Consider the following 40629-nt stretch of genomic DNA (forward strand, 5'->3'; position numbering starts at 1 on the left):
GAGAGATTACGTTGTTGTGCCGCAGCAGCGCGCGGATCGACCCTTTCATGCCGATCGACGTCGAGGCATCGCCACATCAGCCTGACCTGCAAAAACGGCTAAAAGCACAGAGAGACCAGTTTTCTCATCTACTTCTACTGGTCCCACTTTTTAGCCGATAGCGAATATTACGTAAAGCTAGTGTTGGGAACAGCTGCTTGGACGAGCTTCGCGGCTGTCGGGGCAGAACTAATTACCGCCGTTGGGCGTTCGATAGCGAGGCGCCGCCGTGCGGATCGCCAGAACAGCTCTTTTCCGGAGATGCCACGCGTGTTTGAGGCAGGGCGGTTCCTGCGCCAGGGGCTTGTGGGGTCGCGTTGCGGCTGGTATTTCGTAGCGTGGCGATGATGATCGATCCGATCACGAAGGCGAGGGCGGCCAGTGGGACGGTCGCACCGGCGGCGAAGCCGGGCTGGGCGAGGAGCACGCCGATGCTGGTTGCCGTTTCGGGTGCCCGGCGTCACGTCTGCTTCACGGTCCAGTCAGTCGCAAGATCGTTGCGGCTTCTTCCAAGGCTTTGGAATTGGCCGAGGCAGACGAAGCTTTGCCAGCGTGGCCTTTGTCATTCGGCGGCAGCAGTTCCCTGGGTTAGCCCGCACCGCCGTAGAGCCGCTGCAAGCATCGTGGATGCCGATCATCGCGAGTAGCCAAACAGCCGTCACGACCCCCGAAGCTATAAAAACTATAAAAGATATAAAAGGATAAAAGCCGGGTTGGGCGCAGTGGTTACCCGTTCTGCCGGCCCGGAGGGGCGAACGGTCGTGCCGCGGCTGCTGTCCCTGATGATGCCCGAGGAGGCTCTTCTTTGGTTGGAAGGATCTGAGCCGTTCTTTGGTGGGGCACGTCCTATTGCGGTGTTGACAATTGACGGTCCCGGTCCGGTTCTTGAGGCGCTGCACGTCCTGGAGCAGGGAGGATTCGCCTCACCGTCGATACTCCGGTCGGGGGGTATCTGAGACGAAGAGCCGGGGTCCCCTTGCCGCGGCAACGTGCCTGCTCTAGCATGGGGCACGGAGGGCTCGACCGGCGCCTAACCAAACGGTCCCTCGGATGTGGGAGCATCAACAACGCCAGCAGAGCTCAATCCAGTTGAGAGCACTTAGGGCGTCAGGGCCGGGATAAGCGCCGCGCAGGTTGCAAACCAGCGGCTGCCTTACCCGGCCCTTCCATAGCAACGATCGAACTCTCGCCGACCGGGCCGCCGTGGACGTCTTCCTTCCCAGCGTGCAGATCCCGAACCTGCTGGCCTCGATCGGCTCCCTTAACTGTGTCTTTGCTTTTTCGCGGACGTCGGGGAGGTGCCCGCGCCGCACGGTGAAACGTCAATGATGTAGGTGGGTTCACAGCCTGCCGTGATGGCGCAGCAAGAACCTATGGGGGCCGCCAAGTGAGTCAGGCAGGGCTCCGATAGCCGCGGAGTGCAAGCCTTTTCAACGACGCCTGGATGGGTTAGGGTCGCGTATCGATCCACGCAAGAGCTGGGGGAGGACCGGAGGATGCCGCCATCCACGGAGCCCGCGGATGAGGCCCAAGACGATGAAGTTGTGGGTGATGATTCACCGGAAACGCTCGCTGCTCTTTTCCGTGCCTTGGAGGCCGTCGACGCGGAAGTCTCACCGGAGCTTGCGTGTACGGTGCAGGCCACAATCAATGTGGTCAAGCATATTGGCCGTGAGTTCGGATGCCTGACGGAGAGTGAAGCCCTGACGGCCCTCGGTCCAGGGACTGAACCGGAGGTGCACGATTTCACGCTCAGGTACCGCGGGCAGACTTTGTATCCCCTGTTCTTGTTTGAGCCTTCTGCCGGCGGTTCCGGGAAGACGAAAGTGCGACTTGAAGAAAATCGCGGATGAGCATGGCTGGATTGGGTCGGACGTCGTCCTGTGGATGACGGCCCCGACTACGTGGTTCGCAGATGGGGGCCGTCCAGCCGATCACCTTGAGGAACCTGCCCGGATTCTGGCGGCCTTCGAGGACGAGGACGGGGGACGTGGTGAAAGAAGCGCACGAGCCCGAACCACCCAGGACCTGGAACCCGAAGGCGGCTAAGCCTTTCAATTTCTACTCCGACTCCCTGAACATGAACTTTCCCGTTTCCCGACTCGACTGGTCCGATTGGCACGAGGCTTTGAGGGCCGCTTCCCCGCATCTTGACAACGAGCAACTGCTCGCCGCGTTGCTCTGGGACGCGTCAATGGAGACTTGCTACCCTGAGGATCCGTTGTTCGACATGCCCTGGTATGAAAGAGAAAACTTCATCGCCGAGGCCGTCATCACTGCCGGCTGGGTCCCACCGGAGCGTCAAGCAACGGACCATCCCCCGCACCAGTGCGCTGTCGAAGACGAAACCACAACGCCCTATGACGCGACGGATCAGAGGGACCCGGACGGGTGGGGCAGTTGGTATGCAAATCTATCCAGAAAGAATCCGCAACTCGATGACTTTTATCTGCTCGGCGAACTGATCCACGCGATCTTTGTAGCCAACCATGGGCGCGGCACATCTGAAGCCGAACAAACCCGTTACCTGGCCAGCGCCATCATAAGTGCCGGATGGACGGCACCGCCGTAGACCGCCGTAGAAGTGGCTCTGGTTCAGAGGCACACAGCGGTGACAACAGCTGCCAGGATCTCGGAGCGCATGGCTGCGCTGCAGGAGGCCCCAAACGAGACGTTCGCGGCAGCCGGATTGAGTTTGGCGGCGTCGCGGGGAAACTTAGACCGACGACTGTCATCCATGTGGCGCTTAGCGGCGCCGGAAATTTCGGCACTGCTTGATGCCGGCGACTTTCAAGCCAATACACGAGGACGCAGGATTAGTGGATCGTTGAAATGACTGGATCGGACGACGACGAGGTGATGACCGGTCCTTTCGGCCAGGCCAGCTGCCCGCCGTCGCTGATGTCGCTCGAGGTTGCGGCCCTATGGCAGGTAGGATCTGAGCCGTATTTGGCGGTGCGCGGCCTACTGACTGACTGACGCTGGACGGATCCTGCCCGGAACCCAAGCCTGGATTCTCCGGAGCAAGGGAGTTTCGCTTGGCGGGCCCCTCGCAGCCGGGAGGTCCCGGGACTAAAAGGCATAAAGAGGAAAGCGGCTGGACCGGATCCGCAGAAAATGGCCGCCTCGCGGTGATCGGTGCCGGCATGGCCATGGAGGATGAGCACCGCCTTAGTTCCCGGAGTGCGGCTGAGATTATCGCGCGGGAATTGGCCCGAGGTGACCCGGATTTCGCCCACCGGATTATGACCAAAGCTGTTGGGGACTTCCGCGACACGTCGCCGGAGAACCGCAAAGATTTCTTGATGCCCCCTGAGTCCACCGGGTCGATCCGGTGGGACACCTTGCTTGCTGTGGTCATCGGGCGCGAATGCGACCGCCTCCGAATACCCCGACCTCCTTGGACAACTCCGGAACCCCTAGCCGAGGAATGGGTCGTTACAACGTTGCCGGCACCGTCCGAGCGATGGCTGGCCAGAATCAGGTCATGGACTCCGGAAGAATTCTCCCGCCTGGGCCTTTGGGTCCATGCCCGCGACCTTGAGACCCTGTAGCCAGCCCACCGAGCCGTACCGCACGGACCGGGACGAGGTTAGAGTCGGGGAATGACTCGGCCGGAGGACGCGGCTTCGAACTGGCAGAAGGTCGGTTTCGGTCCCGAGATGACGGGCTGAAACTCTGAAGGGGCATCAAGGTTTAGAAGATCAAAGCGGATAAAAGAGGAAGGATCTAGTCGGACGCTGCACACCCGGGATGCCGCTCCGGCCGTCGCGGCCAAGCGCGCGTCTGGGGTCATCTTTGGGCTGGTATGTAGTACCGGCGTGCGAGGAAGTCTCTGAACTCGATGTCCGAACGGTACAAATAGGTGAGCTCAGCCCAGTGGTAAAGCTTCATAAGAGTGGCGGAAGCTGCGTTCCAGGCTCTCTTGCCAGCCCGGTCCCCATCGACAAACAAAAGCTGCTGGTATGCGTGAAGATCCCTGACGCATGCACTCCACATGGGTTTAGCCTGCACTGTGTCAAGGAAAACCGCCCACCTCTGAATCTGTCCTGCATGCCGCCTGAGGCCTTCCGGCGCATGTAGGCCTCGACTCTCTACAGAGTGCATGTACGAGTTCAACTCGTCGGCCAGGATTCGATCTTCGTCCATAAAGGTCGGCATGCCGCTGGGGAGCTCGACCGCTAACGCGAAGTCCCGTTCGAGGTTGGACCGGCGTTCGCTTCCCGCATTTCCAATACGTAACACTCCACACCCTTCTCTAAGCGCTCCTGAGCGCGCGATCATTCGTTCGGGTGTGGTGCCTCAACAGTAGCTTTGGGGATCTCGGCGGGCAAGGTCCTCCTCCGCTTGCGCTCTTCTCTTTGGCTAGTCCGGTCTCAGCGGGGAGCTGCCGCCTCTCGTGGAACCTCGACTACCGGAATCTGGGGAGGGGTCAATCTCCAGCTCTAGAAAGCGCACGGCAAGGCCTCTGATGTCCATCGCTCTGATGTCCTTGTCAGGGTCGTGCCAGTGAGGAACGAAGGAAAGAAACTGCCGGAGGTCATTCACCGAAACTGCTTCTGCCAGATCCAAAACTACTGAGATGGCCATGGTGTCGCCCTGCACTTTCTTTGTGTTTCGCCTCTCATCGCGCTTATGTATCACTAGTGGAGCAGACAAAAATGTTTCCTTCAAGTGGCATTGGGTGTGCCTATTAGACCGACGCAGACGACCGACGTTCAGCTCAACCGATGGCGGGACCGCCGGCAACAGGTTGGATCCCGAATCCGCGAAATTAGAATCTCCCAAGAGCTCAGCCAAGAAGCCCTCGGTCTTGAAGCCGGTATGAGCCGAAACACGATCATCGGCCTCGAATGGGGGCGCCGGAGTATCGCCTACGAGCGCCTCTGGGATATTGCTGACGTATTGGGGGTAGACCTCCGCGACCTGTTCACATCACCTCCCAATTCCGCCATGACCCAACCTCAACGCAAGGGACGGGTTGGGGGCAGGACAGGAGCCCGAAGCGAGGCCAGTCCGGATGCAGAATAACTCCATTGCACCCTAGCCCGTCGGAGAGGTAGCCGGACTGGCGAGATCCACTGCGAACTTTGCGGAGGACACGGAAGCAGGCCATAACGCCTTCGAAAGCTAGATGTCTGCGCTGTCGTAAAAGGCGTTGACGGGCGTGCTTATTGCTCGAGTCACTCGGTTTCGTCGATCCGTTCAGAACGATGAAGGTCAAGCGGGCCAGATCCTTACACCTCGACGCAAGTAAAATCAAGAAGACAGTTGAGCTTCGGGATGCCCCTACTTAGGCACATTGACCGCTCCGATCAAGGAGACACGCCTAAGATCGAAAACGGCGGGAGACACCCCCCACTTTCCGACAGAAACGCTAGTTGCAAAAGCTGTCACACCGATGACGCCCACGCCCGCCGGGACCCGGCGGGCGTGGGCGTCATTGTCGTCAAGTCGGACCGACCCAGGGTGTTATTTGTGGAGGGGTTTGTTCAGGGCGAGGCTTCAAAAAGACGAATGCCGGGCCTGCCGGTAGGATCGGGAAGTGAAAAAACAATCCTGCGGTAACTGCACTTCACCCGTGTTCTTTGAGAACTCCGTTTGCCTTCATTGCGGAACGAAGCTGCGTTACTCGCGCGACGAGCAGCGCGTCGTCGCCGTGGACATCAGCGGCACGTACACCGGGCCCGGGGGTGTCGAGTGGCACAGCTGCGTGAACCTCGAGCTTTCCGCCTGCACCTGGCTTACCGCGGGCAAGGACAGCCAGTGCTTCAGCTGTGAACTCACGCGGACCCGCCCCAACGACGCCGACGCCAAGGGCCTGGCCCAATTCGCCGTCGCCGAACGCGCCAAACGCCACCTCATCGCCGAGCTTGACGCGTTGCGGCTGCCGATCATCACACGCAGGGAAGACCCCGAAAAGGGCCTGGCATTCGACTTGCTGTCCAGCGTGAACGAAAACGTCACCATCGGCCACGCCAACGGGATCATCACGATCGATCTGGCTGAAAGCGAGGACGCGTACCGCGAACGGATGCGCGCGAAGCTGGACGAACCCTACCGGACCATGCTGGGCCATTTCCGCCACGAGGTAGGCCATTACTTCGAGGGCGTCCTCGTGTTCGGCAGCGCCGAGCACTCCCACCTGGCCCGGACGTTGTTCGGGGATGACACCCAGGACTACGGCGCGGCAATCGACCGCCACTATTCCGAGGGTGCCCCGGCGGGCTGGGAAGAGGAGTACATCTCGAGGTACGCCACGATGCACCCCTACGAGGATTTTGCCGAAACCTTTGCCCACTACCTGCATATCCAGGACACCCTCGAGACGGCCCGGGAGTTCGGCCTGGTTTCAGCCGGCCGGCCGGGGGAGCGGGCCTTCACCAAGGTCCTCGTGGACACGTGGGTGCCGCTCTCGATCGCGCTGAACCAGGTCAACCGCAGCATGGGGATGGACGACCTCTACCCTTTCGTGATCCCGCCGGCCGTGATCCAGAAGCTCGATTTCGTCCACTCCCTGCGGGCATGACGGGCCCCGGCAGCGCTGGCCCCTAACGAAGACGCCACGGCTGCCGACAGTAGGGAGGAGAACACCCTTCCCCTCACAGAGCAGATTCGGCCCATGATCGTCGTCACACGCCTCAACGGAACGCGCTTCGCGGTCAATCCGGACCTGATTGAACGGATCCACGAGAGTCCGGACACGCATCTGGTGACCCTCGACGGCGCCGCCTACGTGGTGCTCGAAAGCCTGGCCGAAGTGGTCGAGCTCATCGCCGACTACCGCGCCTACGTCCTGAGCAAGGCCCGGGACTTCCCGGCCGTCACCGGCTACCCGTTGAGCCTGGTCCGCACGGAAGACCCCGACGACGACGGCCCCACCGCACCCGTGCAACCAAGAAAGTAAGCCATGGATCCCGCAACAGTCATCGGACTGCTCCTCGCCTTTGGCTCCGTTATCGCCATGGTGACCATGGAAGGGGCCAGCGTCACGTCGCTCCTGCTGCCGGCCCCCATGGTGCTGGTCTTCGGCGCCACCCTGGCCGTCGGGTTCGCCGGCAATACCCTCAAGGATGCGCTGCAGGCCTTCAAGGCCCTGCCGAAAATGTTCATCGGCAAGACCTCGAAACCCCAGGAAAGCATCGAGCAGATGGTGCGGTTCGCGGAGAAAGCGCGCAGCGAGGGCTTGCTCTCCTTGGAAGAAGAGGCGGCCGGCGCCCAGGATCCGTTCCTGGCCCGGGCCCTGCAGAACATTGCTGACGGCACCGACGCCGAGGACCTTCGGATGCAGCTGGAGGACGAGATCGACACCAAGTCCCGCAGCGACCACGCGTCCTCGAAATTCTTCGCCAGCCTCGGCGGTTACGCCCCGACCATCGGGATCATCGGCACGGTCGTGTCCTTGACCCACGTCCTGGAGAACCTCTCCACCCCGGACCACCTCGGTCCCATGATTGCCTCTGCGTTCGTTGCCACTTTGTGGGGCCTGCTGTCGGCAAACTTCATCTGGTTGCCCTTCAGCTCGCGCCTGGCCAGGCTGTCCGAGCTGGACATTGAACACATGACGCTGCTGATGGAGGGAATGCTGGCAGTCCAGTCCGGCGCCCAACCCCTGCTGCTTGCCGAACGGCTGCGCTCAATGGTCCCCGAGCACCAGCTGAAGGCCACGGACAGCGGCCGGAAAACGGTTGACGACGCGGGCGACAAAATGGACAAGGCCGCGTGAGTCCCAGACGACGGCGCGGCCGGTCCAAGCCGGCAGAGCACCACGTCGACGAACGGTGGATGGCGTCCTACATGGACATGGTCACCGTGCTGATGTGCATGTTCATCGTCCTGTTCGCCATGTCCTCGGTGGATGCGAACAAGTTCGATAAGCTCCGCAACTCCCTGGCCACCGGCTTCGGGGCGGTTGCCTCCAAGACGGTGGACACCGCGTCCGGCACGGTGGTGCCGCCGGACCAGGTGGACAAGAACCTGGAGGCGTTTGCTGCCGTGAAGGGTCCGGAGACCACGGCGGCGCCCGATGCCTTGGCCGAGGCGCTCAAGGAAGTGGACCGCCTGCGCGCCCTTGAGGCGAAAATGAAGGCCGGCCTGGCGTCTGCGGGACTCAGCGAAAACGTTGAATTCCAGATCGACCAGCGCGGACTGACGGTAAAACTCATAGGATCCCAGGCCTTCTTCGAAGCCGACCGGCCGGACCTCACAGATCGGGCCTCACAGGTCCTGCAGATCATCTCGCCGACGCTGGCCCCCGCCGGCCTGGAAATCATGGTGGAGGGCCACGCCGCGAACGGCATCACGTCCTATCCCTCCACCTGGGAATTGTCCTCCGCGCGGGCCGTCAACGTGCTGCGCTACATGGTGGACCACGGCGGCATCCCGCCCGGATCCATCGGGGCCGTCGCGTTCGGCTCCGCCCGGCAGGTCAACGACGATTCCACCCCGGAACTCATGGAACGCAACCGCAGGGTGGACATCGTCGTCGTCTCCGACAAGCCCGACGTCGTCCGTGCACTGATCCCCGAAGCCCTGAAGATGACCGAGAAATAGGCTGTTCATTACTTGCACGCATTGCCTGCGGGGTCTGCCCGCAGGTTTTGCCTGCAGGCATTCCTTACGGCAGCGGATCCCTTGCCGATAGTGGCAACCGTGAGTGTTCTGGATGAGCGGGAAGTGGTACGGGAGCGGACCGTCAGCGTCTACGACTTCCGGCGTCCCGCGACGCTGGCTCGCGAACACAGCCGCGTCCTGGAACTCGCCTTTGAGACCTTTGCCCGCCAGTGGGGCACGCAACTGACGGCCAAGGTCCGCGTGAAGTCCGTCGTGCGGCTCGAAGACGTCAGCATGCTCAGCTACGACGAGTACGCGGCGTCCCTGCCGGCAGTTACGGCCATGGTCCTGTGCACCGTCGAGGCCAACGATTCCAAACTCGTGGTGCAGTTCCCGGCCCCGGCCGCGCTCGGCTGGGTGAACCGGATGCTTGGCGCCTCGAACGATTCACCCATGCCGGACCGCAAGTTCACGCAAATTGAGCAGGCCCTGGTCAAAGGCCTCATGGACGAGGCGCTCGAGGACCTGGGCTACTCCCTGGGGCCGCTCATGAGCGAAGCCGTCCGGGTGGACACCATCCAATACAACTCCCAGTTCGCCCAGGCCGCAGCGCCCAGTGAACTGATGATCGTCGCCGCCTTCATCATGAGCGTCGGCGATATCAGCGCCCCCGCCACCCTGGCGGTCCCCGCGGGCATCCTGCTAGGCCGGCTCAAGAAGGTCAACCCGACCGACAACCGCGACGACGCCGAAGCCCGCGTCAGCGCCCAGCTCGAACGGGTTCCGGTGGAACTTTCGGTGCGGCTGTCGACGTCGTATGTCACCCCCAGCCAGATCCTGGGCCTCGCCGTGGGAGACGTCCTCACCCTGCCGCACCTGGAGAACAGGCCGTTTGACCTGACCCTCGACGGCACCCGGCTCGCCACAGCAGCCCCGGCCCGCAACGGATCCCGCGCGGCTGCCGTCATTGTCACAATCGAGGAGAACCACCGATGAGCATCACCCTGACCAAGCACGAATCGTCGGCGGAACGGCTTGTCGAGGAGCTGCCTACCCCGGTGGCCCTGAAGGTTGTCGCGCTTGTGCCGGCACGCGCAGCCGCAGCTTACGCCCGCCAGGCGGTCACCGCCACGTTTGTCGGCTCCGTCACGGCAGACCTGGCTCTCATGCTGAGCGACCGCACCTTCCTCGACGAAGCCGCCGGAGCCGGATCCCAGCTGGGCCACGTCTCCGTGACCGATGTTTTGCGCCCGGCGATGGAAAGCGCCAGCTCGGTCTTCGGCGCAGGGGTATTGTCCGACCTGCGCGAAACGGACGTCTCCGGGTTGCTCTCGGACACCGACACGGCCGTCTTTGAACTCTCTGACGGGACCAGCCCCGCGGCGTGGTTCGCTGTCCGTCTCCGCGAACACGGCAACAGCCAGGACCGCGCCGGCGACGTCTTCGGCGGCGGAGACACCGTGGCCGGCCGCCTGGGCCGGATCAACAACATCGAAATGGCCCTGACCGTGGAGATCGGACGCACCCGGATGTCCGTCCGCGACGTGCTGTCCCTCGAACCCGGCAAGATCATCGAGCTTGACCGATCCGCGGGGGCCCCGGCCGATGTGCTGCTCAACGGACGGCTTATCGCGCACGGCGAAGTGGTCGTCCTGGACCAGGACTACGCAGTACGGATCACCCGCATCCTCGACGTGGCCGAGGGGCTCAGCTGAATGGACTCACTGATCCTCGGGCTGCGGGTAGTCGTGGCCCTGGGCGCGGTGCTTGGCCTCATGTGGTACCTGCAACGCCGGCTCGGCAAAGGCACCGGACGGCGCCGGGCTGACCGCGCGCTGACCGTCATCAGCCGCCAGAGCCTGGGACAGAAGGCCTCCGTGGTAGTGGTCGACGCCGCCGGCCGGCGCTTCCTTCTCGGCGTCACCGAGCATGCCGTGAACGTCCTGCATACCGGTGACATCCCGGAAGAACCCGAAGAAGAGGCCCCCGTGCCCGGGACCAGCCGCGGCTTCGGGGAATTCGCCCGGATCCTTTCGGAGGCCAACCCGCTGTCCGGCCTCCAGGGCGGCGCTCCCACCGACGGTCGGGCCTCCGACGGCACTCCTTCCGAGGGCGAGGCCTCCCACGACGGGGCCTCCGACGGCGGGGACAGCTCGCGGAACATCCCCGTGTCCCGTCGCGCCTCCATCCACCGGAACGCCCACACCCGCGGTCCTGCGGGCCGGGGAACCAGCCACCCGCCTTTGCACGGTTCGATCCTGGCCGGCTCCACGTGGAAGCAGGCCGCCGCCGCTCTCAGGACCGGACGCCGCAATTGATCCGCCCTCTCACCAGCGGGCCCTCCGGCGTCCGCACCCGTTCAGCCGTTGCCCGCCCCGAGGCTCCCCGCCCCGAAGCTGGCCGCCCCGCCAGGATTCTGGTCCTCGGACTCGCCGCCGTGCTGTTCGCGGTCCTGCTGCTGTGGCTGAACGCCACGGCCGGGCACGCCGCGCCGGTTGATCCGACCCCGCCGGTCGCACCGACGGAACCGGCAGCCCCTGGCGGCGGCAATGTCAACATCCAGATCAACGGGCTGGACGGCAAACCCTCCACGGCCGTCCTGACCCTGATCGGGATCACCCTGCTGTCCGTGGCGCCGGCGCTGCTGCTGATGATGACATCCTTCACCAAGATCTTCGTGGTCCTTGCGATGACCCGCAACGCCCTCTCGCTGCCGTCCATCCCGCCGAACCAGGTCCTCGCCGGATTGGCCCTCTTCCTCTCCATCTTCGTGATGTGGCCGGTCATCAATGAGATGAACAACATCGGCATCCAGCCCTACCTCAACGGGACCCTGGACTTCAACGGGGCCGTCAGCGCTGCCTCCGGTCCGTTGCAGCACTTCATGCTGGCCCACACCCGGGAAGAGGACATCGCCCTCATGACCCGGGCCGCAGGTGCAGAGAACCCGGCCAGCCCGGAAGCGGTGCCGCTGCAGACTCTCATCCCGGCGTTCATGATTTCCGAGCTCCGCGCCGCGTTCATTATCGGCTTCGTCATCTTCATCCCGTTCCTCGTGATCGACCTCGTGGTGTCGGCGGCGCTCATGTCCATGGGCATGATGATGCTGCCGCCGGTGATGATCTCGCTTCCGTTCAAGATCCTCCTGTTTGTCCTCGTGGACGGCTGGGGCCTGATCATCACCGCACTGATCCAAAGCTATGCAGGCAGCGGATGAACACCAACGCCGTCCTGGACATCTGCCTCCAGGCCATGATCGTGGCCGCCAAACTCGCCGCGCCCGTGCTGGTGACCGCCCTCGTGGTGGGCCTGGCCATCTCCCTGCTGCAGTCCATTACCCAGCTGCAGGAAGCCACCCTCTCCTTTGTTCCGAAGGCCGCCGCGGTGGCGGTCGCACTGATCGTCTGCGGGCACTGGATGATCTCGGAGATGGTCTCGTTCACCAATGATCTCTTCGCGAAGATTCCGTCCTTGCTCGGAGGCCTGTGAGGTGGGCATTCCGATCGACCCGACCTGGCTGGAAGTCCTCCTCCTGGCCACCGTCCGGATGACGGCATTCCTGATCGTGGCACCGCCCTTCGCGCACCAGGCTTTCCCGGCACGCGTCAAGGCGATGCTCGGACTGGGGCTGGGCCTTGCCGTGACGCAGCGGGTGGCCGGCGGCTACACGCCGCGGGACACCGCCGCTTTCGTCACCGGTGTGGTCCTTGAACTTGTCACCGGACTGGTCCTGGGGTTCCTGGTCCTGGTGATTTTCGCGGCCATCCAGTCCGCCGGCAGCCTGGTCGACCTCGGCAGCGGTTTCCAGATGGCCCAGGCCTTCGACCCCCAGATGATGGTCAACGGTGCACAGTTCACCCGCCTGCTGCAAATGGCCGCCCTGGCGCTGCTGTTCTCCTCGGACGGCTACCAGCTCGTCATTGCCGGCCTCACCGGCAGCTTCTCGGCCCTGCCCCTGGCCGGCGGCCTTGACCTGGCCCAGCCGGTGCAGGCCATCACCGCGGCGGTCACGGGAATGTTCCTCGCAGCGGTCCAGATTGCCGGCCCCCTCCTGGTGGTGCTGTTCCTCGCCGATGTCGGACTGGGCCTGCTGACCCGGGTGGCGCCCGCCCTGAACGCGTTCCAGCTCGGGTTCCCGCTCAAGATCCTTCTGACGCTGTCCCTGGCAGGGTTCATGTTCCTCGCGCTGCCGAGGCTTGTTTCCAGCCTCGCCGGCCAGGCCGCCAAGGCCGTGCTGGGGGTGGGCTGATGTCGGATTCCCAGGAAAAGACAGAGCAAGCCACCGACAAACGGATGAAGGAGGTCCGCTCCAAAGGCCAGCTCTCCCGGTCCCAGGACCTCACCGCCTGGGTTGGAGTCGGCGCGGCGGCCATCATGATTCCCAGCACGGTCGAGCGGGCCGCCAACGCCGCCACGGACCAACTGTTCAGCGTCCGCGGGATCGTGGCCGCCCCGGACCCGGGCAAAGCCGTCACGGCGCTCGGCGACGGATTCGCGTCCATCGCTGGAACCATCGGGCCCATGCTGATTGTCGTGTTCATCGTTGTCCTCGCCGGGGCCGCCCTCCAAGGCGGCATCCACTTCAAAAAATTCAAGCTCGACTTTGAGAACTTCAAGCTGCTGAGCGGCCTAAAACGCATCTTCGGCACCCAGGCGGTCTGGGGCGGCGTCAAGGCGCTGCTCAAGGCAAGCGTCGTGGGGCTGGTGCTGTACGGCGTCGTGCAGGGCCTCGTCCCGGTCCTGCTCACGGCCGGGGGTCTGCCGGTGTCCGGGGTCGTGGCGGCCGCGGGCGGCGGAGTCGCGTCCCTGGTCCAGTTCGCGGTGGCCTCGGGAATCGTGCTGGCGGCCGTGGACTTCTTCGTCGTGATGCGGCGCAACCGCAAAAAGACGCGGATGTCCAAGAAGGAAGTCCAGGATGAGAACAAGAACAGCGAGGGCGATCCCCACATCAAGTCCCAGCGCCGGGCGCGGCAGATGGCCATAAGCCGGAACCGAATGATCGCGGCGATCAGCGACGCCGACGTCGTCCTCGTCAACCCCACGCACGTGGCGGTGGCGCTCAAGTACGAACCCGGAAAGTCCGCGCCCCGCGTGGTGGCCAAGGGGGCGGGGCATGTGGCGGCCAGGATCCGGGCAGAGGCCGAGGCGAAGAACGTGCCCATGGTCCAGGACATTCCGCTGGCCCGGGCCCTCCACAGCGCCTGCGAGCTCGGCCAGGAGATCCCGGTGGACTTCTACCGCGCCGTCGCCGGGGTCCTCGCGTTCGTCATGGCGCTCAAGGCCCGGGGCGCCGCCACCGGGCTGCACCGCATGGCAGGCGCAGCCGCAGGAAGCCCTGTGGGAACACCGGCAGGAAGCGCCGTATGACGATTTGCACGAAACCCCGAATGCACCGCGTCCTGAACCGCGGGTTGAACACTTTGCGAACCAGCGTCTGTGAAAGGACCGCACCATGAACAACAGGCTCGCCCGACTGTCGGTGCCCATCGGCATCGTGGGCATCGTGCTGCTGCTGGTCGTTCCGGTGCCTGCGCCGCTGCTGGACTTCCTCATCGTCTGCAACATCCTGCTGGCCCTGCTGGTCCTGCTGACCAGCATGTTCGTCAAGAAGCCGCTGGACTTCTCCGTTTTCCCGTCCCTGCTGCTGGTGGCCACGCTGTTCCGGCTGGGACTCAACGTCGCCTCCACGCGGCTGGTCCTGGGGGCAGGCTACGCCGGCCAGGTCATTGAAGCGTTCGGCAAGGTCACCGTCGGCGGCTCCATGATCATCGGCGCCGTCGTGTTCCTCATCCTCGTGGTCATCCAGTTCGTCGTGGTCACGAAGGGCGCCGAGCGGGTGGCCGAAGTGGGCGCCCGCTTCACCCTCGATGCCATGCCGGGCAAGCAGATGGCGATTGACGCCGACCTGAACGCCGGGCTCTTGACCGATTCGCAGGCCCGTGAACGGCGGGCCGAGGTTTCCGCCGAGGCCGACTTCTACGGGGCCATGGACGGCGCCTCGAAATTCGTCAAGGGTGATGCGATCGCGGGCATCATCATCATAGTCATCAACTTTGTCGGCGGCATCGCCATCGGAATGGTGCAGCGCAGCCTGAGCATCGGCGACGCCCTCAACACCTACGGCCTCCTGACTATGGGCGACGGCCTCGTCACGCAGATCCCGGCGCTGCTCATGGCCGTCTCCACCGGCATGATCGTGACCCGATCCAACGCGGAGTCCGACATGGGCCGGACCGCGTCCACCCAGTTGCTGCAGTCACCGAACGCGCTCATGATCGCCGGCGTCGCGGCCATTGCCATGGCACTGATCCCCGGCATGCCGCCCATCCCGTTTGTCCTCGTAGGGGCCGGGTTGCTCTTCGCGTCCCGCAGGGTCGCCGCCAGGCAGCAGGACGCGGAAAAGACCCTCGAAGCCGAGGCAACCGCGCTGAACCACCCGGAAATGGATCCGAACGAGAAGCTGCTGGAGGACATGCGCGTCCACCCCGTGGAGATCCTCCTGGCACCGGACCTCGTGGACATGGTCTCCGGCGCCTCGGACGACCTCCTGGCCCGGGTCCGGTCACTGCGGCACAAAATTGCCATGGAGCTGGGCCTGGTCATCCCGCCCGTGCGCACGAGGGACAGCGTGGACCTGCCGCCCGCCACGTACTCGATCCGGATCGCCGGAGTCGAGGCCGGCCGCGGCACCGCGCCGTCCGGCCAGATGCTGGCGCTGGGGGACAGCCTGGATTCGCTCCCGGGGGTTGCGATGATCGAGCCCGTGTTCGGGCTGGCCGGAAAATGGATTCCGGCCGAAATGCGCCACAACGCCGAAATGACGGGCGCCACAGTGATCGACCGTGTCTCGGTCCTCGTGACGCACTTGTCCTCGATCCTCACGGCCAATGCGGCCCGGCTGCTGTCCCGCGAGGACGTCCGGGTCCTGACCGAAGGCGTGCGGAAGCTGAGCCCCTCCGCCGTCGACGAACTGACCCCCTCCCTCCTTTCCTTGGCCGAGCTGCAGCGCGTCCTCCAGGGCCTCCTGGACGAGCAGGTGCCCATCAACGATCTTGCCCGCATCTACGAGGCGCTCACGCTCCGCGCCAAGATCTCCACGGACCCGGAATCCCTCGTGGAATCCGCCCGCCAGGCCCTCGGTCCGGCCCTCACGGCCAAGTTCATGGACGGGCACGTGCTCAACGTCATCATGATCGACCCCCTCCTGGAGCAGTCCATGCTGGAGGACATGCGCCCCGCGGAAGGTGGCAGCCAGATCGTCATGGGGCAGGACCGGCTGGACTCCGTGCTGCGCTCCGTGCGCGCCGCCGCCGACTCCGCGGCCGCCGCCAACCACCAGGCCGTACTGGTGTGCGCCCCGGCACTCCGGCCGGCGATCCACCGCCTCGTGGGGGCACAGCCGGGGTCCATCCCCGTGCTCTCCTACCGCGAGGTCACCTCAGCCAACGTCAGGATCGAAACCGTAGGAGTAGTGCGCCATGCCGAACCGCTATCGGCTTAAAGGAAGCTCCCTGGAGGAAATCCGCCGCAAGGCAGAGCTGCAGTACGGCCCGGCAGCCCGGATCGTGTCTGCTGAACGCGTCATCAGCCAGGGCATCGCCGGCCTCTTCGCCGGCGACCGCTACGAGGCCATGATCGAAGTGCTGCCCAAGCATGAAGTGGTCAGCGGCGAAGTCGTCCCCGAACCAGACGTCCCGGCTGCGGCAGGCGCCGCGATCCCCGGCGGGACCGCTCCCGTCGCGTCGCACGACGCCGGGGCTGCCGCCTCTGGGCGTGCTGCGCCGGATGCTCCACCGGCCGCCGCCCGCGCCGCCGTCGGCCCTTCCCATCAACTGCAGGGCTCCGCCATCGCCGCCCTGCTGGAGGAGGCGGACGCTGCCGAGGCGAGCCTTCACCGGCCGTCCAACCCGGGTGTCTCCACCGAGTCGCCCGACTTCGCGGAACTGCTCGCGCAGCTCGGCGCCGGGCTCCGTCCCCCCGCCACGCCGGCACCGACCCAACCCGTCCAACCCGTCCAACCCGCCCAACCGGAACCCGGGGTCCGGGCTGACCGACCGGCCGGCACGGAGCAGAGGAACGTGTTCCCCGCACCGGACGCGGACGCGGCGCCCGCATCCGGCGCGGCGCGTGAAGCCGTCCCGGTGCCGCTCACCGGCGTCGGGGATCTCGTGGTGCTCGTAGGACTGGGGGAGGACGCCATGGATACCGCCTTGGCCATGTCGATGGCAGTCGGCGGCGCCGATGTCCGCACGGCAGGTGAGCTCTCCGCCTACGGCCACCTCCACGTGGACGGACGCCAGGGCGCGACGGCGGCCCGCGCCCATGCCGTGGTGACGGAGCGGACGGTCCTGGTGGCGTTCGGCCTTGGCAAAGCCCGCAACGCACTGGCCCGGGTGCCGTCGGTGGCGGCACTGAGCGCCGACCAGGTGTGGGTGGTGGTAGACGTTGGACGCAAGCACGAGGACACGGCGCGCTGGGTCCGTGTGTTGTCTGCCCAGCTGAACATCAGTGCAGTCGCTGTCGTCGGCGCAGGGGAAACGTCCACGCCCGAAAGCGTCAACGGCCTGGGCCTGCCCGTCGGCTGGATCGACGCAGGCCAGGCCGCCACAGCGAAAATCTGACCGGGGCAATCCGACATGAGTGAACCATCGGGAATCGTCCGAAGCTCCCCGCAGCGAAGGGTACATTGAGAGGATGCTGGTACTAACACGCAAGCCGGGCGAACAGATCATGATCGGCGACGGGATCGTCATCACGGTTCTGGAAGGCCGAGGCGACGGTGTTCGGATAGGCATTGAGGCACCCAGGGGTGTTCCGATCCAGCGCCGGGAAGTCATTGAGGCCATCGCCGCGGCAAACCGTGCCGCGGCGGAAGCCGGACCGGATGCCGAGGACGCACTGCGCGGCCTGGTGCCGCCGGCCGCCCCTGCCGCCCCTGCCGCCCCTGCCGCCGAAGACTGAATCCGGGATTCGGGATTAGTCCTGGTCCCCGCCGAGGTACTGGACTAACAGGGGCTGCGTAGCCCGCCGCGTGACAGCGAGTGCCCGCTCAACGTTTTGGGCCGTCGTCAGCTGCTCAAGCAGTCCGGCGGTGTCCGTCGCGCCCGGGCCGGAGGCTGCCGGCAATCGAAGGGTCCGTAAAGATTCCTCGTTGGCGTGGACGGCCTCGCTGAGGCGCCGGAGCAACCCGCGGAGCGCGTCAAGGTGTTCGTGCAGGATCTCGGGCCATGGGCCGGCCGGTGCCGCCCACATCAACTCGGTCAGGGTCGCCTGCGCCGGCAGGCCCCACGCAACCGCCACAGCGGCAGAATCCACGCTCCGGGCCAGGGCTTCGAAGCCCAGCCGGTCCAGGACGCTTTCGACTTCGGACGCTGTGAAATTGAGCCATTCAAGGTTCCCGGCCTCTACATGCAGCCGCTGCGTCTCCAGCCTGAACAGGAGCAGTTCCAGTTGCCGCCGCTCTTGCCAGAGCGCTGCCGAGAGGTCACTTGCGCCCATGGATCCCATTCCCCTGCCGTTCCCCCGGATGCGCGGGTTCGGCATTTTTAGCCAAGCTTTTCCCTGAGGGTACACGCAGATCGTGGATCAGGTGATAGGTTTCCTCCATGGGTGCTGCACCCAGGTTCGAACACCGCCTCCGATGGGGAGAGTCAGGGTCCGTATGCGGGTGCGGCTCTCAAGCGTTTTATTGGTTTGGAACGCTTTGGATCCGGTCTCATGGGGGGACACAGTATTGAATCGCGCGGAACGCAATGAGATGGTCACGCAGCACCTTCCGCTGGTGGGGTATCTCGTCTCAGATTTGTGCTCAAAGGCGTCACATCTTTCTCGCGATGACCTGGCTTCGGCGGGCGCTATTGCCCTGATTACGTCGGCCGATTCCTTTGATCCCGATCTCGGGGTGCCGTTCGGCGCCTTCGCGCGCCGGCGCATCCTTGGTGCCTTCGCCGACGAGATGCGGGCGAGCGACTGGGCCACCCGGTCCGCGCGGCGCCGGATCAAAGAAACCATGTCCGTGCAGGAAACCCTGGCGGCTGCTCTTGGCAGGACGCCCACTGTGGATGAACTGGCCTCGGCCCTGGGCGTCCAGCAGAGCGTCGTGGAGGCGGCGCTGGCCGATGCTTCCCGCACGCTGACGCCGCTTGATGAGGCCGTCGTGGACACGCTGGCTGCCGAGACACTGTCCCCGGAGCACTCGGTGCTCGCCGACGAGCGGCTCCAGTACCTCCGTGCCGCCGTCAAGTCCCTGCCCGAGCGGATGCGATACGTCGTCGAGGAAATCTACTTCGGCGACCGGACGGTCAAGGAGCTCGCCGCGGAACTCGGATCCACCCACGCCGCCGTGTCGCAGCAGCGCTCCGAAGCCATCCGACTCATGCGCGACGGACTGACCGCCCATTATGCCGACGATCCCGATCAGGGTTTCGAACCCCAGTCCAGGATCACCCCGCGGCGCCGGAACGATTACCTGGCACAGCTGTCCGAGGCGACCGTGGGCGGCATCACCAGGGCCATTTTCCCGCAGGGCCCTGTGCTGAACGAAGCTGTTTGAGCCGCCCCGCAAAAGGGCAGCGAGTCGTTAGCAAGCCCACTTAGTAAGCTGACTGAGAAATTCCGGGCGGAACCATCGCTGCCCCCATGTGCCCTGCGGTACCGTCTGAAGCATCGGACCTATCGGTACTGGATCTACCCAGGAGGATGCATGAAAGCTTCACCTACTCTGACCGCCAACCTGCAGTCAGTGCTCGCGGACCTTATCGAGCTTCACATTCAGGGCAAGCAGGCGCACTGGAACATTGTGGGCACGAACTTCCGGGACCTCCACCTGCAGCTCGACGAGATCATCGACGCGGCACGCGCGTTCGCGGATGACCTGGCCGAGCGGATGCGCGCCCTCCACGCCCTGCCGGACGGCCGCAGTTCCACCGTCGCCAAGTCCACGTCCCTGGCCGAGTTCCCGGCCGGCCTGATCAACACCAAGGACGCGATCGAGCGGATTGTTGCGGCCCTTGACGCAGCGGTCGGCACCATGCGGGAGGTCCACGATGAAGTGGATGAGGAAGACCCCACCACCGCGGACCTGCTGCACGCATTCATCGCGAAGTTTGAGCAGTACTCATGGATGGTCAACGCCGAGACCATGCGGGCTTCGGCCAGTGTGACCACCCCGGACAGCAAGTAGCCGGGGCGGCCACGACCTCATCAGTTCAAGGCCGTCCGCAGCGTCCGGAGCCGGGTTTCTCCCGGCGTCGGACGCTGTTGTTTAACCCTTGACCTCGGACGTGTCGCTTAGCGGGCGACGGGTACCTTGCGGAGGACGACGGCGGCCAGGACTGATGCTCCCGCCATCAGTACGAGTGCGATCGCAGCCGTGACGTGCACGCCCGAGTCGAAGGCGGCCCGCGCGGCGGCTGTCACGGCCTCGGCTGCCGGGCGGGGGAGCGTCTGCGCGAGTTCGACGGCGCCGGCGAGCGTCTCGCCGGCACGGCTGTTGGCTGCGTCCGACGCGAGCCCGGGAGCTTCGGCGGGGAGCCGGAAGTTGTGCTGGTAGGACGCTGTCAGGATGGAGCCCAGAATGGCCGTGCCCAGCAGGGAGCCGACCTCGTAGCCGGTCTCGGAAATGGCGGCCGCCGCCCCGGACTTGTCCGCGGGGGCTGCCGACAGGATCAGGTCGTTCGAAATCGTCTCCGCGGAGCCTACGCCCAGGCACAAGATCAGGAGGGCGCCGAGGAGTATGGCCGGACCGCTGCTGTGGTCGCCGAAGGCCACGAGGAAGTACCCTCCCGCGCTCAACAGGAGCCCGCCTGCCACCACAAAGCCCGGCCGGACTTTCCGCACCAGCGGCACCACCAGCAGGCCGGACACCACGGTGGCAGCCAGCGCCGGAACCATGGCGACGCCGGACGCCGAAGGGGACTGCGCCTCGAGCAGCTGAAGGTGCTGGGCCAGGAACAGGATGAAGCCGTTGTAGGAGAAGAGCGCCAGGACGTTGGCGGTGATGGCCGTGCTGAAGATCCTGTTGCCGAAGAGGCTGACATCGAGAAGCGGCGCCGTCTTGCCTCCCCTCCCAAGCGCCCGCTGGCGCCGGACGAACAGGTAGCCCATAATCAGGCCGAGACCGATGCTTGCCAAGGACTCCGGCGACAGGCCGTGGGTGGCGAGTGCCTTGATGCCGTAGACCGTCGGAACCATGGCCAGCAGGGACAGCCCGATGCTGGGCACGTCGGCCCGGCCCGGATGGGGATCGCGGGATTCCGGAATCAGGGCGGGCCCCAGCACCACCAGCGGCAGGATGATCGGCACGGCCACGAGCAGGACGGCTCCCCACCAGAAGTGCTCCACGAGCCAGCCGCCGACAATCGGGCCCAGGGCTGCGCCGCCGGAGAATCCGGACGCCCAGATGGCCACCGCCAGCCTCCGTCGGCCGGGCTCCGGAAAGATATTGCGGATCAAGGACAATGTGGACGGCATGAGCATGGCGCCGAAGAACCCCAGCCCCGCGCGTCCGGCGATCAGCCAGCCGGCGCTGGGGGCAAAAGCCGTGACGGCCGAGACGGCGGCGAAGCCGGCACTGCCTATGAAGAGGAGCCTGCGACGGCCGATCCGGTCTCCCATGCTGCCCATCGCCACCAGCAGGCCGGCAAGGACCAGGGGGTAGGTGTCGACAATCCAGAGCAGCTCGATGCCTGAGGCATGGAGGCCGTGGGCGATGGCCGGCAGCGCAAAAGTCAGGGCGGTGTTGTCCACGGCCACCAGCAGTACCGGGAACATCAGCAGGCCCAGGGCCAGCCAGTCACGCCACGGCGCCCGCGGGGGAGTCCGGATCCCTGTGCTGCTCAGTGTGGAAATCGACGTGGGCCTCATGGTTAATAACTGTACCGTCTGGACGGTGCAGTTAAGAAATGCGCGGAGCCCCGGGCATGATAGGAACCATGCCCAGAAAACCCGTCGCCCGTGAGGCAGTCCTCGACGCCTTTGAGTCCCTGCTCATCGAAGAGGGCGAACGTGCCGCGACCCTGGACGCCGTCGCCAAACGCGCGGGCGTCTCCAAAGGCGGGCTCCTGTACCACTTTCCGAGCAAGGAGGCGATGATCTCGGTGCTGCTTGAGCGGCTGGACCGGCTCCTCGCCCAGGATGTCGCGGCCATGGCGGCTGCTCCGGAAGGCGCCGCGGCGTACTTCATCAAGTCTTCCCTCTGGGCGGACACGCGCCTGGACCGGGCCTTTGTCGCCGCCACGCGACTGGCTGAAGTGGCGCATGAAGAGGCCCTGCACCGTTTTGCCGCCGCTCAGTCGCGCTGGCTGGAGCTGCTGGCCGGGGACGTCGGACCGGCCATGGCCAAGGCTGTCCTCTACATGGGGGACGGGCTGTACTTCAACGCGATGCTCGCCCGCGGCCCCGGCGGGCCCCTCCCGGAGGTCGGAGCGGACCTCGAGAGCCTGCTCACCGCCGTCGAACGGCTGCGCGGATGAGCAGTACTCCGGCCGCCGCCTGCCGAAGTCGCCGGAAACGTGCGAGCTGGCCGGAAAGTTCGGGCGACCTCGCACGTTTCCGGCGATCTGGTGGGCGGGGTTGTCTGGCCAGGCCGCCGGCGTAACCCTTGGACTCCCGGCGCAACCGGTTTGCGGACGCGGGCCCGGCGTAGGACAATGGAAGCTGTGACTGCGGTCACGAGCAATTGAATATGCCTTTGATCTGCGGCGGGAGAGTTCTGCAAGTAGGTACAAGCAGGCGCCGTAGGAGCAAACCCTCCCCAGGAATCTCTCAGGCCCATGTACCGCCGCGGCAAGGCAACTCTGGAAAGTAGCAGGCTGTCCCTGACACGCTGTGCTCACCGACGGTGCAAGCGAGGCCATGCGAGAGCACGGCTGCGCGGAAACTCTCAGGTCCAATACAGAGCGGGGAGGAACCCGAATCAATGTGGCGTACCCTGCGCCGCCTTAGTTATGGAGTTCCTTGTGACTGTTACCTCAGCCTCCACGTCCTTCGTTGACCGGCACATCGGCGCTCGCCGCCAGTCCGACGTCGACGCCATGCTGAAGGCTGTCGGCTACGACACCGTCGACGCCCTGGTGGACACCGCCGTTCCGAAGGACATCCGGCAGGACTCCCCGCTGGGGCTGGGGGAAGCCCTCAGCGAAGTCGAAGTCCTCGCCGAGCTGCGCCGGATTGCTGCGAAGAACAAGACCGCCGTCCAGATGATCGGCCAGGGCTACTACGACACCCTCACCCCGGCCGTCATCCGCCGGAACATCCTCGAGGCGCCGGCCTGGTACACCGCCTACACGCCCTACCAGCCGGAGATCTCGCAGGGCCGGCTCGAGGCGCTGCTGAACTTCCAGACCATGGTCCAGGATCTCGTCGGCCTGCCGATCGCCAATGCCTCCCTGCTGGATGAAGCCACCGCCGTCGCCGAGGCCGTCCTGATGATGCGCCGCGCCAACAAGAACAAGACGGCCCACGACGGCAAGACCGTCCTCGACGCCGACTGCCTGCCGCAGACCATCGCGATCGTCAAGGGCCGCGCCGAGGCCCTCGGCTTCGAGGTCGAGGTCGCGGACCTCTCCAAGGGCCTGCCTGACGGCGTCATCAACGGCGTTGTCCTGCAGCAGCCGGGCGTCTCCGGTCGCGCGTTCGACCACTCGGCCGTGATCGCCGAGGCCAAGGAACGCGGCGCCCTCGTGACAGTCGCCGCCGACCTCCTCTCCCTGACCCTCATCACCTCCCCGGGCGAGCAGGGTGCCGACATCGCCGTCGGTTCCGCGCAGCGCTTCGGTGTGCCGCTGTTCTTCGGCGGTCCCCACGCCGCCTACATGGCCGTCCAGAAGGGCCTGGAGCGGTCCATGCCCGGGCGCCTCGTCGGTGTCTCCAAGGACAACGCCGGCGTCCCCGCCTACCGCCTGGCGCTGCAGACCCGCGAGCAGCACATCCGGCGTGAGAAGGCCACGTCCAACATCTGCACCGCCCAGGCCCTGCTGGCCATCGTGGCGTCCTTCTACGCCGTCTACCACGGCCCGGACGGGCTCAAGGCAATCGCCGAGACCACCCACGGCCACGCCAAGACCATCGCCGCATCACTGAAGGCTGCCGGCCTCGACGTACTGCACGCGTCGTTCTTCGACACCGTGACGGTCTCCGTCCCGGGCAAGGCAGCAGACATCATTGCCGCCGCCGAGGCCAAGGGCATCAACCTGCGCTCCGTCGATGCCGACACCGTCGGCATCTCCGCCGATGAAGCCACGACGGCGGCCATCGTCGCCGACGTCGTCGCCGCCTTTGGTGCCACCGTGGTGGACGCGGTAGATGGCTTCGCCCTGGACGCCGCCGTCGAGCGCACTTCCGACTACCTCCAGCACCCGGTCTTCAACACGCACCGCTCCGAGACCCAGCTGCTGCGCTACATCCGCCGGCTCTCGGACCGCGACCTCGCGCTGGACCGCACCATGATCCCGCTCGGCTCCTGCACCATGAAGCTGAACGCCACGGCCGAGATGGAAGCCATCTCCTGGCCGGAATTTGCCTCCATCCACCCCTTCGCCCCGGAATCCCAGACTGCCGGCTGGCGTGAACTGATCGAAGACCTCGAAGCCCAGCTGACCGAGATCACCGGCTACGACCAGGTCTCCATCCAGCCGAACGCCGGCTCCCAGGGCGAGCTCGCCGGCCTTCTGGCCATCCGCGGCTACCACCACTCCCGCGGCGACTCGCAGCGCAACGTCTGCCTGATCCCGGCCTCCGCGCACGGCACCAACGCGGCCTCCGCGGTGCTCGCCGGCATGAAGGTCGTCGTCGTGGCCACCGCGACCGACGGCACGATTGACCACGCCGACCTGCAGGCCAAGATAGAGCTGCACAAGGACGCGCTGTCCGCGATCATGATCACGTACCCGTCCACCCACGGGGTGTACGACGCCGACGTCCGCGAAGTTTGCGACGCGATCCACGCTGCAGGCGGCCAGGTCTACATTGACGGCGCCAACCTCAACGCCCTCGTCGGTCTCGCCCAGCCGGGCCAGTTTGGCGGCGATGTGTCGCACTTGAACCTGCACAAGACGTTCTGCATCCCGCACGGCGGCGGCGGCCCCGGCGTCGGCCCGGTTGCGGCCAAGGCCCACCTGGCACCGTTCATGCCGGGCAACGCGGCGGATCCGGCCAACGGCGCCGACGGTACGCCGATCTCCGCGTCCCGCTACGGCTCCGCCGGTGTCCTGCCGATCTCCTGGGCATACGTGAAGCTCATGGGCGGGCAGGGCCTGACCGAGGCAACCAAGTCGGCACTCCTCGCGGCCAACTACATCGCGTCCCGGCTGAACGACTTCTTCCCGGTGCTTTACACCGGCGAAGGCGGCCTCGTGGCCCACGAATGCATCCTGGACCTGCGCGAACTCACGGCCAAGACCGGTGTGACCGCCGAGGACGTCGCCAAGCGCCTCATCGACTACGGCTTCCATGCCCCGACGCTCGCGTTCCCCGTGGCCGGCACCTTGATGGTCGAGCCCACCGAATCCGAGGACCTCGGCGAGATCGACCGCTTCATCCAGGCCATGGTGTCCATCCGCGCCGAAATCGACCAGGTGGCGCACGGCGACTTCACCGTGGAGCACAGCCCGCTGCGCAACGCCCCGCACACCGCTGCCGCCGTCATCAGCACCGACTGGACCCGAGAGTACCCGCGTGAGCAGGCCGTCTTCCCGGTTCACGCCCTCAGGCAGGACAAGTACTTCCCGCCGGTCGGCCGCATCGACGGTGCCGCGGGTGACCGCAACCTGATCTGCTCCTGCCCGCCGCTGTCCGAATTCGAAAACTAAGGATTGATGATGACTGAGAACTACACGGCCCTTTACGAAGAGCACAAGAAGCTCGGCGCCTCCTTCACGGACTTCGGCGGCTGGCAGATGCCGCTCAAGTACAGCTCCGAACTCGCCGAACACCACGCCGTCCGCAAGTCCGCGGGCCTGTTCGACCTCTCCCACATGGGCGAAGTCTGGGTCACGGGCCCGGACGCCGCAGCATTCCTGGACTACGCCCTCGTCGGCAAGATCTCCGCCATGGCGGTCGGCAAGGCCAAGTACTCGCTGATCTGCAACGAGGACGGCGGCATCATCGACGACCTCATCACCTACCGCCGTGGCGAACAGAAGTTCCTCGTGGTCCCCAACGCCGGCAACGCCAAGGTCGTGGCTGCCGCTCTGGCCGAGCGGGCTGCAGGCTTTGAGGTCACGGTCCACGACGTCTCGGCCGAGACTTCGCTGATCGCGGTGCAGGGACCCAAGGCGCAGGAAATCCTGCTGCGCCTGGTTCCCGCCTCCGAGCACGGCCTCGTCACGGACCTCAAGTACTACGCCGCCGTCGAAGTTCCCTTCCTCGTTGGCGGTACGAGCCAGGACCTCCTGCTGGCCCGCACCGGCTACACCGGCGAGGACGGCTTCGAGATCTTCGTCGCCAACCAGGACGCGGCAGCCCTCTGGCAGGCGCTTGTCGCCATCGCCGACGACGGCGAGCTGACCCCCGCCGGTCTGGCCTCCCGCGATTCGCTCCGCCTCGAGGCCGGCATGCCGCTTTACGGTAACGAGCTCTCCCTCGAAGGCGACCCGTTTGCTGCCGGCCTGGGCCCGGTCGTCGCGCTGACCAAGGAAGGCGACTTCGTCGGCAAGACCGCCCTCGCCGCCAAGAAGGAAGCGGGCGCCGGGTCCACCACGGGCCGCAAGCTCGTCGGGCTCAAGGGCCTCGGCCGCCGGGCCGGCCGCGGCCACTACCCGGTCCTCAAGGACGGCAACGTCGTCGGCGAAGTCACCTCCGGCCAGCCCAGCCCGAGCCTCGGCTATCCGGTAGCGATGGCGTACGTCGACGTCGAGTTCACCGAGCCCGGCACGGCGCTGGACATCGATCTGCGCGGCAAGGCCGAGCCCTTCGAAGTGGTCGTACTGCCGTTCTACAAGCGCCAAAAGTAGCCCGGCGCGGCCTGTCCCGGGGCCGTGGCTGGCTTCGGGACCGTCCGTCTGGGTTTTCACGCGTGCTCGCTCGTTTTCCCGCCGTCCCCCTAACCTCGCAAGCTCGGTCAGGGAACCCGGACGGCGGTCACTCGCTTAGACGCACGCTTTCGAAAACCCAGCCCGGCCGCCCTCTCAAGTTCAAATCACCTCCCGTTCCAAGCACCTTTGGAGGCGCTTTCGAACGCCAAAGGTGCTGGGGGATGTACCGCCTGCCGAGGCCCGGCCAGTCCCCACGGGTGCCGCGCCAAGCTCGATCATTGGGGGTTGAGCTTGATGACACCTTTGAAGCCAAGAAGTAGCCCGGCTCTAGAAGATATCGAAAGGACACGGTTTCTCTCCGGAGGACGGCTGGCCCCGAAAGCTGAACTGGATATTAGCGGCGGGGGCGCGGCATCCGGAAGCGTGCGTCTAAGGGGGGCCCACACCGTCAGGGTTCCCTGGCCGAGCTTGCGAGGCTAGGGAGACGGTGGGGAGCGTCGCGTCCGCTCAGCGGGCGCTTTCGCGACCGAGCACGCGGAGGATGGCGTACCCCGCCGGGCAACCCAGCCACAATTGATGTAGCCCACGACTTTTCACAACGTAAAGGAAAAACACATGGCAAAAGTTGCCCCTGAACTGCAGTACTCCGACGAGCACGAGTGGGTTGCGCGGGAGGCCGGGAACGTTGTGGCCATCGGCATCTCCGCCGTCGCCACGGACGCCCTCGGCGACATCGTCTACGTTGACCTGCCCGAGGTTGGCTCGGCCGTCACCGCGGGGGAGACCTGCGGCGAGGTCGAGTCGACCAAGTCCGTCTCGGACCTCTACGCCCCCGTCACGGGCGAGGTTACTGAAATCAACCCCGCCGTCGTCGACGATCCCGCACTGATCAACAGCGATCCGTACGGTGCCGGCTGGCTCTTCAAGGTCGCCGCTGAGTCCGACGGCCCGCTGCTCTCCGCCCAGGACTACGCATCCAAGAACGGCGGCGAGCTGTGAGCGCCGCAGGCACCGAGACTGCATTGGAGCAGGTTCTCTCCCCGAGCCTGGACGCCGAGTTGTCCGCCCTGGATCCGGAGATCGCTGAGCAGATCGACGCCGAGCTCACCCGCCAGCGGGACGGCCTGGAAATGATCGCCTCGGAGAACCACACGGCCAAGGCCGTCATGCAGGCCCAGGGCTCCGTGCTGACCAACAAGTACGCGGAGGGCTACCCGGGCAAGCGCTACTACGGCGGCTGCGAGCACGTCGACGTGATCGAACAGCTCGCCATCGACCGGGTCAAGGCCCTGTTCGGCGCCGAATACGCCAATGTGCAGCCGCACTCCGGCGCACAGGCCAACGCCTCCGTCATGCACGCCCTGATCCGCCCGGGCGACACCATCATGGGCCTGAACCTGGCCCACGGCGGGCACCTGACGCACGGTATGAAGATCAACTTCTCCGGCCGGCTTTACAACGTCATCCCCTACCAGGTCCGCGAAGAGGACCACCGGATCGACATGGCCGAGGTGGAGCGGCTGGCCCAAGAGCACAAGCCGCAGCTGATCGTGGCCGGCTGGTCCGCCTACGCCCGGCAGCTGGACTTTGCCGAGTTCCGCCGCATCGCCGACTCCGTGGGCGCCTACCTCATGGTGGACATGGCGCACTTCGCCGGGCTGGTCGCCGCGGGGCTGCACCCCTCGCCGGTGCCGCACGCCCACGTCACCACCTCCACGACGCACAAGACCCTTGCCGGTCCGCGCGGCGGCATCATCCTCTCCAACGACGCCGCCATCGCCAAGAAGATCAACTCGGCCGTGTTCCCCGGACAGCAGGGCGGCCCGCTGGAGCACGTCATTGCCGGCAAGGCTGTGGCGTTCAAGATCGCCGCGTCCCCCGAGTTCAAGGAACGCCAGGAGCGCGTCCTCGCCGGTGCACGGATCCTCGCCGAGCGCCTCGTCCAGGCGGATGTCACCGCCAAGGGGATCAACGTCATTTCCGGCGGCACTGACGTGCACCTGGTCCTCGTTGACCTGCGCAACTGCGAGCTCAACGGGCAGGAAGCCGAGGACCGCCTCGCGGCGATCGACATCACCGTCAACCGCAACGCCGTCCCGTTCGACCCGCGCCCGCCGATGGTCACCTCCGGGCTGCGGATCGGCACCCCGGCGCTGGCCACCCGCGGCTTCGGCGAAGCAGCCTTCACCGAGGTCGCCGACATCATCGCCGAGGCCCTGACCGCCGACGCCGGCGCGGACTTGTCCGGCCTGCGCGCCCGGGTGGAGGCCCTCGCCGCCGCCCACCCGCTCTACCCCTCGGTTGATAACCTCGCCTAGAGGACGTATTACAGAAGTAGCAGTAACACCCGCATTGCAGAAGTACCAGTACAGATCACGACGCCGGGCCGCCGCCACCAGTTGCCGCCCGGCGTCGTGCATCCGGCCGTGATGCCGCCCACCGGCGGTATGACCGCCTTCCGGCAGGACCCCCTGCCGGGCCACAGTAAGACCTAGTTAGGAACTGACCATGGCCGTTGGAGTCTTTGACCTTTTTTCCATAGGAATAGGACCGTCCAGTTCGCACACCGTGGGCCCGATGCGGGCCGCCGCAGTGTTCGCCGAAGAGCTGAAGGCGTCCGGAGACCTGGACCGGGTGGCGTCGCTGCGCGTGGACCTCTACGGTTCGCTCGCCGCCACCGGCCACGGCCACGGCACCATGACCGCCATCCTCCTCGGTTTGGAGGGCTTCCACCCGGAGCGCATCCTGCCGGAAGAAGTCGAAGAACGGCTCGCCGCGATCGCCGAGACCGGCACCCTGCAGTTGGCCGGAGCTGTGGCCCTGCCCTACGGAGTCCAGGACATGGTCCTGCGCCCCCTGACCATCCTGCCGCGGCACACCAACGGCATGACGTTTACCGTCTCCGGCGCCGACGGCGAAGTCCTCCACAAGGCGACGTTCTTCTCCGTCGGCGGCGGCTTCATCGTCCGCGAGGGGGAAGAGGACGCGGCTCTGAAGGAACTGGCGGAGTCGAAGAAGGAACTGCCGCTGCCGTTCCGCACGGCCGCGGAACTGCTGGGCCGCTGCCAGTCCAAGGGCCTGTCAATCGGCGAGATCATGTTCGTCAACGAGCGCGCCTCCCGCACCGAAGCAGAGATCCGCGAAGGCCTCCTGCATATCTACTCGGTCATGGAGGGCTGCGTCGAGGTCAGCCTCAAACGGGAGGGGCTGCTGCCCGGCGGGCTGAAGGTCCGCCGCCGCGCGCCCGACTGGCACGAGCGCCTCATGAAGGAAACCCGCGGCCAGGACCCCGACTACCGGGACCCGAAGTACTGGCAAGAATGGGTCAACCTCATCGCGCTCGCCGTGAACGAGGAAAACGCCTCGGGCGGCCGCGTGGTCACCGCGCCCACCAACGGCGCCGCGGGCATCATCCCCGCTGTCCTCTATTACGCCCTGCACTTCGCCCCCGGCATGGACAAGGCAACCCAGCAGGACCGCGACGACGTCGTGGTTAAATTCCTGCTGACCGCGGCCGCCATCGGGGTGCTCTACAAGGAGCAGGCCTCGATCTCCGGCGCGGAAGTCGGCTGCCAGGGCGAAGTGGGCTCGGCATCGTCGATGGCCGCCGCCGGCCTGGCGGAAGTCATGGGCGGAACGCCCCAGCAGGTCGAAAACGCTGCGGAAATCGCGATGGAGCATAACCTCGGCCTGACCTGTGACCCGATTGGGGGCCTCGTCCAGATCCCGTGCATCGAACGCAACGCGATCGCCGCAGCCAAAGCCATCAACGCCGCCAAGATGGCGCTGTGGGGCGACGGCTCGCACCGGGTATCCCTCGACGAGGTCATCGTGACCATGCGGGAGACGGGCAGGGACATGAGCTCCAAATACAAGGAAACCGCGATGGGCGGCCTCGCAGTGAATGTGGTGGAGTGCTAGGGGCTAGTTGTGCAGCGCCGCCCAGAGATTGAGGGACGCGGCGAAGACGATCCAGGACAGGTAGGGCAGCATCAGCAGCCCGGCCGTCCGGCTGATCGGGCCAAAGAGCATCACTGTTCCTGAAACGGCCGCCGCGAGCGCCACGATGATGGCGAAGGCGATCCACAGCGCAGGGGTGCCCAGCGCCGGATACAGGCCGAAGAAGGCAGGGGTCCACAGCAGGTTCAGCGCCAGCTGCAGGGCATAGACGGTGAGGGCAGCCCGTGACCCTTCCGCGCGGCGGCGCCAGATGAGCCAGGCTGCGACGGCCGTGGCCGTGTAGAGCACGGTCCAGACCGGCCCGAAGACCCAGTTCGGCGGTGACCAGGGCGCCTTGTCGGCGCCCGCATACCAGCCGTCCACGTTCTTGAACGTCGCCAGGCTGCCCACGGCCGCCACAAGCGCAGAGGCGCCGAGGAACAGCAGCAGCCCCGTCACGCGCAACCCCGGCCCGGTCCTTGCGGATCCCGCGGTTTCGGCCCCGGAGCCCTGCGCAAACAGTCCATGGTCAGCCTGCATGACTCCAGCGTAGCCGCTCTGCCCGGGCCGGGGGCAGGGTGCAGGACGGATAGACTTGAGGCTGCATGTCCGCATGCCGCCGAAGCTCATTCCGCAATGATTGGATACCGCGCACTTGCGAGAATTCACTGCCCGCTTTGCCTCCGCCGAAGAGGTCGCCAACTGGGACTCCCACGTCACCGCGAACCCGAACGGCGGCAATCTGCTGCAATCCGAGGCGTTCGCCGAGGTCAAGCAGCACTTCGGCTGGAAGCCCCTGCACCTGGTCTATGAGACCGCGGACTACACGAGCTACAACCTGGTCCTGGAGAAGTCCTTCCCCCTCCTCGGTAAGCTCTGGTACCTCATCAAGGGGCCGGATGTGGCCGACGTCGAGGACATTCCCGGCATCGCGGCGGCCAACGCCGACTTCGTCAAGCGGGCCAGGCTGGGCGTGTTCGCCGTCAAGATCGAACCTGACATCGTGTTGTCCGACGGGGCGAAGCGCGTCATCGAGGCGGCCGGTCTGGTCAAGACCCACAACCTGCAGCCCAACGACTCCACGGCGCTGCTGGACATTTCGCCCCAGGAAAACCAGCTGCTGCGCAATCTGCATTCCCGCGGCAGGAATGCCGTGCGCCGGGCCATCCGCGAAGGCGTTGAGGTCCGCAACGTCGAACCCACGGAAGAGAACTTCCGTGCGATGTACGCCTTGATGACCAACACGGTGGAGGCCAAGTCCCAGGTCCGGGTCCGCGAATACGACTACTACCGCCAGTTCTGGACCAACTTTTTCAACCGCGGCCAGGGCAGACTGCTTTTCGTCTACGAGAACGGAGAGCCGTCGGTCGGTGCCTTCGTCATCAACTATGGCCGCAAGGCAACGTACAAGGATGGCGGCTCCCTCCAGAAACGCAGCCAGTACGGTGATTCACACCTCGTGCAATGGACCGCCATCAACCAGCTCAAGGAACTCGGCTGCACCGAGTACGACTTCTGCGGCACGCCGCCGAGCGACCAGCTCAAGGACACCTCCAACCCCTTCCACGGACTCGGACTGTTCAAGACCAGCTTCAGCAAGACTGTCACCGACTTTGTCGGCTGCTACGACCAGGTCCTGAGCCCGCTGAAGTACAAGGCCTGGATGGCCGCCGGTGAGCGGGTGGCGCGCCAGCTGTACACCCGACGCTCGGGCCAGCAGTTCTACTGAGCCGGCCAGGACGAAAATTGAGGAGGCCGGAATGACCAAAGCACCCGACGGCCGCCGCAGGCCCCCCACGGACGGCCTGCCCCGGACCGAGCCGATGTCGCCCATGCAGGTGCGCCAGAATGCCGCCGCCAAGCGCATGCTCCGCCGGCTCGTCCAGGGGGAGAACCCCCCGACAGCCCCCATGAGCATCGTGGACCGGCTGGCCGGCAGCCCCTACGCCAACCCCATGATCCAGGTCGGCGGGGTGGACACCTCCGCCCGCAAGACCATCGACTTCGCGCTGCACCTGGCCGAATCCATGTTCCGGTACGGCGCCGGCGCGCTGGAAGTCGAAACCAGCATCATCGCCATCACGGCCGCCCTGGGGCTGAAGAACATCGAGGTGGACATCACCAACCAGTCGGTGGCCATCAACTACGCGCCCAAGGACCAAACCCCCATCACGCTCCTGCGCGTGGTGCGGTCCTGGACCAACAACTATGCGGGCCTGGCGAAGGTGCACCAGCTGGTCACGGACATCGTGGCCGGCGGCGTCGGCCGGGAAGAGGCCGTGCGCCGGCTCGAGGAAATCATTCGCAGCGCCAAGCCGTTTCCGCGCTGGATGGTGACCGTGGCGTTCGGGGTCTTCTCTGCAGTCTTCGTCGGGGTGCTTGGCGGCGGGCCGGGCGCCTCCGCGGTCGCCTTCCTGTCCAACCTGCTGGTGAGCCTGTTGGCCCGGCAGCTCGGGCGATGGCGCACACCCGACTTTTTCATCACCGCATCGTGTTCCTTCCTGGTCACCATCATCGCCCTGCTCCTCTGGCGCTTCGGCAGCCCCGTGGGGATCCAGATCGCTCCGGCCATCGTCGTAGTGGGCGGGATCCTGCTGCTCCTGCCGACCGGCCGTCTGGTGTCGTCGGTACAGGACGCCATCAACGGGTTCCCCGTCACGGCGGCCGGCCGGTTTCTGTCCACCATGCTGACCTTTGGCGCGCTCGTGGCCGGGATCGCCGTCGGCTTTGTGGTGGGCGACATGACCGGCATGGAGAAGATCAACGTCACCGAAACATTCCCGCCCGCGTATCCCTTGTGGGCGGTGATCATCATGATCGCGGTCGCGGTGCTCATGATCGGCATCACCGAGCAGACCTCGTGGACGCTGCTGCTGCCGACGGCGGCCGTCGGCGTCGTCGGGTACCTCGTCCTGATCGGGGGCGACGCCATCGGAATCGGTGCCCGGTTCGCGCCGGCCCTCGCCGCCGTCGTGATCGGGCTGCTGGCCCGCGTGGTGGCGCTGCGGATGGGGGCGCCGCAGCTCGTGGTGGCCGTCCCGGCGGCGCTGATCCTCCTGCCCGGACTCACCATATTCCGCTCCATGTATGTATTGACCATCGAGGAATCGGAGATCCTCATGGGAGCCGGCGGCATGCTCAACGCCGGGGCCATCGTGCTGGGCGTTGCGGCAGGAATCGTGCTCGGTGACACCCTGGCGCGGCCGCTGACCCGGAGCCTGGCAAGCAACGAACGACGCCGGGCTCGCCGCCGCTAAGCTGCGCCACCACACCCCGTCCTGTCTCCCGGAGGCACCCGGCAGCGCCGGTTGTGCGGCGTTGGATCTTGCTGCTTAGATCTTGCCGATGGGGAGTTTTTTCTCCGCCTGGAAGTCGTCCTCCACCCGGCCGTTGGCCCAGTAGCCGGACAGTGAAACCTGTGCTCGCTCCAGGGACCGCTGGACATAGAACACGTCCCGCAGGCTCTTCATGTAGCCGCGTTCTCCATGGGCAAAGACGTGCACCCGGCCTTCGGGCCAGTCGGCGTCCCGGACGGCGGTGACCAGGATGTCGCTCGTCCCGGCGGGGACGCCGCCGCGCCGGAGCCAGCGCAGTTCAACCCCGGCCGGTGCGGCGATCGCCTGGATATCGGCGTCGGTGTCGACTTCCAGGAACGCCAGTCCGCGGGCATCCGGAGCCAGCGACTCAATGGCGGCGCTGATGGCCGGCAGCGCGGACTCATCGCCCGCGAACAGGTGCCAGTCCGCTGCCGGATCCGGGTTGTAGCCGCCGCCCGGCCCGGTGAAAATGAGGGCGTCCCCTGGTTCGGCCGCGGCCGCCCACGGCCCGGCAAGGCCTTCGTCGCCGTGGATGACGAAGTCGATGGCTAGTTCCCGGGCGGCCTGATCGACCCAGCGGACGGTGTAGGTCCGGGTGTGCGGCCACTCGTGGCGGGGCATGGTTTCCCTGACCGCCCACAGGTCCAGCGGAGCGGGGTATTCGATGCCGGGCTGCGGGAACACGATCTTGACGTACCGGTCCACGAATTCGTTGTTGACGTAGCTGTCAAAGCCCGGGCCGCCCGCAATGATCCGGACCATGTGCGGTGACAGTTGCTCGCGGCGCAGGACCGTGAGGTTCGTCTGCGGGCGCGATTTCCGGGTGGCAGAGGTGGCGGCGGGGACTGATGTCATGGAGCTAAGCCTAACCAAAGAAGCCTGAGCGGATGCCTGAGTGCGGGGCCCGTTACGGCAGCGGCGGCAGTTCCCAGTCCACTTCGCCGTCGCCCTGCTCCAGGAGCAGTTTGTTGGTGCGGCTGAAGGGCCGGGAGCCGAAGAAGCCCCGCGAGGCCGAGAGCGGGCTGGGGTGGGGGCTGGCGATCACCGGCGCGGTGCCCAGCAGCGGTTTAGCCGATTCCGCGTCCTTGCCCCAGAGGATGACGACAAGGGGTGCCGGCCCGCCGTCTGCGGTGCGGCGGTGGGCAACTGCGGTGATGGCCGCTGCCGTGATGGCTTCCCAGCCCTTGTTCCGGTGTGAGCCTGCGGCCCCGGCCTGGACGGTCAGGACCCTGTTCAGCAGCAGGACGCCTTGTTCGGACCAGCATCCAAGATCCCCGTGGACCCGCGGCGGGAGGCCCAGATCGGCGTCGAGCTCCTTGTAGATATTGGCGAGGCTGCGCGGGATGGGCCGGGTGGTGCCGTCCACTGCGAAGGACAAGCCCACGGCGTGGCCGGGCGTCGGGTAGGGGTCCTGGCCCACGATCAGGACCCGGACGTCGGCCAGCGGCTGCCGGAAGGCCCGCAGCACGTTCGACGGCGGCGGCAGGACTTTGTGCCCGTCGGCGACTTCAGCGGCGAGGAATTCCAGCACAGCCCGCAGCTGCCCCTCGACCGGGGAGAGAGCGTCTGCCCAGTCCGGCGCGACGAGTTCACCCAGGGGCATGCTGGCCATCTCGGCGAAGCTCACGGTTTCTGCAGTGTGAGGTTCGTGCTCGAACAAGGCAAAGGAATCGACCATGGGCTCCATTCTCGCAGGCTGCTCCGACAACGTACGGGCTGGTCCGAAAAGCTCTCGAAACCGGTCCGGCGCAAATGACAAGGCTGTGGTTCGCCCGTACCATGGGGGAGGAATTCATCCGAACGAGTCAGGGAGTGTGTCGTGGCCGAACAAGCGCAAGAGCTCCTGCCCGCGGACCAGACTGCGGAAGCTGCCGAACTTCGGGGTTCCCGCGGGAACTCTCCGCTGAGCAGCCGAGACCAGCAGATGCTGGCCCTGGAGCGGCAGTGGTGGAAATACGCCGGGGCCAAGGAACAGGCCATCCGGGAACTCTTCGATCTGTCCGCCACGCACTATTACCAGATCCTAAACGCGCTCATCGATACAGAGGATGCGCTGGCCCACGATCCTATGCTTGTGAAGAGATTGCGTAGACTACGTACGTCACGCCAACGTGCCCGCACTGCACGCCGGTTGGGGTCAGACGCGTAAAACCGCGGGAATCACAGCCGGATTCGCACGCTTGTGCGCCGGCTCCGGCCTCGGGCACCTCGTAAGAAATCAGCAAGGACGTCGTTTTACCATGACCAAATACGCACGGGATGAATTTGATCGGGTCCCGGAGACCTCCGCACGGCAGGGGGTCCACCGGGCCGCCGCCGAATCTCGCCGCCGCAGCCTCATGCCCATCCTCGCCTTCGGATGTGTGGCGTTGGCCATCGGTCTCGTGGCCTTCCTGATCCTGCCCAAGCTCGGATTCTCCTCCGCTGGCGAAACCTCGGCGCTGTCGGCCGCCCAGGCCGGCGTCAGCGTCTCGGCATCGCCCGCACCGACCGCGGGCAGCGCGGCTCCTGCGAGCCCACCGGCGCCCAGCGCCCAGCCCACCGACGCGCCCTCGGCCGCGGCCTCCGCCACCGCCACCGTCGCACCTAAGGCGGCTGCCGCCGCCGTCGACAAGACCCAGCCGGTGACCATCTACAACGGCACCACGACCGCTGGGCTCGCCAGCCGGGTCGGTGGCACTGTTTCCACAGCGGGCTGGACACTCGGTACGTTGGGCAACTGGCCCGGCGCCCGGCAGGCCACCTCCGTAATCTTCTACAGCAGCGCGGCGCAGAAGGGCAACGCCGAGGCGCTGGGGAGCCTGCTTGGCATCCCGACGACTGTGGAGTCCGCCGATTTCAAGGTCCCCCTCGTTGTTGTCCTGGGGCCCGGCTTCAAGTAGCTGGATCCGGTTACGCCTGAATAACTATTCGTCGCCGACCGGGCAGGCAGCCTGCCCGCCCGGGGAAGGCTGTAGGTAGAGTATCTGCGGACTTCGTTTCGTATTCCGCGGCGCACATTGAGGTGGGCCGCCCGCAAGCTAACTGAAAGTGTGGACACAATGGCACTGGGAACCGTCAAATGGTTCAACGCCGAAAAAGGCTACGGCTTCATCACCGTGGACGACTCCGGGAATGACGTGTTCGTGCACTGGTCCGCGATCGTCGGGGACGGCTACCGCGCCCTGGACGAAGGCCAGCGCGTAGAGCTGGAAGTCGGCGAGGGCGAGAAAGGCCCGCAGGCCGAAAGCGTCCGGCCCGCCTAGTGACATTCCCTGCTGCAGCGCACGCCCGACACGCCCCTGCCCGACGCCTGACGCGGCTTCTGCGCCCGGTCCGCGCCGTAGCCATCGGAGGGGCCGCGGTTCTGGCCCTGTCGGCATGCCTGGGCCCGTCAGGCAGCGCCCGCGTGGCCGGCGCTGACGCCAGCGGCGACGGCACGCTGCGGATAGGCCTGATCCTGGACAATACCGGCGCGCAGAACTTCCTCAATGCTCCCCAACTGGCCGCCGCCAAGCTTGCAGTCAAGGAAATCAACGCGGCCGGCGGCCATAAAGGCAAACCGGTCGAGCTGCTCCCGGAAACGATCAGTGCGGACGCCGCTGCCCAGGCCAAATCCCTGGTGGCGGCCAAAGCCGACGTCGTGATCGGCCCGACGGATTCCAGCCACGCCCCCGGTGCCATCGACGTGCTCTCCAACGCCAAGATTGCCGTGATTTCGCCAGCCAATTCCGCCGGCGGCCTCAGCACCTACAAGAGCGGTGGCTACTATTTCCGCACGTCGGCTTCCGACGTCGCCCAGGCCCCCGTCCTGGCCAAACTCGTCAAGGACGGCGGCGCCAAGACTCTTGCCGTGGTGCACGAGGAAGGCAGCTACGGCACGGACGTCGCGGCGGCTGTGACCGCCGCCGCCAAACAGGCCGGAATGGATCTCGTGGCCGACGCCGAGTTCAAGCCGGGGCAGGCGCAACAGGCGGCAGCCACCGCCAAGGCGGCGGCGCCCGACGCCGTCGTCCTCATCGCCAAGGCGGGTGCTCAAGGCGCCATCGCCGAACTGAACAACGTGGGGCTCGCAGGCAAGAAGCTCATCCTCAGTGACGGGGCCGTCAACCAGTACGGTTCCGGGCTGGGCGCGAACGCGCTCGACGGCGCGCGCGGGATCCTGCCCGGCCTGTACGCGTCCGCGGCGTTCCAGGCCTCGCTGGTGGCCGTGGATCCGGGCCTGAAGGACATGACGTTCGCCGCTGAGACCTACGACGCCGTCATGCTCGCTGCCATCGCGGCTGCTTCAGCGCAGGACGACGCCGGCACCTCCATCGCCGCGAACCTCGTCGCCGTCTCCGGCGGGACCGTACAGCCCACCCGCGGCGGGCAGTCGGCCGGTGACGCCCAAACGTGCAAGTCCTACAAGGAATGCAACGACGCGATCCGCGCGGGCAAGCGCCCCGACTACGACGGCGCCTCCGGGCGGATCAACTTCGACGCCACCGGCGACATCACGGAGGCGAACTACACGGTCTACGCCTACGGCGCGGACAACAAGGCCACAATGAGCGGCAACGAATCCTCGAGCAGCAGCGGCCGCTGATCGCTTGTAGCGTATTGGGCCGCCGAACGGCGCGGCCCCGGCAGCCCACTGCTTGCACTCTCCCCGGGGGAGTGCTAATTATTGACTTAGCACTCCCGCGTACTGACTGCTAAAACGACGCCCGGTTCCGCCGGTTGCGACGCGAGGCATTGGGGCCGGGAGCGAAAGAAATACCTGGCTGGGGTGAGATCCCGGACCCAGCGGCATACAGAGGCCGCCGGGGAAGGATCGTCCGTCGCGGGCACCGCAGCAAAGGTTCATTCTTAACGACTGTCCCGAAAGGACTACTGCCGTTATGGCCAAGATCATTGCATTTGATGAAGAGGCACGCCGCGGTCTTGAGCGGGGCCTGAACATCCTCGCCGACGCCGTCAAGGTCACCCTCGGCCCGCGTGGACGCAACGTCGTCCTCGAAAAGAAGTGGGGCGCCCCCACGATCACCAACGATGGTGTTTCCATCGCCAAGGAGATCGAGCTGGACGATCCTTACGAGAAGATCGGCGCCGAGCTGGTCAAGGAAGTTGCCAAGAAGACGGACGACGTCGCTGGCGACGGCACCACCACGGCCACCGTTCTGGCACAGGCCCTGGTCAAGGAAGGCCTGCGCAACGTCGCGGCCGGCGCTGACCCGCTGTCCCTCAAGCGCGGTATCGAGAAGGCTGTAGAAGCCGTCACCCGCGAACTCCTGGCATCCGCCAAGGAGATCGAAACCAAGGAAGAGATTGCCGCCACGGCGTCGATCTCGGCAGGTGACAACGAAATTGGCGCCCTGATTGCCGAAGCCCTGGACAAGGTCGGCAAGGAAGGCGTCATCACCGTCGAGGAGTCGAACACGTTCGGCCTCGAGCTGGAGCTCACCGAAGGCATGCGCTTCGATAAGGGCTACATCTCCGCGTACTTCGTCACTGACGCCGAGCGCCAGGAAACGGTCCTTGAGGATCCGTACATCCTGATCGTGAACTCCAAGATCTCCAACGTAAAGGAACTGGTTGCTGTCCTCGAAAAGGTCATGCAGTCCAACAAGCCGCTGCTGATCATTGCCGAAGACATCGAGGGCGAGGCCCTGGCCACCCTGATCGTCAACAAGATCCGCGGCACGTTCAAGTCCGTCGCCGTCAAGGCCCCGGGCTTCGGCGACCGTCGCAAGGCCCAGCTCGCGGACATCGCCATCCTCACCGGTGGCCAGGTCATCTCCGAGGAAGTCGGCCTCAAGCTTGAGACCGCCGGCCTCGAACTCCTCGGCCGCGCCCGCAAGGTCACTGTGACCAAGGACGAGACCACGATTGTCGAGGGTGCAGGCGACGCCGACCAGATCGCAGGCCGCGTGTCCCAGATCCGCGCCGAAATCGAGAACTCCGATTCCGACTACGACCGCGAGAAGCTGCAGGAGCGCCTGGCCAAGCTGGCCGGCGGCGTTGCAGTCATCAAGGCCGGTGCCGCAACCGAAGTTGAGCTCAAGGAACGCAAGCACCGCATTGAGGACGCAGTCCGCAACGCCAAGGCTGCTGTCGAAGAGGGCATCGTCGCCGGCGGTGGCGTTGCCCTGATCCAGGCCGGTGCCAAGGCATTCGCCAACCTGCAGCTCGAAGGCGACGAAGCAACCGGCGCGAACATCGTCCGCGTTGCCATCGACGCCCCGCTGAAGCAGATCGCTTTCAACGCCGGCCTCGAGCCCGGCGTCGTGGTGGACAAGGTCCGCGGCCTGCCTGCAGGCCACGGCCTCAACGCCGCAACCGGCGAGTACGTCGACCTGCTGGCTGCCGGCATCAACGACCCGGTCAAGGTAACCCGCTCTGCCCTGCAGAACGCGGCGTCCATCGCCGGCCTGTTCCTCACCACCGAGGCCGTCGTGGCCGACAAGCCGGAGAAGAACTCCCCGGCCATGGGCGGCGGCGACGACATGGGCGGCATGGGCGGCATGGGCGGTTTCTAACCACCCGGCTCCCAAGCCCCTGAACGCCTGACCCACAAGGTCCGGTTTCAACGACGGCGGTCCCACCTTCGGGTGGGGCCGCCGTCGTCAGTTAATGACGGCCCCGGTCCAACCCTCCCTCACGAATCGCCCCCCTCTATCCAACCCTCCCTCACGTATCGCCCCGTTACATTTATTGGGTCCCCGATCGCAGGGGACTTGGTCGCTGGACCCGGTATGACTTTCTCGCCCTGTCACTGATGATCCGGGGGGTGTTGTCGCCGGGTTCGGAGGCACTTGTTGACCGCTGATAGGGACACGGCCGGGCGG

38 protein-coding genes and 2 riboswitches are annotated in these 40629 nt (G+C 65.9%); of the genes, 33 read left to right on the top strand and 5 right to left on the bottom strand.

The annotated features are described in order from the left end of the window. Positions 1–1583: 1583 nt before the first annotated feature. The 18 genes from AC1DCZ_RS17020 to AC1DCZ_RS17105 all read left to right on the top strand — a co-directional run bounded on the left by AC1DCZ_RS17020 (position 1584) and on the right by AC1DCZ_RS17105 (position 17553). Positions 1584–1892, top strand: coding sequence for a hypothetical protein (locus tag AC1DCZ_RS17020; RefSeq protein WP_476975648.1), 309 nt, complete (start codon positions 1584–1586; stop codon positions 1890–1892). Between the two features lie 137 nt (positions 1893–2029). Next, positions 2030–2611, top strand: coding sequence for a hypothetical protein (locus tag AC1DCZ_RS17025; protein WP_476975649.1), 582 nt, complete (start codon positions 2030–2032; stop codon positions 2609–2611). A gap of 260 nt (positions 2612–2871) precedes the next feature. Further along, complete coding sequence (locus tag AC1DCZ_RS17030; RefSeq protein WP_476975650.1) at positions 2872–3018, top strand: hypothetical protein; 147 nt, start codon at positions 2872–2874, stop codon at positions 3016–3018. Between the two features lie 1707 nt (positions 3019–4725). After that, positions 4726–5070, top strand: a complete 345-nt coding sequence (locus AC1DCZ_RS17035; protein WP_476975679.1) for a helix-turn-helix domain-containing protein — start codon at positions 4726–4728, stop codon at positions 5068–5070. A 514-nt stretch (positions 5071–5584) separates the two neighbouring features. Further along, positions 5585–6568: a zinc-binding metallopeptidase family protein gene (locus AC1DCZ_RS17040; RefSeq protein ID WP_476975651.1), complete on the top strand. Its 984-nt coding sequence runs from the start codon at positions 5585–5587 to the stop codon at positions 6566–6568. Positions 6569–6661: 93 nt separating this feature from the next. Then, positions 6662–6946, top strand: a complete 285-nt coding sequence (locus AC1DCZ_RS17045; protein ID WP_476975652.1) for a flagellar FlbD family protein — start codon at positions 6662–6664, stop codon at positions 6944–6946. Between the two features lie 3 nt (positions 6947–6949). Further along, complete coding sequence (locus AC1DCZ_RS17050; protein WP_476894741.1) at positions 6950–7765, top strand: motility protein A; 816 nt, start codon at positions 6950–6952, stop codon at positions 7763–7765. Beyond that, positions 7762–8592, top strand: coding sequence for an OmpA/MotB family protein (locus AC1DCZ_RS17055; RefSeq protein WP_476975653.1), 831 nt, complete (start codon positions 7762–7764; stop codon positions 8590–8592). Before AC1DCZ_RS17050 ends, AC1DCZ_RS17055 begins: the two co-directional genes overlap by 4 nt. 99 nt (positions 8593–8691) lie before the next feature. After that, a complete protein-coding gene (locus AC1DCZ_RS17060; RefSeq protein WP_476975654.1) occupies positions 8692–9588 on the top strand; it encodes a flagellar motor switch protein FliM in 897 nt (298 codons plus the stop codon). After that, positions 9585–10307 carry a flagellar motor switch protein FliN gene (gene fliN, locus AC1DCZ_RS17065; RefSeq protein ID WP_476975655.1) on the top strand — a complete coding sequence of 241 codons (723 nt, stop codon included), beginning with the start codon at positions 9585–9587 and terminating at the stop codon, positions 10305–10307. Before AC1DCZ_RS17060 ends, fliN begins: the two co-directional genes overlap by 4 nt. After that, positions 10308–10910 (top strand): flagellar biosynthetic protein FliO, encoded by a 603-nt coding sequence (gene fliO, locus AC1DCZ_RS17070; protein ID WP_476975656.1) that lies wholly within the window; start codon positions 10308–10310, stop codon positions 10908–10910. A gap of 95 nt (positions 10911–11005) precedes the next feature. Then, a complete protein-coding gene (fliP, locus tag AC1DCZ_RS17075) occupies positions 11006–11809 on the top strand; it encodes a flagellar type III secretion system pore protein FliP (RefSeq protein ID WP_476894791.1) in 804 nt (267 codons plus the stop codon). Beyond that, positions 11806–12081, top strand: a complete 276-nt coding sequence (gene fliQ, locus AC1DCZ_RS17080) for a flagellar biosynthesis protein FliQ (RefSeq protein WP_476894736.1) — start codon at positions 11806–11808, stop codon at positions 12079–12081. Before fliP ends, fliQ begins: the two co-directional genes overlap by 4 nt. A 1-nt stretch (position 12082) precedes the next feature. Beyond that, positions 12083–12841, top strand: a complete 759-nt coding sequence (locus AC1DCZ_RS17085) for a flagellar biosynthetic protein FliR (protein WP_476975657.1) — start codon at positions 12083–12085, stop codon at positions 12839–12841. After that, positions 12841–13959, top strand: a complete 1119-nt coding sequence (locus tag AC1DCZ_RS17090; protein WP_476975658.1) for an EscU/YscU/HrcU family type III secretion system export apparatus switch protein — start codon at positions 12841–12843, stop codon at positions 13957–13959. The genes AC1DCZ_RS17085 and AC1DCZ_RS17090 overlap by 1 nt, the downstream gene beginning before the upstream one ends. Positions 13960–14044: 85 nt before the next feature. After that, the gene (locus AC1DCZ_RS17095) at positions 14045–16093 is read left to right on the top strand and encodes a flagellar biosynthesis protein FlhA (RefSeq protein WP_476975659.1); all 2049 of its coding nucleotides are present in this window, start codon (positions 14045–14047) and stop codon (positions 16091–16093) included. Beyond that, complete coding sequence (locus tag AC1DCZ_RS17100; protein ID WP_476975660.1) at positions 16071–17213, top strand: hypothetical protein; 1143 nt, start codon at positions 16071–16073, stop codon at positions 17211–17213. The genes AC1DCZ_RS17095 and AC1DCZ_RS17100 overlap by 23 nt, the downstream gene beginning before the upstream one ends. Positions 17214–17286: 73 nt before the next feature. Beyond that, positions 17287–17553, top strand: a complete 267-nt coding sequence (locus tag AC1DCZ_RS17105) for a carbon storage regulator (RefSeq protein WP_476975661.1) — start codon at positions 17287–17289, stop codon at positions 17551–17553. Between the two features lie 15 nt (positions 17554–17568). Here AC1DCZ_RS17105 and flgN read toward each other — a convergent pair whose 3' ends face one another. Further along, positions 17569–18090 carry a flagellar export chaperone FlgN gene (flgN, locus tag AC1DCZ_RS17110; protein ID WP_476975662.1) on the bottom strand — a complete coding sequence of 174 codons (522 nt, stop codon included), beginning with the start codon at positions 18088–18090 and terminating at the stop codon, positions 17569–17571. Positions 18091–18325: 235 nt separating this feature from the next. On the opposite strand from flgN, the gene AC1DCZ_RS17115 reads away from it, so the two are divergent. Both AC1DCZ_RS17115 and AC1DCZ_RS17120 read left to right on the top strand, forming a co-directional pair. Further along, a complete protein-coding gene (locus AC1DCZ_RS17115) occupies positions 18326–19144 on the top strand; it encodes a sigma-70 family RNA polymerase sigma factor (protein WP_476975663.1) in 819 nt (272 codons plus the stop codon). Positions 19145–19294: 150 nt separating this feature from the next. Then, positions 19295–19774 (top strand): Dps family protein, encoded by a 480-nt coding sequence (locus AC1DCZ_RS17120; RefSeq protein ID WP_476975664.1) that lies wholly within the window; start codon positions 19295–19297, stop codon positions 19772–19774. Positions 19775–19881: 107 nt separating this feature from the next. Here AC1DCZ_RS17120 and AC1DCZ_RS17125 read toward each other — a convergent pair whose 3' ends face one another. Further along, positions 19882–21456 (bottom strand): MFS transporter, encoded by a 1575-nt coding sequence (locus AC1DCZ_RS17125; RefSeq protein ID WP_476975665.1) that lies wholly within the window; start codon positions 21454–21456, stop codon positions 19882–19884. A gap of 68 nt (positions 21457–21524) precedes the next feature. On the opposite strand from AC1DCZ_RS17125, the gene AC1DCZ_RS17130 reads away from it, so the two are divergent. From AC1DCZ_RS17130 to AC1DCZ_RS17155, 6 genes are all read left to right on the top strand, one after another. Continuing rightward, complete coding sequence (locus tag AC1DCZ_RS17130) at positions 21525–22064, top strand: TetR/AcrR family transcriptional regulator (RefSeq protein ID WP_476975666.1); 540 nt, start codon at positions 21525–21527, stop codon at positions 22062–22064. A 219-nt stretch (positions 22065–22283) separates the two neighbouring features. Further along, a riboswitch (glycine riboswitch) is annotated at positions 22284–22382 on the top strand. 1 nt (position 22383) lies between these two features. Further along, positions 22384–22499: riboswitch (glycine riboswitch) on the top strand. Between the two features lie 51 nt (positions 22500–22550). Then, positions 22551–25400 carry an aminomethyl-transferring glycine dehydrogenase gene (gene gcvP, locus AC1DCZ_RS17135; protein ID WP_476975667.1) on the top strand — a complete coding sequence of 950 codons (2850 nt, stop codon included), beginning with the start codon at positions 22551–22553 and terminating at the stop codon, positions 25398–25400. Between the two features lie 9 nt (positions 25401–25409). Then, on the top strand, positions 25410–26543 hold the full coding sequence (gene gcvT, locus AC1DCZ_RS17140; RefSeq protein WP_476975668.1) for a glycine cleavage system aminomethyltransferase GcvT: 1134 nt from the start codon (positions 25410–25412) through the stop codon (positions 26541–26543). A gap of 636 nt (positions 26544–27179) precedes the next feature. Continuing rightward, positions 27180–27563, top strand: coding sequence for a glycine cleavage system protein GcvH (gene gcvH, locus AC1DCZ_RS17145; RefSeq protein WP_476975669.1), 384 nt, complete (start codon positions 27180–27182; stop codon positions 27561–27563). Continuing rightward, the gene (glyA, locus tag AC1DCZ_RS17150; RefSeq protein WP_476975670.1) at positions 27560–28882 is read left to right on the top strand and encodes a serine hydroxymethyltransferase; all 1323 of its coding nucleotides are present in this window, start codon (positions 27560–27562) and stop codon (positions 28880–28882) included. The genes gcvH and glyA overlap by 4 nt, the downstream gene beginning before the upstream one ends. Positions 28883–29072: 190 nt before the next feature. Beyond that, positions 29073–30485 (top strand): L-serine ammonia-lyase, encoded by a 1413-nt coding sequence (locus AC1DCZ_RS17155; protein WP_476975671.1) that lies wholly within the window; start codon positions 29073–29075, stop codon positions 30483–30485. A 3-nt stretch (positions 30486–30488) separates the two neighbouring features. Here the strand turns inward: AC1DCZ_RS17155 and AC1DCZ_RS17160 are convergent, their stop codons facing one another. Continuing rightward, complete coding sequence (locus AC1DCZ_RS17160; RefSeq protein WP_476975672.1) at positions 30489–31043, bottom strand: TspO/MBR family protein; 555 nt, start codon at positions 31041–31043, stop codon at positions 30489–30491. 115 nt (positions 31044–31158) lie between these two features. Here AC1DCZ_RS17160 and AC1DCZ_RS17165 point away from each other — a divergent pair, with 115 nt between their 5' ends. After that, entirely contained in the window at positions 31159–32232 is a 1074-nt protein-coding gene (locus AC1DCZ_RS17165) for a lipid II:glycine glycyltransferase FemX (RefSeq protein ID WP_476975673.1), read from the top strand. 31 nt (positions 32233–32263) lie between these two features. Next, positions 32264–33760 carry a threonine/serine exporter family protein gene (locus AC1DCZ_RS17170; RefSeq protein WP_476975674.1) on the top strand — a complete coding sequence of 499 codons (1497 nt, stop codon included), beginning with the start codon at positions 32264–32266 and terminating at the stop codon, positions 33758–33760. 75 nt (positions 33761–33835) lie between these two features. Here AC1DCZ_RS17170 and AC1DCZ_RS17175 read toward each other — a convergent pair whose 3' ends face one another. Together AC1DCZ_RS17175 and AC1DCZ_RS17180 are read right to left on the bottom strand one after the other, a co-directional pair. Beyond that, complete coding sequence (locus tag AC1DCZ_RS17175) at positions 33836–34675, bottom strand: siderophore-interacting protein (RefSeq protein WP_476975675.1); 840 nt, start codon at positions 34673–34675, stop codon at positions 33836–33838. A 52-nt stretch (positions 34676–34727) separates the two neighbouring features. Further along, on the bottom strand, positions 34728–35498 hold the full coding sequence (locus AC1DCZ_RS17180) for a uracil-DNA glycosylase (protein ID WP_476975676.1): 771 nt from the start codon (positions 35496–35498) through the stop codon (positions 34728–34730). A 141-nt stretch (positions 35499–35639) separates the two neighbouring features. Here AC1DCZ_RS17180 and AC1DCZ_RS17185 point away from each other — a divergent pair, with 141 nt between their 5' ends. The 5 genes from AC1DCZ_RS17185 (at position 35640) to groL (ending at position 40320) form a co-directional block, all read left to right on the top strand. After that, positions 35640–35969 (top strand): DUF3263 domain-containing protein, encoded by a 330-nt coding sequence (locus tag AC1DCZ_RS17185; RefSeq protein ID WP_476975677.1) that lies wholly within the window; start codon positions 35640–35642, stop codon positions 35967–35969. Between the two features lie 91 nt (positions 35970–36060). Next, a complete protein-coding gene (locus tag AC1DCZ_RS17190; protein WP_476975678.1) occupies positions 36061–36702 on the top strand; it encodes a LytR C-terminal domain-containing protein in 642 nt (213 codons plus the stop codon). Positions 36703–36861: 159 nt separating this feature from the next. Beyond that, on the top strand, positions 36862–37065 hold the full coding sequence (locus tag AC1DCZ_RS17195; protein ID WP_476894714.1) for a cold-shock protein: 204 nt from the start codon (positions 36862–36864) through the stop codon (positions 37063–37065). 47 nt (positions 37066–37112) lie between these two features. Further along, entirely contained in the window at positions 37113–38387 is a 1275-nt protein-coding gene (locus AC1DCZ_RS17200) for an ABC transporter substrate-binding protein (RefSeq protein ID WP_476975680.1), read from the top strand. Positions 38388–38682: 295 nt separating this feature from the next. Beyond that, entirely contained in the window at positions 38683–40320 is a 1638-nt protein-coding gene (gene groL, locus AC1DCZ_RS17205) for a chaperonin GroEL (RefSeq protein WP_476894713.1), read from the top strand. Positions 40321–40629: the final 309 nt, after the last annotated feature.

The organism is Arthrobacter sp. 10N418, from assembly GCF_056394725.1.

Bases quoted from the DNA above. Each gene is read 5' to 3' on its own strand.
- gcvH (WP_476975669.1), top strand. From the start codon at position 27,180: ATGGCAAAAGTTGCCCCTGAACTGCAGTACTCCGACGAGCACGAGTGG.
- fliO (WP_476975656.1), top strand. From the start codon at position 10,308: ATGGACTCACTGATCCTCGGGCTGCGGGTAGTCGTGGCCCTGGGCGCG.
- AC1DCZ_RS17170 (WP_476975674.1), top strand. From the start codon at position 32,264: ATGACCAAAGCACCCGACGGCCGCCGCAGGCCCCCCACGGACGGCCTG.
- AC1DCZ_RS17155 (WP_476975671.1), top strand. From the start codon at position 29,073: ATGGCCGTTGGAGTCTTTGACCTTTTTTCCATAGGAATAGGACCGTCC.
- AC1DCZ_RS17125 (WP_476975665.1), bottom strand. From the start codon at position 21,456: ATGAGGCCCACGTCGATTTCCACACTGAGCAGCACAGGGATCCGGACT.
- AC1DCZ_RS17050 (WP_476894741.1), top strand. From the start codon at position 6,950: ATGGATCCCGCAACAGTCATCGGACTGCTCCTCGCCTTTGGCTCCGTT.
- AC1DCZ_RS17095 (WP_476975659.1), top strand. From the start codon at position 14,045: ATGAACAACAGGCTCGCCCGACTGTCGGTGCCCATCGGCATCGTGGGC.
- AC1DCZ_RS17100 (WP_476975660.1), top strand. From the start codon at position 16,071: ATGCCGAACCGCTATCGGCTTAAAGGAAGCTCCCTGGAGGAAATCCGC.
- AC1DCZ_RS17030 (WP_476975650.1), top strand. From the start codon at position 2,872: ATGACTGGATCGGACGACGACGAGGTGATGACCGGTCCTTTCGGCCAG.
- fliQ (WP_476894736.1), top strand. From the start codon at position 11,806: ATGAACACCAACGCCGTCCTGGACATCTGCCTCCAGGCCATGATCGTG.
- AC1DCZ_RS17195 (WP_476894714.1), top strand. From the start codon at position 36,862: ATGGCACTGGGAACCGTCAAATGGTTCAACGCCGAAAAAGGCTACGGC.
- AC1DCZ_RS17120 (WP_476975664.1), top strand. From the start codon at position 19,295: ATGAAAGCTTCACCTACTCTGACCGCCAACCTGCAGTCAGTGCTCGCG.
- AC1DCZ_RS17190 (WP_476975678.1), top strand. From the start codon at position 36,061: ATGACCAAATACGCACGGGATGAATTTGATCGGGTCCCGGAGACCTCC.
- fliN (WP_476975655.1), top strand. From the start codon at position 9,585: ATGAGCATCACCCTGACCAAGCACGAATCGTCGGCGGAACGGCTTGTC.
- AC1DCZ_RS17090 (WP_476975658.1), top strand. From the start codon at position 12,841: ATGTCGGATTCCCAGGAAAAGACAGAGCAAGCCACCGACAAACGGATG.
- AC1DCZ_RS17175 (WP_476975675.1), bottom strand. From the start codon at position 34,675: ATGACATCAGTCCCCGCCGCCACCTCTGCCACCCGGAAATCGCGCCCG.
- gcvT (WP_476975668.1), top strand. From the start codon at position 25,410: ATGACTGAGAACTACACGGCCCTTTACGAAGAGCACAAGAAGCTCGGC.
- AC1DCZ_RS17180 (WP_476975676.1), bottom strand. From the start codon at position 35,498: ATGGTCGATTCCTTTGCCTTGTTCGAGCACGAACCTCACACTGCAGAA.
- AC1DCZ_RS17045 (WP_476975652.1), top strand. From the start codon at position 6,662: ATGATCGTCGTCACACGCCTCAACGGAACGCGCTTCGCGGTCAATCCG.
- AC1DCZ_RS17105 (WP_476975661.1), top strand. From the start codon at position 17,287: ATGCTGGTACTAACACGCAAGCCGGGCGAACAGATCATGATCGGCGAC.
- groL (WP_476894713.1), top strand. From the start codon at position 38,683: ATGGCCAAGATCATTGCATTTGATGAAGAGGCACGCCGCGGTCTTGAG.
- flgN (WP_476975662.1), bottom strand. From the start codon at position 18,090: ATGGGCGCAAGTGACCTCTCGGCAGCGCTCTGGCAAGAGCGGCGGCAA.
- AC1DCZ_RS17130 (WP_476975666.1), top strand. From the start codon at position 21,525: ATGCCCAGAAAACCCGTCGCCCGTGAGGCAGTCCTCGACGCCTTTGAG.
- AC1DCZ_RS17160 (WP_476975672.1), bottom strand. From the start codon at position 31,043: ATGCAGGCTGACCATGGACTGTTTGCGCAGGGCTCCGGGGCCGAAACC.